Raw genomic sequence first — 56,769 nt, 5'->3', positions numbered from 1 at the left:
ACGCGCGGTATCGGTAACAAGGAACTGGTCGGCTACGAGTCGATCGACTTCCTGGAAGGGCAGGTTGCGATGCGCCGCCCGGAGCGTTTCGGCAAGTACAAGCTCGACGAGTTGCCGCCGATCCCGCCGAATCATCGCGAACGCGCGAACTACAAGGAAGCGCAATACGCGCCGGGCGATTACGAAGCCATCATCAGCCAGCGGCCGATCGCGGTGCACTCGCTCGAGAACCCGACCAAATTCGACGCAGGCCTTTATCAGTTCCGCAAGATGCTGCGCGATGCCGTACGCGGCACGAATGCGGCCGCATCGGCCCAGGGTTTTGCGCAGTGGCTGCGCGACCTCAATGGCGCGCCGAACAGCTATTGCTCGGGCAACGTGTTCGAGATCGCCGAAGGCGAAACCGTCGAGGATGAAGTGGCGCGTCGCCGCAAAGTTCTGAAGTCCGTCGTCGCCATTCTCACCGAAAGCGACACCCTCAAGGGAGCAGCGCGCGCTGACTTTGTCCGCTACAGGTTCGACGAACTCGAGCAATCGCTGAAGAAGAGCTGACGTGTTAGATCGCTAAAGCCGGACGTCGTCATTAAGCAAGCTTGTAGAAACCCGTTGAGCCGGCCACTTCATTGCTGAGTGGCTGGCCGTCAACCGGCAAGAGAGATCACGATGGAAACCTCACTGGAAGCGGAAGAAGCCGTTCAGGATATCGAAGCTGGCACGCTCGACGTGCGCGTCAAGCAGATACGGTACGAAGGCAAAGGCATCAACTCGTATGAGTTGACCAGCCCGACAGGCGAGGAGTTGCCGCCTTTCGAAGCAGGATCGCATATCGACATCCACCTGAAGAACGGCGCGATTCGTCAGTACTCGTTGTGCAACCCGCCTGCCGAGCGTCACCGCTACGTTATCGCCGTTCTGAAGGATGAAGCCGGCCGCGGCGGTTCGCGCTCGATGCATGACGACGTGGCCGCAGGCGACGTGGTGACCATCAGCAAGCCGCGCAATCACTTTGCGCTCGACGGCAATGCCAGCAAGGTGATTCTGATTGCAGGCGGCATCGGTGTGACGCCGCTGAAGGCGATGGCGCACGAACTGGAAGCGCATCACGTCGACTTCGAAATGCACTATTGCGCGCGCAGTCGTGAAGCGGCTGCATTCGGCGAAGAGCTGGCCGATATGCAGCGCGCGGGCAAATTGCGCTACCACTTCGACGACGGTGAAAAGAGTAATCAGCTCGATCTGGCGAAGCTGCTCGCGCAGCCCGCTTCCGGTACGCACGTCTATTACTGCGGCCCGTCGGGCTTTATGAAGGCTTGTGCAGAGGCCGCCAGCCACTGGCCGAAGGGTACGGTTCACTTCGAGCATTTCAAGGCGCCGGAACAACCGAAGCGTGCGCCCGTCAGCACCGAATCGACGGACGGATGCGACGTGACGATTGCCAGCACCGGTCAGGTCGTGCACGTCGCAGCAGACCAGAGCCTCGCCGACGCCCTCAATAGCGCAGGCGTCGACGTGCCGACTTCGTGTTGCGCCGGCCTGTGTGCGACCTGCAAGGTCCGGTATCTCGAAGGTGAGGTCGAACACAACGACTTCATCCTCAGCGAAGACGAGCGGCAGGAGTACCTCACCACGTGTGTGTCGAGGCCGGTCAGCAAGACGCTGGTGCTCGATCTTTGAGCAGCATTGTTCAACCGCTTTAAAGCGGACCGCCATCGGTAGCGCGGCGGCCCATTTCTGTTGCGTAGTTACGCAGAAGCGCCGGTGGCGCGAATCTCTGGAAACAGCATGAAAGTTTATTACGACAAGGATGCGGACCTTTCTCTTCTGAAGAGCAAGCGCGTAGCGATTATCGGTTATGGCTCGCAGGGCCACGCTCACGCACTGAACCTTAAAGATAGCGGCATCGATGTGCGTGTCGGTCTACGCAAAGGTGCTTCATGGACCAAGGCGGAAAACGCGGGCCTTAGCGTCAAGACGGTCGTGGCTGCGGTCAAAGAAGCGGACGTCATCATGATGCTGCTTCCCGACGAACATATCGCACAGGTGTATCGCGAAGAAGTCGAGCCGAACGCCCGCAACGGCGCAGTCCTCGGTTTCGCGCATGGTTTCAATATTCACTACGGGCAGGTCGTGCCGAGTGCGGATCTCGACGTGATGATGGTCGCGCCGAAGGCCCCCGGCCATACGGTTCGCAGCACGTTTGTCGCCGGCGGTGGCGTGCCTCATCTGATCGCGGTTGCGCAGAACCCGTCCGGCTCCGCACGTGACATTGCGCTGGCTTATGCCGCGGCGATCGGCGGTGGCCGTGCCGGCATCATCGAAACCAGCTTCCTTGAAGAGACTGAAACCGATCTGTTCGGCGAACAGGCGGTGCTGAGTGGCGGTCTCGTCGATCTGATCAAGACGGGTTTCGAGGTGCTGGTGGAAGCGGGCTACGCGCCCGAGATGGCTTATTTCGAATGCCTGCATGAAGTGAAGCTGATCGTGGACCTGATTTACGAAGGCGGCATCGCCAATATGAACTACGGCATTTCGAACAACGCCGAGTTCGGTGAATACGAGGTCGGCCCGCGAATCATCACCGATGCGACCAAACAGGCGATGAAGGCCGTGCTGCGCGACATTCAGACGGGACAGTACGCAAAGAGCTTCATTCTCGAGAACAAGGCGGGTGCGCCGACGCTGCAGGCGCGTCGGCGTCTGACTGCCAATCACGAGATTGAAGTCGTCGGCGCGAGGCTGCGCGCGATGATGCCCTGGATCAGCAAGGGCGCACTCGTGGACCGTTCGAAAAACTGAGCTTCTGTCGAAGCGGGTGTGGGTTTGTCGATGAGGCATACACATACCCTCGGCAACAGCGGTGAAACCAGGGACGGTGAAACCATGACGTCGAAGCTGCTGAAGATCCAGCCGCGCCAGGACTACGTGGAGTCGGTCTATGAGGTCCTTCTGAACGCGATCTGCGACGGCTCCCTCGCGCCCGGTACGCGCCTCACGCAGGAAGACATCGCGGAGCAACTGTCCGTCTCGCGTTCGCCAGTACTGCAGGCGTTGCGGCTACTGAAGAAAGATGGGCTGGTTCAGGATGCGCCTGGTCGCGGGTTGCTGGTTGCGCCACTCGAGGCGTCGTGGCTTGCCGATCTTTACGAAATTCGCGGCGCACTCGATGTACTGGCGGCGAAGCTGGCAGCCGCAGGCCGCGCGCAACTCGACCCGAAACTCATCGAGCGCGGCCGGACATCGGCGCAGACCGGCAATGTGCACACGATGATCGATGCGGACATGGCGTTCCATTTCGCCATCTACGAGGCCTCTGGAAACCGCTTGATAGCGCAGACGGCGCATGGCCACTGGGTGCATATCCGGCGTGTGATGGGGGCGGTGCTTCAGATGCAGGGTGAGCGCGCATCCGTATGGGACGAGCACGAGGCGATTGCACACGCGATCGCGCAGGGCGACGCCGTGCTCGCCGTGCGTCTTGCCGATGCTCACGCTAAACGCGCTAGCCAGGTGGTCGTCCGGCAGTTCGACGTGTTGCTTGGAATATTGAACCCAATTGTCGAGCCCAGTGTGTCTGTTGCCTGACGCCTGAGGCTCACGTACTTCGTAAGTTCCCCTTCAATACGTAGGAGATTTGAACATGTCTACTGAAGTTGTCGAATCCAGCACCGAGTCGATCGTCAAGCCGGGCAAGGTCTCGATTTATCAGCCCGATCAGGAAGGGGTGATTTTCCCTGAAATTCCGCAATTCGCGTCGGCGCAGGCGCATCGTCAGCATCTGAAGGAACGTCTGGTTGCGGCTTGCCGTGCGTTTGCGCTTCAGGGTTTCGACTACGGCTTCGCCGGCCACCTGACCATTCGCGACCCGGAGAACCCAGGCCTTTACTGGACCAACCCGATGTGCGTGCATTTTGCGCAGGTCAAACTGTCGAATCTGATCTGCGCTGACCACAAGGGCAATGTCGTCGAAGGCAACTACGCGATCAATCGCGCAGGCTTCGTGCTGCATGCCGCGGTTCACGAACAGCATCAGGACATCGTTGCGATGTGTCACGCGCACACGACGTATGGCACGGCATTCTCATCGCTCGGCAAACCGCTCGCGCCGATCTCGCAGGACGCCGCAGCGTTCTTCGAAGACCACGTCGTGATCGGCGACGAGGCCGGCAAGGTAGCGGTCGAAGTGATGGGCGGCAACAAGGTGTCCAATGCGTTTGCCGGCGTGAAGGCCGCGATTCACCAGAACCACGGGCTGCTGACCGCGAGCCGTCACAGCATCGATGCAGCTGCGTTCTGGTTCATCGCCCTCGAGCGCTGCTGCCAGCAGCAACTGATGATCGAAGCCACCGGCATCACGCCGAAGGAAGTCACTCCCGAGCGTGCCCGCTATAGCCGCGAGCACGTTGGTAGCGAATACATCGGCTGGCTGCACTTCCAGACCATCTGGAACGACCTGGTTGCAACGCAACCGGACATGTTCGATTAAAGCACAGCAGAAAACGCAGGCCTGCAGCAGTTCCCTTCGACGGATACCGCGGCAGGCCAACGACGGTGGACATAAGAAAAACCCGCCACCGCCGTCTTTTGAAGGCCCCCCAGGAGACAACAATGAGTTCTCATAGTCCGGCCGCATATCTGGAACACAGCGAATCGAACGCGTTTGCCAAAGTGGCGTGGCGCCTGATTCCTTTTCTCTTTCTCTGTTATCTGTCTGCCTATCTCGACCGGATCAACGTTGCCTTTGCCAAGCTGCAGATGCTCAATGATCTGGGCCTTAGCGAGGCCGTTTACGGATTCGGCGCCAGCGTGTTTTTCGTTGGCTATCTGCTATTCGAAGTGCCAAGCAATCTGATACTTCTGCGCGTCGGCCCGCGCCGGTGGATTGCGCGAATCATGGTCACATGGGGCATCATCTCGGTCGGCATGATGTTTGTGAAAACGCCGACCACGTTTTACATCATGCGTTTCCTGCTTGGTGTCGCCGAGGCGGGTTTCTTTCCCGCGATTGTGCTGTACCTCACCTACTGGTTTCCGTCGTCGCGGCGCTCCAAGATGACCGCGCTCTTCATGACCGGTATTCCGATGTCGGGTGTGATCGGCGGCCCATTGTCCGGCTGGCTGATGACGGCGCTCGGCGGCGCACATGGGTTGGCAGGCTGGCAATGGCTGTTTCTCGTCGAAGGTTTGCCGACCGTCGCGCTCGGCGTGATTGCCTACTTCTATCTCGACGACAAGGTGCAGGACGCCAACTGGCTGACTGATTCGCAGAAAGCCTATATCGAACGCAAGCTGGTCGAGGAGAAGCCTGAGGGTCTGCTGCATTCGGTCAAGGATGGTCTGCTCAATCCGAAGATTCTGCTTGTTAGCGGCATCTATTTTTTCTACACGATGGGTCTTTATGGCGTCAGCTTCTGGTTGCCTTCGCTGATCAAGTCGAGCGGTGTGTCTGACCCGTTGCATATCGGCTTGCTGACGGCGGTTCCGTATGCGGTTGGCGCGATCGCGATGGTGTTGGTCAGTCAGAGTTCGGACCGCATGGGAGAGCGGCGTTGGCATCTGATCGTGCCTGGGCTGGTCGGTGCATTCGGGTTGGCAATGAGCGTCTGGTTCGCCGATTCGACGGTGCCCGCGATGATCGCGTTGACCATCGGCACGATGGGTGTGATGACGACTATCTCGCAGTTCTGGGTGCTTCCGCCGGCATTCCTTGGTGGTGCGGCGGCTGCGGCGGGGTTGGCCTTTGCGAACTCGGTGGGCAGCATCTCGGGTGTGGTTAGCCCGTCGCTGATCGGTCTCGTGAAGACCGCGACGGGGTCGGCGGGCGCGGGGGTACTGGCGCTTTCCGTCAGCCTGGTGGTGGCGGGGCTGCTGGTGTTGCTCGTGCCGCCGGCGCTGGTTAACCGTCGACGTGCGTAGCGTGAAGCTTTGAAGTAAAAACGCCGCTGCGGGTTTTTAGGCCTGCAGCGGCGATGTGCATTGAATTGAAGGACGTGTGGCGGCCGGCCGCGGCTGGCTCAGCGCGCGAGGCGCTTTGGCGTCTCCGTTTCCGTTTCGGGTATCGCCTCGGCCATGCTGCGCACCAGATTCTCGCGGGCGTAGTCGGTGTGCTGGGCGCTCAGTTTCGCCGCCAGTTCCTCGTCGCCCTGCGCAATGGCTTCGGCGATTGCAGCGTGCTCGTCCCACACGGATTTGCGCTGGCCCGCTGCCCGAAGAACTGCGCCCATCACGCGCCGTAGATGGATCCAGTGCAGTCGCGCGGTTTCGACGATTAGTGGATTGCCGGAGGCTGTGTAGATGGCGGTATGGAACGCCACGTCGGCCTCGATCATCGCGTGGATGTCGTCACCTTTCGACACTTTGCGGCCGTGAGTGATCAGCGCTTTGTCCAGCTTGATCTTTTTGCGTGCGGCAAGACGCGCGGCGAGGCTGTCGAGGGCGCCGCGCAGTTCGTACAGGTGGCCGATTCGCGTTGCGTCGAGCGGCGTCACCTGCAGTCCGCGGCCGGGGGCATCTTCGACGAGGCCGTCTTTTTTCAGTAACCGGAAAGCCTGCAAGACAGGCGAGCGGGAGACGGCCAGTTGCTCGGCGATCTCTTCCTGCACGATTCGGGTTCCGGGGGCAAGCGAGCCCTCGCTGATGGCATCGAGCAGAACGCGATAGACCTCGTCGACGTAATCGGTGCGCGCCTGGATTTTCAGGAGTTTGGCTGGCATGGCAACAGTCGCTGTGGATACAGAATACCGATAGCTTACCAGCATTGATTTGCGCCGTTGGCGCCGGGTTTAGTCGGTGGGCGACAGGCTGGCCAGCCAGATGGGGGAGTCGGCGTGCTGGCTGCGATAGAGGCGGTTGGTCTCAGCCATGTCGGTCTTGAACGTGCTCTGTAGCGCGGCGCGCGCGGCCTCTGCGCCGCTGATGGTGGTGCCTTGTACCAGGACGACGATTGACTGGGCACCGAAGCGCTCGGCGGCGGCGATGGCAAGCGTCGCGTCTTCGGCGAGACACGCCGGATCGCAATCGCGAGCGTCGCGGACCGCAATCGAGACAAGACCGGATGAGGCACGTGCAAGGACCCATGTCGCGGATGGGCGACGGGCCGCCAAGGTCCTGCCGGGCACGCCGACCAGCCCGACTATGTCCGTGAATTGCGGGTGGCGGGTGAGGACGTCGCGGGCGGCGGCAGGAATACCGTCGCTGTTTAACCAGGTATCCCGGGTTGTTGCAGGTCGCTCACGATTGCCGAATGAGAAGCCGCTTTCGCCAATCACAAACGGCCGCGATTTGCCGCCGCGCGTCTCGGGATGAGCTATCAGGAAGTCGGTCTGGTTCATGGTGTCGATGTTTTGTCGTGGGGGAAGAACCGGTGAGTTCGACAGCGAACACGCTTGACGCACGCGGTAACAGAATTCCGAACTCCGTATACAGAAGCCTAAGACGTGAGAAGGACATGGCCTATCGGGAAAAACGCGGAGCCGAAAGCGGACAGCCGAAAATTGGCGCGTACGGCCCACCGGCCGGGCACAAAAAGCCGCTGCCCCCTTAAAGCTGGTGACGACTCGGCGACTTGTGCTTCGATAGCCGCCTCGCTAGCAGCAGGTCATTGTAAAACGATGGGTTAGACGCAATGCTTGCGGCATGCGTAATGAATGTTTCTATCTTGAAATTAGACAAACCATATTTAGTATGATGAAATTGACGTTGCTATTCAAATGATTCAATGTGCAATAAGTGAGTTGTTTTTGTGCTTGCTAAAATGAACTGAGAGCCGGAATGAGCAATATGTACAAATTCAACGGGCATGAGGATCTAAGTGCTACCGAATTGTTTTTGTTTATCGCTATGCAAGAAACCAGCGAGCAGCTTGGTATCGACGACGTTGAATATCTGATATTGATATTTTCCGGATTCAATATCTTGCCTACAAGGGCAAAGCCACTCGGTGCAACGAAAGGAACATCGGTTGCCTCTGTAATGTCGCGCGCTGTATTTAAATATCAGTTCAGACGAAAGATATTGCCGACATTCACATTGGAAAGTATGAAGGCAGCAAGGTGGGTGTTGACCCACAAACTAAGTGTATTCATCGGTAGAGCGTTGCCTGGTGTCGGTTGGGTGCTCATGGCTCGTGATGTCGGTCTGATTGGATACCAAACGGTAATTAAATTTAATCGACTGGTAAAGCCTGAGGATAGGGTGTTCTGATGGATGAGTTTTCATGGAACGATCTGGAGTCGTTTGTAAGAAAAGAAGCATGCATGTCGCCCAAAAAATCTATAACCGAAGAAACGACGGTTGTATATGATTTGGGGCAGCATGGGGACGACGCCAATGAATTTATGGAAATTTTTTTCACGAAATTCAAGATCGATAGAGGTGATTATGATTTCAGTCGATATTTTTTCATGGAAGGTGAAGGTTTGATTTCGCATTTATTTGTAAAATATATAAAACGAAACCCTCACTCACTGAAAAGAGAGGTAATGACTGTCGGCATGCTTTATAAGGCATTGGTGAGCGGTAGATGGAGTTGTGACGCGTTATCGGAAAATAAAATGTATTAAATCATGGCGGACAACCTGGAATCGGTCATCCTGTGACGGGCTCTGGAGTCGCTACGGTTGGACTGGTATCGGGACGCAGGCATCGCAAAGGTCCGCGTCGCAACTTTCGACGAGCCTTCATTTTTCTTTTGGCAGAGGGCGCTTCGTTGGAAGCCTGCGCCATCCCGTAGACATTGATGACGACGCCCGAAAACAAAAAAGCCGCTGTTCCTAACGGAACAGCGGCTTTTTCTTGATGCTGGTGGCGAATCAGGGATTCGAACCCCGGACCTGCGGATTATGATTCCGTCGCTCTAACCGGCTGAGCTAATTCGCCAAAAGAAGCGGAATTATGCTGATGTCGGCGAAGGCTGTCAAGCCCCCGCCGACACTTTCTACGGACCCTTTTCTACCTCGTCACGCCTCAGGAGAGATCAGTCCTGGGCGTAGATATTGGAGTCCTTGGTCTCCCGCACGAAAATCAGGCCGATCACGAAGGTCGCCAGCGCGATCACGATCGGATACCACAGCCCCGAGTAGATATTGCCGTTGGTCGCGACGATCGCGAACGCGGTGGCCGGCAGGAAGCCGCCAAACCAGCCGTTGCCGATGTGATACGGCAGCGACATCGACGTGTAGCGTATTCGCGTCGGGAACATCTCCACCAGCATCGCCGCGATTGGCCCGTACACCATCGTCACGTAGATCACGAGGATCGTCAGGATCACCACGGTCATCGGCCAGTTGATCTGCGCCGGGTCGGCCTTTGGTGGGTAGCCGTCCGCCTTCAAGGTCGCGCTCAGCTTGCTGTCGAACGCCTTGCCGAGGTCTTTCGCATCCGCCGCCTTGCCGTCATACGTATCGATCACGGTGTCGCCCACCTTGATCTGCGCGAGCGTGCCGGCGGGTGCCGCGACGTTCTCGTAGTTCAAGCCGGCCTTCGACAGCGCGCTCTTCGCGATATCGCACGACGACGTGAACTTCGCCGTGCCGACCGGGTTGAACTGGAACGAGCACTCGTCCGGATTGGCGATCACCACGATTGGCGCGCGCGCCTGCGCGGATTCCAGCGCCGGGTTCGCGTAGTGCGTGAGAGCCTTGAACAGCGGGAAGTAGGTCAGCGCCGCGATCAGGCAGCCCGCCAGGATGATCGGCTTGCGGCCGATACGGTCCGACAGCGAGCCGAAGAACACGAAGAACGGCGTGCCGATCAACAGAGCCAGCGCGATCAGGATGTTGGCGCTTGCGCCTTCCACTTTCAGCGTCTGGGTCAGGAAGAACAGCGCGTAGAACTGGCCCGTGTACCACACCACAGCCTGGCCGGCGGTCAGGCCGATCAGCGCGAGGATCACGATTTTCAGGTTCTTCCATTGGCCGAACGCTTCGGTCAGCGGTGCCTTCGACGTCTTGCCTTCGGCCTTGATCCGCTCGAACGCAGGCGATTCGCTTAGCTGCAGCCGGATCCACACCGAAACGGCCAGCAGGATCAGCGAAGCGATGAACGGAATGCGCCAGCCCCATGCGCCGAATGCGTCTTCGCCCATCCACGTGCGCACGCCGAGAATCACCAGCAGCGACAGGAACAGGCCAAGCGTGGCAGTGGTCTGGATCCACGACGTGTAGAAGCCACGACGGTTGGCCGGTGCGTGCTCGGCGACGTAGGTCGCCGCGCCGCCGTACTCGCCGCCGAGCGCCAGACCCTGCAACAGCCGCATACAGATAAAGATCACCGGCGCAGCAATGCCGATCGATGCATAGCCCGGCAGGAAACCCACCACGCAAGTGGACAGACCCATGATCACGATCGTGATCAGGAACGTGTGCTTGCGCCCGACCATGTCGCCGAGCCGCCCGAACACCAGCGCGCCGAACGGACGCACCGCGAAGCCGGCGGCAAAGCCCAGCAGCGTGAAGATGAAGCCGGCAGTCGGATTGACGCCTGAGAAAAAGCTCTTGCTGATGAAGGCCGCAAGCGAGCCGGCCAGATAAAAGTCGTACCACTCGAATACCGTGCCCAGCGACGATGCGAAGATCACCCGCTTCTCATCGGCTGTCATCGGCGCGTGCGAGATATTCCCGCTTACGGAAGCCATATGTCGTCTCCACTTTATGTATGCACGCGGCGCGGCTGGTCAGACGCACCGTGCCACCGATTATTGGAGTGAAAGCTTACGGCCTACTGACTCAGATCGGTCTGATTTGTGAGATGTTGTGTGGGTGTAAATTCTTTTTACGTCTGCCAATGTGTTGGCATGTTGCCTAAATTTCGGTAAATCGCGGCTAATCTCAAAAATAGGTGGTCGGCGCAAGTGTGGCGATTAGGGTAAGTCCCGGGCACGCTCCAGCGCCCGTAAGCTGACGCGCACCAGCGTGCCGGCCAGCCGCGGCGACGTCTGATAGACGTGGTCGTCGATCGTCAGCGTGCCGCCGTGCATCGTCGCGATCTCGCGCACGATCGCGAGACCCAGGCCGCTGCCGTCGCCTTCGCGTCCGAGAATCCGGTAGAAACGCTCGACCACACGGTCGCGTTCGGCGGCCGGAATGCCGAGGCCGGTGTCTTCCACTTCTATATGTACCCAGCGCCGCTGCTGCGAATCGTGCGTGCGGTCCGCGCGTACCCGAACCGTCACGCGGCCGCCGGGAGGTGTGTAGCGGATCGCGTTGTCGATCAGGTTCGACAGCATTTCGCGCAGCATCACCGGGTTGCCTTCCACCTGGATCGTATTGTTGGCATCGTCCGCTTCGGGCCCTTCATCCGGACCTTCGTAGCCGAGGTCCATCTGTTTGGCGAGCGCCGCCTGCACCCAGTCGCGCACCGCGTGCCGCGCCACCTCGGTTATCTCGACCGGCGTGAAGATCTGCCCCGACATACGGTTCTCGGCGCGCGCCAGCGCGAGCAACTGCGTGACGAGCCGCGCCGCATGCTCGGAACTGGTGGCGATCTGCTCGAGCGAGCGATGTACTTCGGCCGGCGCGTCCTGGCGCAGCGCCAGCTCGGCCTGAGTGCGCAGGCCGGCGAGCGGCGTCTTCATCTGATGCGCGGCGTCGGCGATAAAGCGCTTTTGCAGCTCCATGTTCTGTTCGAGGCGAGTCAGCAGGTCGTTGAACGACGTGACGAGCGGCTCGATTTCCGGTGGCGCGCGGCGCGCTTCGAGCGGCGACAGGTCGTCCGGGCGGCGCGCGCGGATATGCGACTGCAGCGCGTGCAGCGGCGCGAGGCCACGCGATAGCCCGAACCAGACCAGTACGATCGCCAGCGGCAGGATCACGAACTGCGGCAGGATCACGCCTTTGATGATGTCGTTGGCGAGCCGGCTGCGCTTGTCGAGCGTCTCGCTCACTTGCACCAGCACCGGCTGCGCGCCGGGCGTCTGCGGAAACTCGACGGTCGTGTAGGCCACGCGGATGTCGTTGCCGCGCAGCACGTCGTCGCGGAATTCGACGATACCCGGCTGCGGCCGGTCGTCCTCGTGCGGCAGCGGCATGTCGCGTTCGCCCGCCACCAGTTCGCCGCGTGTGCCGAGCACCTGGTAGAACACGCTATCTATATTGTCGGCGCGCAGGAAATCGCGCGTCGATTCGGGCAGCGCCAGTTCCGCGACGCCGTTTACCGGATGGATCTGTCGCGCCAGCACGTAGGCGTCGGTTTCGAGCGCGCGGTCGAACGGCCCGTTGGCGATCGACTTCGCCACCAGATACGTGACCGCGATACTCATCGGCCATAGCAGCAGCAGTGGCGCCAGCATCCAGTCGAGAATTTCGCCGAACAGCGAGCGTGGCCGCGTCTCGGCGGATGCTTCGCTCTCGTCGGGCGGCGCGAACGGGTTCGCGTAGCGGGCGTCGCGATCTTCGTCGAGGTTGGCTGCGTGGGCGGGCGGCACCGTGCCACGGTCTGCACGGGCGGACATGGGCGCGTTACCGGTTATTTGTAGTGATGGCTTGCGGGCATCGGGGCCGCTGCGGCGGAGGCTTCTGCGGCCTGGGCGGCTGCTGCGGTGCTTTGCGACGCGGCGGATGTGGCTGCTGCGGCTGCTGTAGCAGTTGCGGCGGCTGCGGGCGCGGCTTTTTCGAGGCAGTAGCCGAGGCCGCGCACGGTGATGATGCGCACGCCGCTCGGCTCGATCTTCTTGCGCAGCCGGTGCACGTACACCTCGATCGCGTTATTGCTGACTTCTTCGCCCCATTCGCACAGGTGATCGACCAGCTGTTCCTTCGACACCAGCCGGCCGATACGCTGCAGCAGCACTTCAAGCAAGCCCAGTTCGCGCGCGGACAGATCGAGCACCTGATCGTTGACGCACGCGATGCGCCCAACCTGATCGAAGCTGAGCGACCCATGCCGCACGACCGTCGGGCCGCCGCCCGCGCCGCGCCGTGTCAGCGCGCGCACGCGCGCTTCGAGTTCGTTTAGCGCGAACGGTTTGGCCATGTAATCGTCGGCGCCGAGATCGAGGCCTTTCACGCGTTGATCGACGCTGTCCGCGGCGGTCAGGATCAGCACCGGCAGGTTCGAATTGCGCGCGCGCAAGCGACGCAGCACTTCGAGACCGGACATGCGCGGCAGGCCTAAATCGAGAATCAGCAGGTCGAAACTTTGCATCGAGAGTGCAGTGTCGGCTTCGACGCCGCTTTGCACGTGATCGACCGCATAGGCCGATTGGCGGAGTGATCGAACCAGACCATCCGCGAGTATGCTGTCGTCTTCGGCAATGAGAATTCGCATGGTGCGCTGGGGTGAGGCGTGGCTGGCGCGTGGCTACCGTCTGGTTACCCCGTTTGGCTACCGCGTGGCTATCTCACGTGGGCCTCGGCGCACAGCGTCTCCGAACCTTTATTGTGGTGGTGTGGCAGCCAGTTTGGCCATGCGTGTTTACACATGCGTGTCCACGCGAATTGCGCTTGCCAAAACCACTGTTTTTTTATACAGTACCTGCGTTTGGCACGCGGCCCGTTTCGATGCTTCCCATGAAGCCTCGACAGGCTGCCCACCTGCTCAGGCGCCGTTCATCATAGCAAAGGACGATTCATGGAAGAAAGCAAGAAAGGCTCGGCTGGACTGACGGCTGAAAAGGGCAAGGCACTGGCTGCCGCGCTTGCACAGATCGAAAAGCAGTTCGGCAAAGGGTCGGTCATGCGGCTCGGCGCAGGTGAGGCGGTTGAAGACATTCAGGTGGTGTCCACCGGGTCGCTCGGCCTCGATATCGCCTTGGGCGTCGGCGGTTTGCCGCGCGGCCGCGTCGTCGAAATCTACGGGCCGGAATCGTCGGGTAAGACCACGCTGACGCTGCAGGTGGTCGCCGAAATGCAGAAGCTTGGCGGCACGGCGGCGTTTATCGATGCGGAACACGCGCTCGACATTCAATACGCGGGCAAGCTCGGCGTGAATGTGAACGAACTGCTGGTCTCGCAGCCGGATACCGGCGAACAGGCGCTCGAAATCGCGGACGCGCTGGTGCGTTCGGGCTCGATCGACATGATCGTTATCGACTCGGTCGCGGCGCTGGTGCCGAAGGCTGAAATCGAAGGCGAAATGGGCGATTCGCTGCCGGGCCTGCAGGCTCGCCTGATGTCGCAGGCGCTGCGCAAGCTCACCGGCACGATCAAGCGCACGAACTGCCTCGTGATCTTCATCAACCAGATCCGCATGAAGATCGGCGTGATGTTCGGCAACCCGGAAACCACCACCGGCGGTAACGCGCTGAAGTTCTACGCATCGGTGCGTCTGGACATTCGCCGTATCGGCTCGATCAAGAAGAACGACGAGGTGATCGGTAACGAAACCCGCGTGAAGGTGGTGAAGAACAAGGTGGCGCCGCCGTTCCGCGAAGCGATTTTCGACATCCTGTACGGCGAAGGCATTTCGCGTCAGGGCGAGATTATCGATCTGGGCGTGCAGGCAAAGATCGTCGACAAGGCCGGCGCCTGGTATAGCTACAACGGCGACCGGATCGGCCAGGGCAAGGACAACGCGCGCGAATTCCTGCGCGAGAATCCGGACATCGCACGTGAGATCGAAAACCGCATTCGCGAATCGCTGGGTGTGAATGCGATGCCGGCTGGCGCAGCAGTTGGCGCGGCCGCGGAAGAAACCGCGGGCGAAGAAGAGTAAGCATCGCGTGATACGCAAGGGCCGTCCTGTGTCCGACTCCGGGCGTGATGCGGGCGGTCCGTTTGACCCACTTGACCCACTTGACTCGTTTGACCGGTCTGATCGGCGTGATGTGCGCGCCGGCAAGTCCGGAGATTCTAGTGATTCCAGCGATCCCTCGGTCGCTGGCGATTCGTTCGATCCCTTCGAATCCTTTGATGCGCATGATCGGGCCGCTGGCCGCGGGCCTTCTGCGCGATCGGTAGCGCATGGTGCAAGCGGCGTAGCCGATGGGGATGCGGTTGGCGAAACGGTCTACACCCGTTCGCGCCGCTCATCTGCGTCTTCACCTGGCGCGTCATCTGGCGAGAAGTCAGCCGGTGGTGCCGGTGCCGATGGCGACTCTAACTCCGCCACAAAACGTCAACGCCCGACGCGCTCACTAAAAGGCCGCGCACTCGGCTTCCTGTCGCGGCGCGAGTACAGTCGCGCCGAACTATCGCGCAAGCTGGCTCCGTACGTCGAAGAGGGCGAATCGCTCGATGCGGTGCTCGACGCGCTCCAGCAGGAAAACTGGCTGTCGGATTCGCGCTTCACGGAAAGCCTCGTGCATCGGCGCGCGTCGCGGCTCGGCGCGGGTCGCATCGTCGGCGAGTTGAAGCGCCACGCCGTGAGCGCGACGCTGATCGAGGAAACCGCGGCCCAGCTACGTGAAACCGAACTGGCGCGCGCGCAGGCCGTGTGGCGCAAGAAGTACGGCCAGCTTCCCGAAACCCCCGCGGAACGCGCGAAGCAGGCGCGTTTTCTGATGTCGCGTGGCTTCTCGCAGACGATCATCGTCAAAATTCTCAAAGGCATCGACGAAGATTTCGACGAGGGCTTCGGCGGCGACTAGCGCCCGGAAGCGCCATGTCCGCCGGGCAACGCACGCAGGCTGGCGCCGCGACCTTATCCGAATAGCACGGACGGTCGGCAAACCCAAATACTCAATATGCTAAAATCCGTTGGTTTCTGAACCCGGCCTTCTTCCTCCCGCATGTCGCTTTCCCCGCCAGTGCCCCGTCAATTGCGCCATAGCCGCGCAATCCGAGCGGACGCTTACGAGCGCGCGGATGGTCTGTGGGATATTGAAGCGTGTCTAACCGACGTCAAGTCGCGCGATGTAGCGCTGGCGTCGGGCGTCCGGCCCAAAGGCCTGCCGATCCATGAACTCTGGCTTCGCATCACGATCGATCGCAAGCTCAATGTCGTCGACGCCCAGGCGTCCTCGGCCTGGGTGCCGTATCCTGGTCTTTGCGAAGCAGCCAACCCCGCCTATCGGGCTCTCATCGGGCTCAATCTCTTCCAGAATTTCCGCCGCGAGGCCGCCCGTTTGCTTGGCGGCACGCAAGGCTGCACCCATCTCACCGAGTTGTGCGCCGTCTTGCCGAGCGCCGCGATCCAGGCTTTCGCCGGTGACGTGTGGAGCACCACCAACGGAAGCCCCGAGGGTAGCCCCGGCGAAAGCACGGCAGAAAGCACAACCGGCAGCCCCGGCGCAGCACAACCCGATGGAAGCCCGGCAGGGAAGCAGCCGGCACCCCCGCATTCAAACGATAAACCGCCATTCCAGCTCGGTCGCTGCAACACGCTGCGATTCGACGGCGAGGCGGTGCGACAGTTCTATCCGCGCTGGTACGGCCATGCGCCGCGCGCGCTGCAATCAGTGCAGCCGGGCGAGCGCACAACCCGTGACGGCGGCCCAGCAAGCCCCAGCAAACAGGCTGCGCATCCCGATGGCCCCATCGGCAGCGCAGCCGAACAATCAGCCGGAACAGAAGTTCTATCCAACTCTCAGACTGAAGGGAATCACGCATGAAGATTCACGAGTACCAGGGTAAGGAAATCCTGCGGAAATTCGGAGTCGCGGTACCGCGCGGCAAACCGGTGTTCTCGGTGGATGATGCGGTCAAGGCCGCGGAAGAGCTGGGCGGCCCGGTATGGGTCGTCAAGGCGCAGATCCACGCAGGTGGCCGTGGCAAGGGCGGCGGCGTGAAGGTTGCGAAGTCGCTCGAGCAGGTTCGCGAGTATTCGAACCAGATCCTCGGCATGCAGCTCGTCACGCACCAGACCGGTCCGGAAGGCCAGAAGGTGAATCGCCTTCTGATCGAAGAAGGCGCTGACATCAAGAAGGAACTGTATATCGGCCTCGTGATCGATCGCGTGACGCAAAAGGTCGTGGTAATGGCCTCGAGCGAAGGCGGCATGGACATCGAAGAAGTCGCCGACAAGCACCCGGAAGCGATCCACAAGGTTGCCGTGGATCCGTCCAAGGGCCTGCAAGATTCGGAAGCCGACGATCTGGCCAAGAAGATCGGCGTGCCCGACGCTTCGCTGCCGCAAGCGCGCGCGATCCTGCAGGGTCTGTACAAGGCGTTCTGGGAAACCGACGCGTCGCTCGCCGAAATCAACCCGCTGATCCTGACCGGCGACGGCAAGGTGATCGCACTCGACGCGAAGTTCAACTTCGATTCGAACGCGCTGTTCCGTCATCCGGACATCGTCGCGTATCGCGATATCGACGAAGAAGATCCGGCTGAAGTCGAAGCGTCGAAGTTCGACCTCGCGTACATCTCGCTCGACGGCAACATCGGCTGTCTGGTGAACGGCGCAGGCCTCGCGATGGCGACCATGGACACCATCAAGCTGTTCGGCGGCGAGCCGGCGAACTTCCTCGACGTCGGCGGTGGTGCGACGACCGAGAAGGTCACCGAAGCCTTCAAGATCATGCTGAAGAACCCGAACCTGACTGCGATTCTGGTCAACATTTTCGGCGGCATCATGCGCTGCGACGTGATCGCGGAAGGCGTGATCGCGGCGTCGAAGGCCGTGTCGCTGAAGGTGCCGCTGGTGGTCCGCATGAAGGGCACCAACGAAGACCTCGGCAAGAAGATGCTGGCCGACTCGGGCCTGCCGATCATCTCGGCGGACAGCATGGAAGAGGCTGCGCAGAAGGTCGTCGCAGCAGCGTCGGGCAAGGCTTAAGCCCCGCTCATCACCGGATACGAATGGCGGCGCGGCGACGCGGCGCGGGCAGACCCAACGAGGCGCAAGTCGTTGCGATGTCCCGCGAGCAGGCGGCGCGAAGCCAAACGAACAGAGGTCATTACATGTCGATTCTGATCAACAAAGACACGAAGGTCATCACGCAGGGTATTACCGGCAAGACCGGTCAGTTCCACACGCGCGCATGCCGCGAGTACGCAAACGGCCGCGAAGCTTATGTCGCAGGCGTGAACCCGAAGAAGGCCGGCGAAGACTTCGAAGGCATTCCGATCTACGCAAGCGTCAAGGAAGCGAAGGCTGAAACCGGCGCAACGGTATCGGTCATCTATGTGCCGCCGGCAGGCGCAGCGGCTGCGATCTGGGAAGCGGTGGAAGCCGATCTGGATCTGGCCATCTGCATTACCGAAGGCATCCCGGTGCGCGACATGATCGAGATCAAAGATCGTATGCGTCGCGAAAACCGCAAGACGCTGCTGCTCGGACCGAACTGCCCGGGCACGATCACGCCGGACGAACTGAAGATCGGCATCATGCCGGGCCACATTCACCGCAAGGGCCGCATCGGCGTGGTGTCGCGTTCGGGCACGCTGACGTACGAAGCAGTCGGCCAGCTGACGGCGCTGGGCCTCGGCCAGTCGTCGGCAGTCGGTATCGGCGGCGACCCGATCAACGGTCTGAAGCACATCGACGTGATGAAGATGTTCAACGACGATCCGGACACGGATGCGGTCATCATGATCGGTGAGATCGGCGGTCCGGACGAAGCGAATGCCGCGCACTGGATCAAGGACAACATGAAGAAGCCGGTGGTTGGCTTCATCGCCGGTGTGACGGCGCCCGCAGGCAAGCGCATGGGCCACGCCGGCGCGCTGATCTCGGGCGGTGCGGACACCGCTGACGCGAAGCTCGAGATCATGGATGCATGCGGCATCAAGGTCACGAAGAACCCGTCGGAAATGGCGCGCCTGCTGAAGTCGATCCTGTAAGCGAGTTTTTCGACAGCTGAATCAGCTGATCGCAGCAATCTTCATCAATACGCCGGCGACCGCCGGCGTATTTTTTGATACTCTTACGTAACCCTTTCGTAAGAGCCTGAAAAGCGAGGGAGCCACGCTCCCTCGCTTTTTTGTTGGCTGTTCGCTTTCGAACCTTTTATTCTTCTTTCATGCTCGAGTTCTTCGCGACACTCCACTGGGGCGCGGTCTTTCAGATCATCGTGATCGACATCCTGCTGGGTGGCGATAACGCGGTCGTGATTGCGCTCGCCTGCCGCAACCTGCCGGACAACCAGCGCTGGCGCGGCATTCTGTGGGGCACGGTGGGCGCGATCGTGCTGCGCGTGGTGTTGATCGCTTTCGCCGTGGCGCTGCTCGACATTCCGCTGCTCAAGTTCGCCGGCGGCCTGCTGCTGCTGTGGATCGGCGTGCGCCTGCTCGCGCCGGCACACGACGCGCACGCCAACATCAAACCCGCCGACAAACTGCTGACGGCAATCAAGACGATCATCGTGGCCGACGCGGTGATGAGCCTCGACAATGTAATCGCGATTGCTGGCGCCGCGGAGCAGGCCGACCCCGAGCACCGCATCGCGCTGGTTATTTTCGGCCTCGTGGTGAGCATTCCGCTGATCGTGTGGGGCAGCCAGCTCGTGCTGCGGTTGCTCGATCGCTATCCGATCGTGATCTCGCTGGGCGCGGCGCTGCTCGGCTGGATTGCGGGCGGGCTCATCATCAACGACCCGGCCGGCGACCGTTGGCCGATTCTCGATACGCCGGCAGCCGAATACGGCATGGCCATCGCGTGTGCGCTGTTCGTGCTGGTGGCGGGCCATCTGATCAAGCGCCGCAACGCGCGTCTGGCCGGCAGCTCGCACTGAATGCGCAGTGTCGCGTCGGCAATGGCGAAACTCTAACGCATCTTCCAAGCGGCGAACATCTGCCATTCGGCTGACTGGTTGAGCACCACGCGTCTCGGTACGATCGCAACGCCTGTCCTGATTCGCGGGGCAGGCGTTTTCGTTTCGAGGAGTGTGCCGATGATCGCTGCTGTCGCCGTTTATTCTTTATCTTCGCTGTTTTCACGCCGTCGTCCTGTGCCGCCTGACGGCCGCTGGCAGTGGTCCACCGGGCTCGCGCGCGCGTGGTACACGGGCTGCGGCTTCACGCTGATCGAGCTGATGATCGTGCTTGCCATCGTCGGCGTGATCGCGGCCTACGCGATCCCTGCGTATCAGGACTATCTGGCGCGCAGCCGGGTCGGCGAGGGCTTGTCGCTGGCATCGTCGGCACGGCTCGCGGTGGCGGAGAACGCGGCGAGCGGTAATGCGCTCGGCGGCGGCTACGCCGTGCCGCCGGCCACGCGCAACGTGCAATCCATTCAGGTGGATGACGACAGCGGGCAGATCACGGTCGCGTTTACCACGCGGGTCGCCTCTGCAGAAGCGAATACGCTGGTGCTGGTGCCGTCCGTGCCCGATAACGCTGACGCGCCGACGGCACGCGTCGCGCTCGTCAAAGGCGCCGCGCAGCCCGGCGTGCTGACGTGGGAATGCTTTACGGCCGCCAAACATGCGTCGTCGTTGCCGGCGCCTGGATCCGGGCCTTTGCCTGCCGCGGCCGCCACGTTGCCATCGAATCTGGCGCCGCCGGAGTGCCGCGCATGACACGCAGGTAACTGTTGCCAGCGCGGCGTGACGGCCGCGTAATACGCGGCTATTTCGGCCCAACCGGCGCACAGCGGCATAAATCTTTTGTATAGTGCGCCGGTTGCCGACGTCTCCAATGACTCATGCCCACGCCTTTTGCACGCTATTTCACGTTTTTCCTGCTGGTCTGTGCGTTGATCCTGCCTTATGCAGTCGTCAACCACACGTACCCGATCCCGACGTTCTATGCCGAGTTCACCGCGCTTGCGCTGTATCTGCTGACCGGCGCGGCGGTCGCGCTGCTGTACTGGACCGCACGTCCGCGCATCGCGTTCGGCTCGCCGGCGGTCGCGCTGGTGCCGTTCGGATTTGGTCTCGTGCTGGTCGCGCAGTCGTTCGTGCTGCCGGTTGCGCAGCCGTCGATGAACTGGCTCGGCGCCGGCTATCTGCTGGCAGCGCTGATGGCGGTACATCTCGGTTTTGCACTCGCACGCGCGAACATGATGGAAGCGGCGCTGCGTATCGGGGCTTTTGCATTGCTGGTCGGCGGGCTCTTCGCCGTGTTCTGCCAGGTGATCCAACTGCTGCACCTCGAAGCGAAGGTCACGCCGCTGGTTGTCGCGTACAACATCATGGTCGAACGTCGCCCGTTCGGGAACATGGCGCAGGCGAACCATCTGGCCAGTTGTATCGCGTTCGCGATGGCCAGCGCGATGTTCCTCGTGCAGACGCGTCGCCTGAACGTGGTGGTGTGGGCGGTGCTCGCGTCGATCTATTCGGTTGGGTTTGCGCTCACCGTTTCGCGCGGCCCGTGGTTGCAGACGGGTGTCGTCGTGGTGGCCGGCTTCTGGATGGCATTCGCTGAAATGCGCCGCGATCCGGCACGTCGGCGCAGCAGCCGCGAATGGCTGATTCCAGCTGTGTTGGCGCTGCTGTTCGTGATCGTCAACGCGCTGGTGCGCTGGGTCAACGTCCGCTACCACCTCGACCTCGCGGTGTCGGCGGCCGACCGCTTCAGAGACTCAGGCCAGATCGCGCCGCGGCTCGCGCTGTGGAAGTACGGCTGGACGATGTTCAAGACCCATCCGCTGCTTGGGGTCGGCTGGGGTGAGTTCCCGCGCTACCAGTTCGAGCTGGCGAGGCAGTTGGGGCATGTCGAAATCGCGAACAACTCGCACGATATCTTTATTGATCTGCTCGCGAAAACCGGCCTGATCGGTTTCGGCATCGTGCTGCTCGGGCTCGGCGCGTGGTTCGTCCGCCTGCTGCGCGCGCCGCATACGGCCGCGCGCGTGTTCGGCCTTTCGATCATCGGCGTGCTCGTGATGCATGCGCTGGTCGAGTATCCGCAGCAGTACATGTTCTTCCTGTTGCCGGCGATGTTCATCTTCGGGATTCTCGATCCGAAACCGCTGCGCGTTGTGTCGGGGCGCTTTGGGCTCACCGTGTATTCGGTCGTCGTGATCGGTGGGCTGGCTGCGCTGTATCCGGTCCTGCGCGACTACAACCGCGCCGAAGTGCTGTATTACGGGTCGCGGCCGGCCGAGCAGTATCAGGCGGATCCGTCGTTCCTGTTCCGTGCATGGGGCGGGTACGGCATGGCGACGCTGCTGCCGATGAACCACAACGACTTGCCGTACAAGCTCGCGATGCACAAGCAGGCTATCGCGTTGCTGCCGGGCGAAACGGTATTGCGCCGCTATGCGGTGCTGCAGGCGCTGAATGACGATATGGATGGCGCGTACGATACCGTCGATCGCCTGAAGCTGTTCGCAGAAGAACTGAACGACTGGCCGACCCAACTGGCTTCGCTATATTCGCTATGCGACGACCAGAAGACGCTGGCCGGTTTCAAGGCGGAACTCGTGAAGAAATACGGCACGCCGCCCGCGAGTCCCGATCAGGACGACGACGAAGACGAGTGATCAGGCAACGCGGGCCGCGTTCTAAAGAATGAGCAACTGAGCGGAGCCCGCGTCGCATCATGCACGGTGGCGTGGGCATTGCCGCGACGACATCAACAGCAGCAGCGGCCGCAACCGCCGCAGCGACATCAACAGCCGCAGCGACATCAACCGCCGCAGCGACATCAACCGCCTCAGCGACATCAACCGCCGCAGCGACATCAACCGCCTCAGCGACATCAACCGCCTCAGCCGCCTCACCCCTGCGCGACCCAATCCCCCGACTTCCCGCCATGCTTTTCCATCACGCGCACATCGGTGATCGTCATCCCGCGGTCGACCGCCTTGCACATGTCATAGACCGTCAACAACCCAACCTGCACGGCGGTCAACGCCTCCATCTCAACGCCGGTGCGCCCCAGCGTCTCAACCTGTGCGGTGCAATGCACGCCAGGCAATTTTTCATCGAGTTCGAAATCCACCGTCACCCGCGTGAGCGCCAACGGATGACACAGCGGAATCAGATCGGCCGTACGCTTCGCCCCCTGGATGGCCGCGATGCGCGCGATGCCGATCACATCGCCTTTCTTCGCGCTGCCGCTTTGAATCAGCTGGAACGTATCGGGCAGCATGCGGATCGAGCCGCGCGCAATCGCAATACGCCGCGTCTCGTCCTTGCCGCCGACGTCCACCATATGCGCCTGTCCGGCCGCGTTGAAATGAGTGAGTTCGGGCATGCTTGTGCTCCTGAATGGGCGCCTATCATAACAGCGGCGCCATAGCGCCATAGCGGCATAGCCGCGTAACGGTAACGTTGCGACGTGCTTGCAGCACGATCCACCGAATCCACTCGCGCTGCCGCACGCTAGAATCCGATCATACGGCGTGCGGCACCAGCAGGGCGGTCCACTGCGCCCGGCAGTGGGTACAATCGCGGCAGACCAGCACGAATCTGTTTGCCCGCTGTGCCCGCTGCGCACGCCTGCCAAGCATCGTTTTTCGTGTCGTTATACCAACCTCGCGAACCCGCGCACTTCGCAATGCGTCTGAAACGGTTTCTCGCCGCGTTGTTATCCGTCGCGCTCGCTGCGCCTGCGCCGGGCTTTGCGCAGCGCGCGAGCAGCGCGCTGCCACTCGAATCCGGTCCGCTCGAACAATATGCGGTGCCTGAGGTTCCACCCGACATCGTGCAAGGGGTGTTCGGTACCTACGGCGGCGCGCAGTCGCGTTTTTCCGGCAACGTGGGCGGCAACGCCAGTCTGCGCGCGCCGGTTTCGACGCAGCAACTGCCCGATCTCGGCGACGGCTCCGGCGGTACGCTGACACCCGCCGCGGAACGCAGACTCGGCGAGCGCGTGATGCGCGAGGTGCGCCGCGACCCCGATTACCTCGACGACTGGCTGGTGCGCGACTACCTGAACTCGGTGTCCGCCAAACTCGCGGCCGCGGCGAGTGCGCTCTATATCGGCGGCTACCGGCCGGACTTCGATCTGTTCGCGGTGCGCGACCCGCAGATCAACGCGTTTTCGCTGCCCGGCGGTTTTATCGGTGTGAACACTGGGCTGATCGTCGCGACGCAAACCGAATCCGAACTCGCTTCGGTCATTGGCCACGAGATGGGCCACGTACTGCAACGGCACATCGCGCGGATGATCACTGCGAGCGAACACAGCAGCTACGCGGCGCTCGCCAGCCTGCTGTTCGGCGTGATCGCGGGCGTGCTCGCGCATAGCGGCGACTTGGGCAGCGGTATTGCGATCGCCGGTCAGGCCTATGCAGTCGACAACCAGCTGCGCTTTTCGCGTTCCGCCGAGCACGAGGCGGACCGCGTCGGTTTTCAGCTGATATCCGGCGCGGGCTACGATCCGTACGGCATGGTGGCGTTCTTTCAGCGGCTCGACCGCGCATCGATGAGCGACACCGGCGTGCCGGCCTACGCGCGCACCCACCCATTGACCGGCGAGCGCATCGCCGACATGTCCGACCGCGCGCGCCGTGCGCAGTACCGGCAGCCGCGCCAGTCACCCGAGTATGGTTTTGTGCGAGCGCGCTCGCGCGTGCTGCAGGATCGCTCGCGCAGCGAGTACGCGGACGAGATTTCGCGGATGCGCACGGAGATCGAAGACAAGACCGCACTGAACGTAGCGAGCAACTGGTATGGCATCGCCTACGCGCAGATGCTGCTCGAACGTTACAGCGAGGCAGATGCTTCGCTGGCGACCGCGCGCCAGCTGTTCGCCGCAGCCGAGCGCAGCGAAGGCGATACCACGCGCAGTTCGCCGAGCCTCGACGTGCTGGCTGCGGATATCGCGCGGCGCGCGGGCCGCAACGACGATGCACTGCGTCTCGCGCAGATCGCGCAGGAGCGTTGGCCGCGCTCGCACGCGGCGATCGACATGCGCCTGCGCACGCTGCTGACTGCAAAGCGTTTTCGCGAAGCGCAGCTGCAGGCGCAGCGCGAGGTGGACGCCGAGCCGCAGCAGCCGGTGTGGTGGCGTTATCTCGCGCAGGCGAGCGTGGGCAGTGGCGATACGCTGACGCAGCATCGGGCGCTCGCCGAGCAGTTCGCGCTGCAAGGCGCGTGGCCGTCGGCGATCCGGCAGCTGAAGGAAGCACGCGACATCAAGTCAGCCGACTACTACCAACTGTCGACGATCGATGCGCGCTTGCATGAATTCGAAGCGCGCTACAAGGAAGAGCGCGAGGAAGAAAAGAGCGACAGCTGACGCGAAGCGCGTTTCATGCTGCAGCACCAGCAGCACCAGCAGCACCAGCAGCACCAGCAGCACCAGCAGCACCAGCAGCACCAGCAGCAGCAGCACCAGCAGCAGCAGCACCAGCAGCACCAGCAGCACCAGCAGCACCAGCAGCACCAGCAGCACCAGCAGCACCAGCAGCACCAGCAGCACCAGCAGCACCAGCAGCACCAGCCGCGGCCGGACTCGCCACAAACCCGAAACGCCCTGCCACCTCCGCGCGCCGGATCGCCTGCAAAACCAGCACCCGATCCGCCCGCCACTCGAACCGCCCCGTCTGCCCATCGGCATCCAGCTCAGCATGATCGGCAAACAGATCAAGATCGTGATCGTGCAGCACAGCGATACGCGGCGGCTCGGCCGCATCAGCGAACAGCACACCGCCTTCATCGTCGCAGTAAGCAGCAGCCGGTTCGAACCGCTGCCCCGCCTGATCGGTCAACCCAAGCAACCCGCTTTCACCATCCTCAGCGAGCCGCACCACCCACGGCGTATAAACCAGTTCCACATACACCCGCTGCGGCCCATTCTGAAAGAACCACTGTCCCAGCTCGTCGCACTCGTAATTGCGGTTGATAAAACCAAGCAGCGCGTCATGCCGGATCGGTTCGCCGAGCGCGCCGCGCGCCTGCACCGCGTCATCGCGCATGCGCCAGATACCACGCCGGTCAAGCAGCAGCCACCCAGTGCAATGCGGCACGTTCGGCCATTTGGCCAGCGCCTGCCTGACGATCTCATCCATGTTGCGCGAACGGCCCGAAATAACCGAACACGCGCTGCGACAGCCAGTCGATGCGCCCTGGGAACGGCCCGGTCATGAACCCGACATGGCCGCCGTGCGCCGGCTGGTCGAGCGCAATCGCCGACGACACTTCCTGCTGCGCGGGCAGCACCGTGGCCGGCAAAAACGGATCGTTGCGTGCGTTGATCACCAGCGTCGGCACGGTGACTTCCGGCAACAGCGGCCGCACGGTGGCGCGCGTCCAGTAATCGTCGGCATTCCGAAAGCCGTGCAGCGGCGCGGTGACGACGTTGTCGAAGTCGTACATCGTGCGGCTGGCGAGCATCGTGTCGAGGTCGAACAGGCCGGGATATTGCGCGAGCTTCTGGCGCGCTTTCACTTTCAGCGTCTTCAGGAAGCTGCGCGTGTACATCATGTTGAGGCCCTGCGATAGCGCGCGGCCGCCCGCGTGTACGTCGAGCGGCGCCGAAATCGCCGCGGCCGCAGCGACAAACGAAGCATCTTCGCGTCGCTCGCCAAGCCAGCGCAACAGCACGTTGCCGCCGAGCGACACGCCCGCCACCACCAGCGGGCCGGTATGCGCGGCCGCGAGCCGGCGCAGCACCCAGTCCACTTCCTGGCTATCCGCAAGATGATAGAAGCGCGGCAACAGATTAAGCGGCCCGCTGCAGCTGCGGAAATGCGGCACCACGCCGTGCCAGCCGCGCCGCCGTGCGGCATCCATCAACGTGAGCGCGTAGTGCGACGTCGAACTGCCTTCGAGCCCGTGGAACAGCACGAACAGCGGCGCATCGGCGGGCGGCGTAGCATCCGCGTCGTGGCGCAGCCAGTCGACATCGATGAAGTCGCCGTCCGGCGTATCCCAGCGTTCGCGCCGATACGCGACATGGGGCCGGCGCCCGAACAGCGCCGGCACGATGGTTTGCGCGTGGCTACTCGGCAGCCACAGCGGCGCGCGATAGAGCATCTCGACGCTCGCTTCGAGCGCCGCAGTCACCGTCGGTGCGGAGCGCGGGGAAGCGGGTTTGTCGTGCGTCGTGCTCATTGCCATACCGGTTCAAAACGTGAAAGCCGCGGGCCCTTCAGTGCAGCGGACCCTGTCCGTGCCTCATTTTGGCAGCGAACTGGGCGGCCGTTTCGTTCGGCATCGCACTCGCGTGGATATGCGCGATGCGCCATTCGCCACGCTCGTGAACCATCACGTAGGTGGTGAACACCATCGCCGGCGTGGCGGCCGGGTTGGCCGGCCGATGCGCTTCGGCAATTGCATAGACCACGGTGCCCAGGCTGTCGTACACGCGGATGTCGAGCGGCTCGATCGACACGGGCGTGGCTTCGAACTGTGCGGCGAGACCTGAGCGGATGTGTTCGAGGCCGTGCAGATGCGCGCCGTCCGCGCAAATGCAGGTGACGAACTCTTCATCGATCCACAAACCCATCAAACTGTCGATGTTGACTTCCGCCACCGCCTGGTAATAGGCGTTGAGGGTATCCGCGGCGGCTTCGAAGATATGGGCAAAACGTGGCATGGCTCGTCAGTCTGTTAGGCGCGGCGTGCGCGGTTGCAGTTCAGCTCAAGGCGTTCGGCAGGTGCAGCAGCAGCGTGGCGGCGGGTTCGGTGGCCGCAAGGCCATGGATATCCGCGCGATGCCCGTGCGACACGGCGCTTACGTGGCACGTACGTGACACATCGGTGGCACATCGGTGGCACACACGTGACGTATGCGTCGGGCAGGCAGCGTGCGCGGCGCGCAGCGTGATACCCGATGGCTCGCCAGATAGTGCGGCAGACAGCGCAGCGGGTCGCGCTACCATCGCGCACTCTGCCATGCCGTGCTGCCTGTTAACGTTGCGCGAGCAACATACCGCGCAAATCTTCGAATACCTGCTCGGCGCTTAGTTGCCGCAAGCAGTTCAGATGACCCAGTGGGCACTCGCGTTCGAAACACGGACTACATTCGAGATTCAGCCATTGTACCTTTGCGAGGTCCGACAGGGGCGGGGTGTGGCGCGGATCAGTCGATCCGAATACCGCTACCAGCGGACGGCGCAGCGCGGCCGCAACATGCATCAGCCCTGAATCGTTCGTGACCACCGCATTGGCGCGCGCGATCAGCGCGCAGGCTTCGCCCAGCGCGGTCTGGCCGCACAGGTTACGCACGTTGGACGCACGCTCGGCGATGGCCTGCGCGAGCGGTGCGTCTTTCGGCGAGCCGAGCGCGACGATCTGCGTGTACGGGAACGACTGGCCGACCATTTGCGCGAGCGCCGCGAAGTGCTCGGGCGGCCAGCGCTTGGCCGGGCCGTATTCGGCGCCCGGGCAGAACACCAGCAGCGGCACGCGCGTATCGAGGTTGAAGCGCGCCGACACGCGCGAGGCTTCGTTCAGATCGGCGTCGAGGCGCGGTGGCGGCAGATTGTCGGGTACTTTTGCGCCGGGCGCATACGCGAGCGCTGCGTACTGGCCGACCATCGGCGCCCGTTCGTCCTTGCGTGGATTCGCATGCCGCACGTTCAGCAGCCCATAGCGGCTTTCGCCGGTATAGCCGATTCGTAGCGGCACGCCCGCGAGCCACGGCACGAGCGCCGATTTCAGCGAATTCGGCAGCACGTACGCGGCGTCGTAACCGACTTCGCGCAGGTCGCTCGCGAGTTGCCAGCGGCGCAGCATCTGCAGCTTGCCGTGCGCGAGATCGGTAGCGTAGACGTCGCGGATCTCGGGCATGCGCTCGAGCACGGGCGCGACCCACGCGGGCGCGACCGCATCGATCGCGAGGCGCGGATGAAGTTTCACGAGGCGCGCAAACAGCGGCTGCGCCATCAATGCGTCACCGATCCAGTTCGGTGCGATAACCAACGCGCGACGCATCAGGGTGAGTTTCCGAGGTCGAAAAGGAGCGCCGCGCGACACAGGGCGCGCGGCGCTCGGATTACAGAGTTGAAAGAGGCGCCGGCGGGCGCGGCGAAAGCGTGCGCGAGGCAGGCAGAAGCGGCGGGGCAACCCCGCGCGCGGCCTCCAGGCACGGCCTTAGTGGCCTTTCACCACTTCGCCGTCGCGCAGCTTGTAACGCGTGCCGCAATACGGGCAGCGCGCTTCGCCATGCGTGACGTCGATAAACACGCGCGGGTGCATGCTCCAGCGCGGCATGGCCGGGTTCGGGCAGTAGGCCGGCAGATCTTTCGCCGACAGTTCGACCAGCGGCATTTCCTTGATTTCGCTCATGAGGCTTTCTCGTAGGTGCGGATGATGCCGGGCGCGCGACGGAGCGCGGCGCCCGCTTCAATAGCCGGGGAATCAGATCTTCGTCAGCCAGTGCGCGTATTTCGCGCTGCGACCGTTCACGACGTCGAAGAAGGCCGACTGCAGCTTTTGCGTGATCGGGCCGCGCGTACCGGAGCCGATCGTGCGGTTGTCGAGCTCGCGGATCGGCGTGACTTCGGCTGCGGTGCCGGTGAAGAACGCTTCGTCGGCGGTATAGACCTCGTCGCGCGTGATGCGTTTTTCGATCACTTCGATGCCGAAGTCTTTCGCCAGCGCGATGACGGTGTCGCGCGTGATGCCGTCGAGGCACGAGGCCAGATCCGGCGTGTACAGCTTGCCGTTGTTGATCAGGAAGAAGTTCTCGCCCGAGCCTTCGGACACGTAACCGTCGACGTCGAGCAGCAGCGCTTCGTCGTAGCCGTCGGTGACGGCTTCCTGGTTGGCGAGGATCGAGTTCACGTACCAGCCGGACGCCTTCGCGCGCACCATCGACACGTTCACATGGTGACGCGTGAACGACGACGTCTTCACGCGGATGCCCTTGTTCATGCCGTCTTCGCCGAGATAGGCGCCCCACGGCCACGCGGCGATCGCCACGTGAATCGTGTTGCCCTTGGCGGCCACGCCGAGCTTTTCCGAGCCGACCCAGATGATCGGGCGCAGGTAGCAGGTTTCCAGCTGATTTTCGCGAACAACGTCGCGCTGCGCGGTCATGATCGTTTCCTGATCGAACGGCACGTCCATCTGGAAGATCTTGGCCGAGTTGAACAGGCGCTTCGTATGTTCCTTCAAACGGAAGATCGCGGTGCCGTCGGCCGTCTTGTAGGCGCGCACGCCTTCGAAAACGCCCATGCCGTAGTGCAGCGTGTGGGTCAGCACATGAATCTTGGCGTCGCGCCAGTCGATGAGCTTGCCATCCATCCAGATCTTGCCGTCGCGGTCGGCCATTGACATACGATTCTCCAGGGCGGTGCGGTGTAAATGTGTGTGCGGTTGCGGGGCAACGGGCGGCTAAGCGCATTATTTTAACGTCTTTTATCCGCGAACCGGACATTGGGAGGTAGGCCGGACGCTATAATTCCGCGCACACATAACATGATTCCGCACGCGCCACGCCGGTGCCGACCCATCGCCGCCGCGGTTTACCGCCATGGTTTGCCGCCGCGGCGGCCAAGCGCCCGCCGCCCTTCGCCTGATGCTCTCTCGCCTGTCCGAAACCGATCGCCGCGCCTTCCACGAAGGTTTTCGTACCTATTCGCCGACCATCATGGCGATTTTGTCGTGGGGGCTCGTCACCGGCATCGCGATGAGCAAATCGGTGATGACGGTGCCGCAGGCGCTCGGCATGTCGCTGCTGGTTTATGCGGGCTCGTCGCAGCTGGCGGTGCTGCCGCTGCTGGCGGCCAAGCTGCCGTTGTGGACCGTGCTGCTCACCGCGGCGATGGTCAATACCCGTTTCGTCATTTTCAGCGCCGGCCTCGCGCCGCATTTCGCGTATCTGCCGCTGCGGCGCCGGCTGCTGGTCGGCTATTTCAATGGCGATGTGATCTACCTGCTGTTCCAGAAGAAGAACTTCGCGACCGGCTACGTGCCGGGCAAGGAAGCGTTTTTCTGGGGCATGGCGGTGGCGAGCTGGGTGTCGTGGCAGGTGTCGTCGATTATCGGCATCCTGCTCGCGAGTCTGTTTCCGGATAACTGGGGCTTGAGTCTCGCCGGTACGCTGGCGTTGATTCCGATCATGGTGTCGGCGATCGCGACGCGCTCGACGCTGGCTGCGGTCGCGGTGGCCGGCATCGTGTCGCTGCTCGCGTTCGATCTGCCATACCGGCTCGCGCTGCCGCTCGCGGTGATCGCGGCGATCGTCGCCGGCAGCATGGCGGACCTGATGGTCGAACACGCCGATCTGCGCCGCATCCGCAAGAACACCGCCAAAAGCGCCCCCGGCGGAGATTCGCGATGACCACCACGCAGATCTGGCTGGCGATTCTCGGCATGACCCTCGTCACCGCGCTGACGCGCGCGATGTTCCTGCTCGGCGGCGAGCGCACCGTGCTGCCCGAGCGCCTGCAGCGGATGCTGCGCTACGCGCCGGCCGCCGCGCTGATCGCCGTGGTGCTGCCGGACGTGCTGGTCACCGACGAAGGCGTGTCGTTTGCGCTGTCGAATCACGATTTTTACGCGACGCTCGCCGGTCTGGTCTGGTTTTTGGTGCGACGCAACATGGTGCAGACCATTGTGGTCGGCATGCTGGTTTTTACGGCGCTGCGGCTGTTGCTGTGAACTGGCGGGCCCGTCGCGCACAAAGCGGACGAACTTGTGGCAACGAGCCGCGGATGGCTTCGGAAAGCTCGTGTGTCGAATATTGAGATTCGGCCGGCGGCGAATCGAAACGACAGGGGGATCGGTTAAAATGGGCGCCTTTCCGTACGCTGCGTGTCCTGCGCGGGAATCAGCGAGGGCGTCGAGGGGCTTGGGTGAAGCCGCCGGCCACATCGTCGACACCTGAGCGCCGCACACTGCAGTGCGCCAATGAGCGCGCCAAACCGCGCCAGCGCAGCGTCCGTCACCGCCTTCCAATCAACTCGCATATAACCGCCCATGAACCAGGTATTGCGTCTTTCCGATCTGATCGCCGAAGGCAAGCTGTCCGGCAAACGCGTATTCATCCGTGCCGACCTGAACGTCCCGCAGGACGACGCCGGCAACATCACCGAAGACACCCGCATCCGCGCCTCCGTGCCGGGCATCCAGGCCGCGCTCGCGGCCGGCGCGGCGGTGATGGTCACTTCCCACCTGGGCCGCCCGACCGAGGGCGATTTCAAGCCCGAAGACTCGCTCGCGCCGGTCGCGAAGCGCCTCGCCGAGCTGCTCGGCCGCGACGTGCCGCTGGTCGCGAACTGGGTGGAGAACGGTGTGAACGTCGCGCCGGGCCAACTGGTGCTGCTGGAAAACTGCCGCGTCAATAAAGGCGAAAAAAAGGATTCGGACGAACTCGCGCAAAAAATGGCGAAGCTGTGCGACGTCTACGTGAACGACGCGTTCGGCACCGCGCACCGCGCTGAAGCGACCACCCACGGCATCGCGAAGTACGCGCCGGTTGCTTGTGCCGGCCCGCTGCTGGCTGCCGAGCTCGAAGCGCTCGGCAAGGCGCTCGGCGCGCCGAAGCGGCCGCTGGTGGCGATCGTCGCCGGTTCGAAGGTGTCGACCAAGCTGACCATCCTGAAGTCGCTGGCCGAGAAGGTCGACCAGTTGATCGTCGGCGGCGGCATTGCGAACACGTTCATGCTGGCGGCGGGCCTGAAGATCGGCAAGTCACTCGCGGAAGTCGATCTGGTCGGCGACGCGAAAGCGATCATCGAGCAGGCGAAGGCACGCGGCGCATCGGTGCCGATTCCGACCGACGTGGTAACCGCGAAAGAGTTTGCGCCGACCGCGAAGGCTGAGATCAAGCAGGTCGCCGACGTACAAGACGACGACATGATCCTCGACATCGGGCCCGAGACCGCCAAAGCGCTGGCCGCGCAGCTCGAAAAGGCCGGTACGGTCGTGTGGAACGGCCCGGTCGGCGTGTTCGAATTCGATCAGTTCGGCAATGGCACGAAGACGCTTGCTGAAGCGATCGCGAAGTCGCCGGCGTTTTCGATTGCGGGCGGCGGCGATACGCTGGCCGCCATCGCGAAATACGGGATTCACGATCAGGTCAGTTATATCTCGACGGGCGGCGGCGCGTTCCTCGAATTCCTCGAGGGCAAGAAGCTGCCGGCTGTCGAAGTGCTCGAGTCGCGGGCCTGAACGTGGCACAGCGCTCTTCCCCGGTTAAGCCCCGCCAAACGCGTCCTGCGACGCGGGTGGGGGCCGCGGCAGAGCGCACCACCCGACATCGACGCCTGCCGCCGGCTCACGCCGAGGCTTCTGCCGCGGCGGTGATGAGCGTAGCCAATACCGCAGCCGCCGCGGCTGTCGCGAAGGAGACGGCCGCAGCGGTTGAAGCGGCTGCCGCGGCGGTTGAAACCATCGTTGCCGCCGAGGCGGCTGCGGTGGCAGTTGAAGTGATCGCGGCCGCTGAAGCGGCGGTCACGGCGGTCGAGACGATCACCCGGGCTGAGGCTGATGCCGCGGCCCATGCAGTACCCGATGCGGCGCAGACGGCCGTGGCGCGCGAGTCCACCGCAGCCGAACGAGCCGCCGCCTTGGCCGTTGCTGCCGGCGCTGCCGGACAGGCAGACGCGGCCGGCGCAGCAGACGCAGCAGACGCAGGCGTGGCAAGCGTGGCAGACGCAACAGACGCGGCAGACGAGCAAGCCGCCACCACGCCCGCACCGACCGCGCCGCACCCCCAGACCAATTTCGCAGCACCCCATAATCCGACGCCGACGCCCGTCCCGCGAGCCACTCGCGGTGACGCAGGCACGTCCGGCGCTCAAGCCACGGCACATGCCGTTGGCGCACCGCCTCCGCATCCGATCCGCAGCGTACTTCCCAGCGATTCAACCCAGACGAGGAGACTCATGCATCGCGCCACCAAGATAGTCGCTACCATCGGCCCGGCTTCCAGCACGCTGGACATCCTGAAGCAAATGATCGAGGCGGGCCTCGACGTGGTGCGGCTCAATTTTTCGCACGGCACCGCCGACGATCACCGTCAGCGCGCCGAGTTCGTGCGCGAGGCGGCCCGCCAGGTAGGCCGTGAGGTCGGCCTGATGGCCGACCTGCAAGGCCCGAAGATTCGCGTCGGCAAGTTCGAGAACGGCAAGGTCACGCTGAACGCCGGCAACACCTTCATCCTCGACGCCGAATGCGAGCTCGGCAACGACGAGCGCGTCGGTCTCGACTATAAGGACCTGCCGCGCGACCTGAAAAACGGCGACGTGCTGCTGCTCAACGACGGCCTGATCGTATTGAGCGTGACGCGCGTGATCGGCAGCGAGATCCACACGATCGTCAAGATCGGCGGCGATCTGTCGAACAACAAGGGCATCAACCGCCAGGGCGGCGGCTTGACCGCACCGGCGCTGACCGCGAAGGACATGGAAGACATCCGCACCGCGATGGCGCTCGGCGCCGACTACGTCGCGGTGTCGTTCCCGAAGAACGCGACCGACATGGAAATGGCGCGTCAGCTCGCCAACATCGCCGGTGCGCCGTACGGCATCAAGCCGAAGATGATCGCGAAGATCGAGCGCGCCGAAGCGATTCCGGCGCTGCAAGGCATTCTCGACGCGTCGGACGGCATCATGGTCGCGCGCGGCGACCTCGCGGTGGAGGTCGGCAACGCGGCGGTGCCGGCGCTGCAAAAACGCATGATCAAGATGGCGCGCGATGCCAACAAGTTCGTGATCACCGCGACGCAGATGATGGAATCGATGATCCACGCGCCGGTGCCGACCCGCGCCGAAGTGTCGGACGTCGCCAACGCGGTGCTCGACGGCACCGACGCAGTGATGCTGTCGGCCGAATCGGCGGCCGGCAAGTATCCGGTGCAGACCATCGAAACGATGGCCGCGATCTGCGTCGAGGCGGAGAAGTCCGAGCATGTCGAACTCGACCGCGATTTCCTTGATCGCACCTTCACGCGGATCGACCAGTCGATCGCGATGGGCGCGCTGTTCACCGCGTATCACCTCGGCGCGAAGGCGATCGTCGCGTTGACCGAATCCGGCTCGACCGCGCTGTGGATGTCGCGCCACTGGACCCACGTACCGATCTTCGCGCTGACGCCGCGCATCGGCAGCGAGCGCGCGATGCAGATCTACCGCAACGTGAACCCGCTGCATCTGGACAGCTGCAACGACCGCGACATCGCGCTGCAGCAGGCGCTCGAAGTGGTGGTCGGCAAGGGCTTTGCGGCGCGTGGCGACATGGTGGTGCTGACGGTCGGCGAACCGATGGGGCAGGCGGGCGGCACCAATACGTTGAAGATCGTGCGCGTCGGCGAACCGTACTAACCAGCAGCAGTTTCAACGAGCATCAGCCCAGCAAGCAGCAAAGCGGCGTAAGCCAGGTGGACCGCCTGCCCTGAGAGAGGCGGCGCATCGCGAGCGGCAACAGGCAGTCCCGGGCAATCCCGGGCAGTGCCCGGGCAGGGCGTCAACGAGCAGTACGACGCCCGCCCGGACACCACCCAATCGCGACGCGCCCGGGAGCGCGGTCCACTTCACGTAAAATTGCAAAACATGACGCCGCGGGCAAAGAATTTGTTTCAATCCAAGGAGTTATAAATGCCTCTCGTATCAATGCGTCAATTGCTGGATCACGCGGCCGAACACGGCTACGGACTCCCGGCTTTCAACGTAAACAACCTGGAGCAGGTGCAGGCGATCATGGCCGCGGCGGACCAGGTCAATGCGCCGGTGATCATGCAGGCGTCGGCCGGCGCGCGTAAGTACTCGGGCGAGCCGTTCCTGCGTCACCTGATCGAAGCGGCGATCGAGTCGTACCCGCATATCCCGGTGGTGATGCACCAGGATCACGGGCAATCGCCGGCGGTATGCATGGCGGCGATCCGCAGCGGTTTCACCAGCGTGATGATGGACGGCTCGCTGGAAGCCGACGGCAAGTCGGTGGCATCGTATGAATACAACGTCGACGTGTCGCGCAAGGTGGTCGAAGCGGCGCACTCGATCGGCGTGACGGTGGAAGCGGAACTCGGCGTGCTGGGTTCGCTGGAAACGATGAAGGGCGACAAGGAAGACGGCCACGGCGCGGAAGGCACGATGACGCGCGAGCAGCTGTTGACCGACGTCGAGCAGGCGGCCGATTTCGTCAAGCTGACGCAGTGCGACGCGCTCGCGATTGCGATCGGTACGTCGCACGGCGCGTACAAGTTCTCGAAGAAGCCCACCGGCGATATCCTGTCGATCCAGCGCATCAAGGAAATCCACCAGCGCATTCCGAATACGCACCTGGTGATGCACGGTTCGTCGTCGGTGCCGCAGGAACTGCTGGCCGAGATCCGCGAATTCGGCGGCGACATGAAGGAAACCTACGGCGTGCCGGTCGAGGAAATCCAGGAAGGGATCCGCAACGGCGTGCGCAAGGTCAATATCGATACCGATCTGCGGCTGGCGATCACCGGTGCGATCCGTCGCTACATGGCGCAAAATCCGTCGAAGTTCGATCCGCGCGACTACCTGAAGCCGGCGCGCGAAGCCGCGAAGAAGGTGTGTGTGGACCGTTATCTGGCGTTCGGCTGCGAAGGCCAGGCGAGCAAGATCAAGCCGATCTCGCTCGAGAAGATCGCGGAGAAGTACAAGGCGGGCGAGCTCGCGCAAGTCGTCCGCTAGACTGTCGGGCGGGCGAGCGCTGCCCCGCCAGCATGGTTTTGAGGCGGCGCGCGCCGTGGCGGTAACGCTACGGTGCTGCTGGATGCGCCGCTGGATCCGCCGCATCGCCGTTCCTGTGTGTCAGGGAACGGCGTTTGCCTTTTGCGGGGAACGGCGTTTGCCTGTGGTTGGCGGTTGATGTTTGCGGTTTGCGTTAGTCGTCTGCGTCGGCATTCCGCTCTGCGGCTTGCACGCGGGCCGCACTCGCGGTCAGTGTTTGTTGTCAGCGCTTGCCGCCAGCATCTGCACCCAGTCAGGCAGCGGTTTTTATCTTTTTTGTAGCAACTTTTTAGAGCCACGACGATGTCTACCCTTTACGAATCCACGCTCCGCTCGCTGCCGCTGCTCGGCCGCGGCAAGGTCCGCGACAACTACGCGGTGGGCAACGACAAGTTGCTGATCGTCACGACCGACCGTCTGTCGGCGTTCGATGTGATCATGGGCGAGCCGATTCCCAGCAAGGGCCGCGTGCTGAACCAGATGGCCAACTTCTGGTTCGACAAGCTGAAACACGTCGTGCCGAACCACCTGACGGACGTCGCGCCGGAAACGGTGGTCGCGCCGGACGAAGTCGAGCAGGTGAAGGGCCGTGCGGTAGTCGTGAAGAAACTTGAGCCGATTCTGGTCGAAGCCGTGGTGCGCGGTTATCTGGCCGGCAGCGGCTGGAAGGACTATCAGGCCACCGGCGCGATCTGCGGCGTGGAACTGCCGCCGGGCCTGCAGAACGCGCAAAAGCTGCCCGAGCCGATCTTCACGCCGGCCGCGAAAGCCGAAATGGGCCATCACGACGAGAACATCTCCTATAACGAAATGGAACGCCGCATCGGCACCGAGCTGTCGGCAACGATCCGCGATATTTCGATCAAGCTGTACAAGGAAGCCGCCGATTACGCCGCGACGCGCGGCATCATCATCGCGGATACCAAGTTCGAGTTCGGCTTGGATAACCACGGCAAGCTGTTCCTGATGGACGAAGCGCTGACTGCCGATTCGTCGCGTTTCTGGCCGGCCGACGAGTACCAGGTCGGCACCAACCCGCCGTCGTTCGACAAGCAGTTCGTGCGCGACTGGCTCGAAACGCAGCCGTGGAAGAAAGAGCCGCCGGCACCGAAGCTGCCCGACGACGTGGTCGCGAAAACGGCCGACAAGTATCGCGAAGCGCTCGAGCGCCTGACCGGGCAGCAGCTTGCCTGATGCAGCATCGAGGTGTGCGCGGCGCGTGTGCGCCGCGCCAGCGCGCCTGAATGCCCGGGCGCCTCGATGCCTGAATATCTGATTGCCAGCAGCAACGCTGGCCTGTAACGGAAATCCGCAGAACATGAGTGAAGTGCAAACCCCGCATACGCACAGTGCGCCGCTGATCGGCGTGCTGATGGGCTCCAGTTCCGACTGGGACGTGATGAAGCACGCGGTCGCGATCCTGCAGGAATTCGCGGTGCCGTACGAGGCCAAGGTGGTCTCCGCGCACCGCATGCCCGACGAGATGTTCGCGTATGCGCAAAGCGCGCGCGAGCGCGGCCTGCGCGCGATCATCGCGGGCGCGGGCGGCGCCGCGCATCTGCCCGGCATGCTGGCCGCGAAGACGACGGTGCCGGTGCTCGGCGTGCCGGTCGCGAGCAAGTATCTGAAGGGCGTCGATTCGCTGCATTCGATCGTGCAGATGCCCAAGGGCGTGCCGGTCGCGACGTTTGCGATTGGCGAAGCGGGTGCGGCCAATGCGGCGCTGTTCGCGGTGTCGATTTTGAGCGGCACGCTGCAGGACTATGCGGACAAGCTCGCTGCGTTCCGGTTGCGCCAGAACGCAGCGGCGCATGCGATGGTGCTGCCCGCGCTGTAAGCGTATCGCGTGATACGTATTGCGCGCCATGCACCACCGATTGCGCAACAAGGTTTCGTTGTTTTGCCCACAGGCTGCCGCGTGCCGCGGCAGCGTGACCGATCATCAAGATGAACTCTGACAACACTCCGGTTTCTCCGATTCTGCCCGGCGCATGGCTTGGCATGGTCGGTGGCGGCCAGCTGGGCCGCATGTTCTGTTTCGCCGCGCAGGCGATGGGTTATCGCGTCGCGGTGCTCGATCCGGATGAGTCGAGTCCGGCGGGCACCGTCGCCGACAAGCACATCCGCGCTGCTTACCACGACGAAGCGGCGCTCACCGAGCTCGCGCGGCTGTGCGCGGCGGTATCGACCGAGTTCGAAAACGTGCCGGCGACGAGCCTCGATTTTCTGGCGCGCACGACCTTCGTGAGCCCAGCGGGGCGCTGTGTGGCGGTGGCGCAGGACCGCATCGCCGAGAAGCGCTTTATCGCTTCGTCGGGCGTGCCGGTCGCGCCGCATGTGGTGATCGAATCGTCGGAGGCACTCGCTGCAATCGACGACGCCGCGCTCGAAGCGGTACTGCCCGGCATTCTGAAAACCGCGCGGCTGGGCTACGACGGCAAAGGCCAGGCGCGCGTATGCAATGCCGACGAAGTGCGCGCCGCGCATGCGTCGCTGGGCGGCGTGGCGTGCGTGCTCGAGAAACGGCTGCCGCTGAAATTCGAGGTGTCGGCGCTGATCGCGCGCGGCGCGAACGGCACGTCGGCGGTTTATCCGCTTGCGCAGAACACGCATCGCGATGGCGTGCTGTCGCACACGATCGTGCCGGCGCCCGACGCAAGCGCGACGCTCGTTACGCAAGCGCAGCAGGCGGCGCTGCAGATCGCCGACAAACTTGGTTATGTCGGTGTGCTGTGCGTCGAGTTTTTCGTGCTCGAAGACGGCTCGCTGATCGCCAACGAGATGGCGCCGCGGCCGCACAACTCGGGCCACTACACGGTGGATGCCTGTGCGACCAGCCAGTTCGAGCAGCAGGTGCGCGCGATGACCGCGATGCCGCTCGGCGATACGCGCCAGCATTCGCCGGTGGCGATGCTGAACATTCTCGGCGACGTGTGGTTTCCGGGCAGCGGCAAGGATGCGCAAGGACAGGGCAGTGCGCCTGCCAGCGCGACAGCCGCGGTTACGCCGCCGTGGCACGAAGTGGCGGCGATGCCGGCTGCGCGCCTGCACCTGTACGGCAAGGAGGAAGCGCGGCGCGGCCGCAAGATGGGCCACGTGAATTTCACCGCTGCGACGCTCGACGAAGCGCGTACCGCGGCGCGAGATTGCGCGCGGCTGCTGCATATTCCGACTAGCTGAAGCCGGCTCAGATCATGCCGGATCGAACCAACAGGCCCGCCGACGCGGATGCGGCTGGGCAGCGCGCGCAGGATGATGCGCGTCGCGAGTCGACCCCAGGCGCGGGCGGCCATGCAGCATCCGACGACGGCGCGCGGCCGGGTAGCGAAATGTCCAACGCGAAGGGAAGGGCTGGGTCGGAGGGGGCGGGCTCCGATGCGGTGTCCGGCGCGGCATCCGGGAGTGCGGAGTCTGCGGCGGTGTCTGGCGCGGTATCCGGGAGGGCGGAGTCTGCGGCGGTGTCCGGCGCGGCATCCGGGAGTGTGGAGTCTGCGGCGGTGTCTGGCGCGGTATCCGGGAGTGCGGAGTCCGCGGCGGTGTCCGGCGCGGCATCCGGGGGTGCAGAGTCTGCTGCGGCACGCGGTGGCGCTGTGCCTGGCGCCGCGCAGATCGAACACGCGGCAGCGTTGCTCGATGCGGGCGAACTGGTCGCGTTTCCCACTGAAACTGTCTACGGCCTGGGCGGCGACGCTGAAAGTCCGCAAGCGGTGGGCCGCATTTATGCGGCGAAGGGCCGGCCGGCCAATCATCCGGTGATCGTTCATCTCGCTCCGCACGGCGACCCGCAGTATTGGGTCGAGCATCTGCCCGCCGACGCACAGCGGCTGATCGACGCGTTCTGGCCAGGCCCGCTGACGCTGATTCTGAAACGCGCCGCGCATATTCCGTCCGCGGTCAGCGGTGGCCAGGATTCGGTCGGCTTGCGCTGCCCGTCGCATCCGGTCGCGCAGGCGCTGCTCGAAGCGTTCGGCGCGCGCCGCGGTGGACATGGCGGCGTTGCGGCGCCGTCGGCGAACCGCTTCGGACACGTTAGCCCGACCACCGCGCAACACGTGCGCGATGAGTTCGGCAGCACGATTCACGTGCTCGACGGCGGCGCTTCGCAGGTTGGTATCGAATCGACGATCGTCGATCTTTCGCGCGGTTTTCCTGCGTTGCTGCGCCCTGGACATGTGACGCCGCAGGACATCGCTCAAGTATTGGGCGAGATGCCGCGGCTCTCCGACGGTTCCGACGCCAGTGCGCCGCGCGCTTCGGGCACGCTAAAGGCGCACTACGCGCCGCGCACGCCGCTCGCGTTGTTGCCGTTCGATGTGCTCGAACGGCTGCTGACAGCGGCGCAGCACGCGCAGGAGCGCGTTGCGCTGGTCGCGCGCGTGTCGCGCGCGGGACGCTGGGCCGAGGCGGATGGTGTGCATTTCATCGCTGCGCCGGAAGATCCACATGCCTATGCGCGCGATCTGTATGGCTTGCTGCGGGCGCTCGACCGGGCGGATGTCGCGCGCATTCTGATCGAGAAGCTGCCGGATACGATCGAATGGATTGCGGTGAACGATCGGCTGGGACGCGCGGCGGCGGCCTTCGAGGCGTTCGAATAAATAAGCTGAACCGCGAACCGCGAACCGCGAACCGCGAACCGCGAACCGCGAACCGCGAACCGCGAACCGCGAACCGCGAACCGCGAACCGCGAACCGCGAACCGCGAACCGCGATGAATCGCACACTGCAGACTGCAAACAATAAGCGTCAACGCGGCGCCGCGACCGCCGCGCACCGATGTCAAACAGGCACCAAACGAAACGCCCAGCCATCCATCAGCTGGGCGTTTGCCTGTGCAGCGTGCTGCGTGCAGCCGCGATAACTGTCGCTCGCGCGCCGCGAGTTATCGCAGCATGCGATGCCGCATTTACCGCACTACTTGCCGATCCCCGCAGCCGCGATCTGCTGCTCGGCCTGCACCGCGAACAGCGCATGCAGATGCGTACTCGGGTGCACCGTATCCGCGAACATGTAGCTTTGATCCGCGCCAGCCACCGTGTAAGTCTGCGGCGAGCAGAACAGCGACGACGCAAACGCACTCGGGTTGGGCTCGCCGAATTTCTGCGCTGCCGCTGCCATCGCCGTGAGATTGCACCCAGTACCGGTATTCGACACCGTGAACCCGTTCGCCTGGAAGTTCGTCACCATGCCGTCGATCCACACGTCGGTCTGCACGTAGATCACCTTGCTCATCAAGCCGGCCGCGTTGAGCGTGCCGGCCAGCGTCTGGTTGAACGCGCCGGTCAGCGTCTTGAACAACTGCTGTGCGGGCGCGCCGCCCATGATCCCCTGCGGCGTGACCGCGATGTCCGGCACGTTCGCCACCACCACATGCGTCGCGCCAGCCTGGAGGATCGGTGCGATCACGTTCTGCACCATTTGCGTCGCGGCGGTCTGCACGGTGGCCGCCGCCGCGCCCACCGCCTGTAGCGTCGCGGTGTTCGGATCGGCGCCGCCGGCCACGGCTGTCGCGATGGTCGTCTGCGCAACTTGCGCGGCCGTCAGGATATCGTTCGCGCCGCCTTCGACGAGCACCAGTTGAGTGGCATTGAAACTGCCGTGCGCAGCCAGATACTGCTGCACCTGCGTGACGACCGGCACGGTGGTTGCCTGCGCATAATCCGGCAGCGGCGCGGACGCGTGCCCGATGCCGATCGGATTGGTCACCATCGAGCCGCCTTGCCCGTAAGCCAGGCCGCCTGCTGCGACCAGCGGTTGACCGAAGCCGCCGAGATAAGCCGGCGTCAACGTGCCGCCGTAGTATTCGGCGACCTTCTGCGTCCACACTTCGCCGGGGTTGGTGGTGAAGCGGCCACCGCCGAAGCTCGCCTGAATCACCGGCGAGTAGGTGCCGGTATCGGACAGGCTCGTGCCGAACGACACCACCTGCAGCTGAACACCGCCTGGCGGCGTGCTGCTCGCATTGTTGTTGTCGCCTCCGCCGCCGCACGCGGCCAGCAGCGCAACGGCGGCGCTCGCGATAGCAGCCTGCGCGGCGCGCCGCAGACGTGTTTGTGAGGCTTGCTTCATCAGTATCTCCGGTCTCTCTTGTATGTATCGGGCAAGCACGCCCGCTTTGTTGCACGCCGGATGCGCGTCTCGCGCAAGGCGAGCGGTGCAACGGCATGCGAAATGGTTTCCCGCCGCATCGGGCCTGATGCATCAGGCCTCGTGGATAAGGCGTTCATGCATCAGGCTTCGCGTGCGTCAGAACTAATACGCGCCGGGGTTATTGTGCTGCACTCTGCCCGCTTCGCTAAAGCTCTGGTTTCCCCCAGCGCGCGCCGCGTGGTACGCAACGGCCCAGGCAGGTGGTGCGAACAGCGCAGCCAGCTTGTTGCGCAAGCCGCGCACCCGCACTACGTCGGCGTACAACGACGCCCATTCGTGAAACGTCGCCTTCAACGGATTGAAAGTGTGCAGCGGTTCGACGATGCCGAACACCGGCGGCTCGAGCGGATCTTCTTCGACATAAGTGCCGAACAGCCGGTCCCAGATCACCAGCACGCCCGCATAGTTGCGATCGATATAGCGGTCGTTGCGCGCGTGATGCACGCGATGGATCGACGGCGTGTTGAACACATATTCGAGCCAGCCGAGCTTGCCGATCGCCTGCGTATGCACGAAGAATTGAAACCCGAGATTGATCAGCACGACCGCCACGATCTGCCGCGGTGCGAAGCCGAGCAGCGCAAGCGGCAGCCAGAATGCCCACATGCCGGCCACCGGGTACATCAGGCTTTGCCGGAATGCAGTCGAGAAGTTCAGGCGCTCCGACGAGTGATGCACGACATGCGCGGCCCACAGCCAGCGCACGCGATGGCTGCAGCGATGGAACACGTAATAGAGCAGATCCTGCGCGACGAACAGTACCGCAAGCGACAGCCAGCCCGACGGCCACGTGAAGAGGCGCCAGTGTTGATAGCAATACGCGTAGACGGGAATCACGAATAGCCACACGAGCTTGTCGGCGCCCTGATGCATCAGCGCGAGCGTGCTGTTGCAAAGCGTGTCGCGCCAGCTATACAGCCGCGCGGCGGGACGCGCGCGTTGCAGATGCCACGCTTCCCAGCCGATGCACGCGAGAAAGACCGGGGCCATGGCCAGCAGAAGCAATTCGGCATCGAATTGCATACGCGTCTCCCTTCAATATCGGCACGCCGTTTCGGGCCGGCGTTGCGTTCATTTTTGTTTGATTGCAGTGCGGCGCGCACGACCGCTGCGGCTCGCCGGCGGCGCGTGCGTTTCATGCGCACGCCGCGCGCTGCCCGACAGCGTACACGCTAAGCGGTGCGGCGCGCGTGCGCTTCGCTAGAAGGATTACTCAGTGATTGCCGCTGCGCTTGGGGTTTTTCCTGGGCTTGCTGCGCGGCTCGCTGACGCGTTCCACGACCGGTTCGGCAACCGCTGCCTGCGCGCCCTGGTAGACCCATTCGAGCAGGCTGTCGTGCGCGGCGCGCGCGGCCTCGGCGCGCGGATCGTTGATCAGGCTGACCACCACATAGCTGTTGCCGTCCGCGGATGCGACATAGCCGGCAATCGCACGGACATCGCGCAGCGTGCCGGTCTTGATGTGCGCGTTGCCATTGACCGGTTCGTTGGTGAGCCGATGCCGCATCGTGCCGTCGACGCCGACGATCGGCAGCGAATCGACGAACACCTGCGCGACTGGGCTCGAGTTGGCGGCCTGCAGCAGATCGGCGAGCGACAACGCGGTGATGTGCTCGTCGCGCGACAGGCCCGAGCCGTTTTCGAGCGAAAGGTATTCGGTCGGCAACGCACTGCGCTGCAGGAACGCGTCGATCACGTTGATCGATTTTTCCGGCGTGGCGGGCGGCTTGCTCGCGACGGCGCCGATCGTCAGGAACAGATTGCGCGCCATCGTGTTGTTGCTGAACTTGTTGATGTCGTGCACCACGTCGGCAAGCGGCGGACCCATGTGGGTTGCCACCAGCCGCGCGTTGACCGGCACCGGGCCTTCGCGCGTGACGCCATTGAAGGTGCCGCCGGTCTGCTTCCACAGCGCGAGAAAACCGCCGGCAAAAAAGGCGGAGTGGTCGAGCGTCGCGATGTTGATGGTGCGGTCGCCGCAACGCAACGGGTAGTTGCCGGTGAACGACGCGGTGACCGCGCCGTTCGGCGCGGGCGTCACGCTCGGGTTCAGCGCGTTCAGGTCGCCGCGGCATGGGCCGCCGGTCGCGCGTAGCTGGTTGTCGATCTGCAGTTGCGCAAGCGCGGGCAACACGTCGATCGACACGCTGCCGTCCGCGGATGGTGTCAGCGTGAACGACAGTGATTTGAACGCATACAGCAGCGGATCGGGACCGACGTTGTACGGGGCGCTCGCGTCTTCGTCGAAGGCGGGCAGATCGCGCGTCGACGGATCGAAGAAACGCTTGTCGAGCACGATCGCGCCGTCGATGCCGACGATGCCTGCCTTGTGAATCTTTTGCACGAGATCGATCAGCTCTTCCGGCACGAGCTTTGGATCGCCGGTGCCCTGGATGTACAGGTTGCCGTGCAGTACGCCGTTTGCGTCGAGCTCGCCCTCCGTATAGGCGGTGGTGCGCCAGCGGTAGTCCGGTCCGAGTAGCGATAGGCCCGCATAGGTGGTGACCAGCTTCATCGTCGAGGCGGGCATCATCGGCTTGCCGGCATTTAGCGCGAGAATCGGCGTGCGGTCGCCGACTTTCTCGACCACTACGCTAATCGACGACAACGGCACATGTGCGCGCTGAAGCCCCGCCATCACGACCGGCGGCAGCACGGTCGTCACGTTGACCGAAGGATGCTCGGCTTTCTTGCGTGCTTGCGCGGGTGCTGCGCAGACCAGTGCGGTGCAGGCGAACAGCAGCGCGGCGGCGCGCGCCGGGCGGGTGAGGCGGGCTATTGCGTGCGCAGCGACGCTCGCGCGGTGCGGTTGTGGCTGCGGGTGCTCATACATCGGCGATTGTGGCTGCGGCTGCACTTGCGCTCGCGCGCTGTTGCGGGCGGGATCGTTAGCGATGGAAACGGCAGAACAAACGGCAGAGGCGCGGCGAACAATGCGCGTCGACAGGCGGCGTGCGATGGCGGAAGGTGAGGCGAGCGTCATGTACGGTCGATCGAACTAAAACTACGGAAAGCTGCGGCATATCGGCAGGCGGCGCGGTGACGCTGCAGCAGCGCTGCACCGTGCTGCCTGCGATGCGCATCGTGTACGGCCCGTAAGGCAACCGCAAGTGCAGCAGCGTGGTGCATGATGCATGGCGCGCAATGCGTAGCGCGTAACGCCTGCGTCACGCCGGCATGCTGCGCAAAAGCGCTCATTGTAGAGAACCTGCCGGTGGACTGCGCAAAAAATGCGCTGCGCACGTGCGGCAGCGTGCGGGCGCTAGAATGCAGGCATCTCGAATCATCGGAACGCGTGCCATGCGCATACTGCTAGTCGAAGACGACCGGATGATCGCCGAAGGCGTGCGCAAGGCGCTGCGCGGCGAAGGCTTCGCGGTCGACTGGGTTCAGGACGGCGAGGCCGCGCTGAACGCGGTGTCCGGTGAACCGTACGATCTGGTCCTGCTCGATCTCGGTTTGCCCAAACGCGACGGCCTCGACGTATTGCGTACGCTGCGCAAGCGCGCGCTGTCGGTGCCGGTGCTGATCGTCACCGCGCGCGACGCGGTGGCCGATCGCGTCAAAGGGCTCGACGCCGGCGCCGACGATTATCTGGTCAAGCCATTCGATCTCGACGAACTCGGTGCGCGGATGCGCGCGCTGATTCGCCGTCAGGCGGGCCGCAGCGATTCGACGATCCGCCACGGCACCTTGACGCTCGACCCGGCGTCGCATCAGGTGACGCTGGACGGCGCGCCGGTCGCGCTGTCGGCGCGCGAATTCGCGTTGCTCGCGGCGCTGCTCGCGCGGCCGGGCGCGGTGCTGTCGAAGAGCCAGCTCGAAGAAAAAATGTACGGCTGGGGCGAGGAAATCGGCAGCAACACCGTCGAGGTGTATATCCACGCGCTGCGCAAGAAGCTCGGCGCGGATCTGATCCGCAACGTCCGCGGGCTCGGCTACATGATCGCGAAGGAAGCCTGACACGATGCGTTCGATTCGCCGTCAATTGCTGTTCTGGCTGCTTGCGATTGTGTTACTGGGTGTCGGCATTGCGGGTTGGCTGATCTACCGCCAGGCGCTGGCCGAAGCCAACGAACTGTTCGATTACCAGTTGCAGGAGATCGCCGCAGCGTTGCCCGCCGAACCGTTCTCGCAGATTCTCGGCTCGCGCGATACCGGCGACGAAGGCATCGTGCTGCAGATCTGGAATCGCAATGGCGTGCTGATGTACTACTCGCATCCGCGTGCTCCGCTCGCGCGGCACGCGGAGCTGGGCTTCTCCACCGAGCGCACCGACAAGGGCGACTGGCGCGTGTATGGCGCGATCGTCGGCGATAACGTCGTGCAGCTGGCGCAACCGCTGTCGGTGCGCAATCGTCTGGCGGCGAACGTCGCGTTGCGCACGTTGTGGCCGTTGATCATCCTGTTGCCATTGCTTGGCGTGGCCGTGTGGGGCGTGGTGGGCCGCGGCCTCGCACCGCTGCGCCGCGTGACCGGTGCGCTCGATACGCGTCATCCCGAGGCGCTCGAGCCGTTGCCCGATGAGCGCTTGCCGGTCGAAGTGCGACCGCTGGTGCATGCGTTGAACGGCTTGCTCGAACGGCTCGCGGTCGCGCTCGATACGCAAAAGGCCTTCGTTGCGGATGCCGCGCATGACCTGCGTACGCCGCTTGCGGCCGTGCAGATCCAGGCGCAACTGGTGGCGCGCGCGCACGACGATGCGACGCGCGGCGAAGCGCTGGTCGATCTGCAGGCAGGCGTGACGCGTGCCACGCGTCTGGCCGAACAGCTGCTCGCGCTCGCGCGCTCCGAGCCCGATGGGCGCGAGGCGGCGGGCACGGTGAATCTCGATAGCCTGCTGCACGATTGCGTGGCGGCGTATGCGCCGCTTGCGCAACGGCGCGGTGTCGATCTCGGTATTGAGGCAAGCGAGGCGGCGAGCATTAGCGGCGATCTCGAAGCGCTGCGTGTGCTGTTCAACAACCTGATCGATAACGCAACCAAATACACGCCGAGCGGCGGCAAAGTCGACGTATGCGTGCGCAACATCGACGGCCATGCGGTAGTTCAGATCGGCGATAGCGGGCCGGGCATTCCGGCTGAAGAACGCGATCGCGTGTTCGATCGTTTCTATCGCGTCGGCTCAGGTGCGAACCGCGTGCGCACTGACGTCGCCGGCAGCGGCCTGGGTCTCGCGATCGTGCGCCGCATCGCGCTCAAACATCACGCCAGCGTTACGCTCGGCGATGCACCTGCCGGCGGTTTGCTGGTCACCGTGACCTTCTAGAAAGCTTGTGCTTGCGAGCCTTTCGCTGAAAGGCTCTGTTTAAGATTGCTTTAAGTGACCCCGCGTACTCTGCGTTACATCCAAGAGTCAAACTCTCCCTGTCTGGAGTACAACGATGAACGCGAAAACTCTCTCTCGCAGTGCAGTTGCCGTGGCTGTCGCGGTTGCGCTGTCCGCTGGCTACGTGGCGGGACGTCACAACGTGACGACCCCCGAAGTCATCACGCCGGCTCAAGCTGCCGCCGCGATGATGCCCGCTGAAGCGGCAGCTAAAACCGGTATTCCGGATTTCTCCGGCCTTGTCGAAACCTTTGGTCCGGCGGTGGTCAACATCAGCGCGAAGCATGTGGTGAAGCGCACCGCGATGCGCAGCGGCGGCAGCGGTAATGGCCAGCAGTTGCCGATCGATCCGAACGACCCGTTCTATCAGTTCTACAAGCACTTCTTCGGCGGCGTGCCGGGCGCGCAAGGCGGCGACGGTGGCGACGGCGGCGACTCGCCGGATCAACCGAGCTCGAGCCTCGGCTCCGGCTTTATCGTCAGCAGCGATGGCTACATTCTGACCAACGCGCATGTGGTCGACGGCGCGAACGTGGTGACCGTGAAGCTGACCGACAAGCGCGAGTTTCACGCGAAGGTGGTCGGCGCCGACAAGCAGTCGGACGTCGCGGTGCTGAAGATCGATGCGAAGGATCTGCCGACCGTGAAGATTGGCGATCCGAAGCAAAGCAAGGTCGGCCAATGGGTGGTCGCGATCGGTTCGCCGTACGGCTTCGACAATACGGTGACCTCGGGCATCATCAGCGCGAAGTCGCGCTCGCTGCCCAACGAGAACTACACGCCGTTCATCCAGACCGACGTGCCGGTGAATCCGGGTAACTCGGGTGGCCCGCTGTTCAATCTGCAAGGCGAAGTGATCGGCATCAACTCGATGATCTACTCGCAGACCGGCGGCTTCCAGGGGCTTTCGTTTGCTATCCCGATCAACGAGGCGATCAAGGTCAAGGATGAGCTGGTGAAGACCGGCCACGTGAGCCGCGGTCGGCTCGGCGTCGCGGTGCAGAGCATGAACCAGACGCTGGCCGATTCGTTCGGCATGAAAGCGCCGCAAGGCGCGCTGATCAGCTCGGTCGATGCGAGCGGCCCGGCAGCGAAGGCCGGTCTGCAGCCGGGCGACGTGATCACCGCGGTGAACGGTGTGCCGGTGGCCGATTCGTCCGATCTGCCGTCGCAGGTCGCGAGCATCAAGCCGGGTACGTCGGCCGATGTTCAGGTATGGCGCGACAAGGCCAGCAAGACCATCAAGGTGACGATCGGCTCGCTGCAGGATGAAAAGGTTGCGTCGAACGACAGCGCGCCGGCGCAACTGCAAAGCCGCCTCGGTGTTGCGGTGCGGCCGCTGACGCCGCAGGAGCAAAGCAGCGACTCGATCACGCACGGTTTGCTGGTGCAGCAGGCGGGCGGCGCGGCGGCGAGCGCGGGCATCCAGGCCGGCGACGTGATCCTCGCGGTGAACGGCCGCCCGGTGTCGAACGTCGACCAGCTGAAGCAGGCTGTGTCGCAGGCTGGCAACAGTCTCGCGCTGCTGATCCAGCGCGACAACGCGCAGATTTTTGTGCCGGTCGACCTCGGCTGAGCGCGATAGTCTGTCGATGGCTTAAGGCAGTATCGGCGAGGCGCGCCGGCGCGCCGCGCGTCGCCGATCGGTAAAAAAGTGCGGCAGGCGGGTATGCCGCTTGCTGCTCCGGTTGGATTTCCACCGTTCGGGTTCTTCCCGGAAAAGGAGCTAACCCATGAATAGTCAGCGCAGTAGTTCGCGCAATTCCACGCGCAGTCGTCGGCGCATCGTTGCCGCGGCGCTGAGCGCGGCGCTTTCGCTGGGGCTTGCCGGCGGCGCGTATGCGCAGGAAGCGAGCGGCGTCACCGGCGGTACCACCACCGACGACACCAGTGCCGGCAACGCGAATGGCGGCGGTCTGCCGCAGATCCAGCAGCAAGGCGACGTGTCGTACACGTCGGGGGGCGTCGGCCAGGATGAGTCGCACGCGCTGCGCGCCGAGCAGAACCGCTGGCCGCTGTCGATGCGCTTCACCGGCCCGACCGCCGATTATCTCGCCGACGTCCGCGTCAAGATTGTCGACGCGCACAGCGCCGACGTGCTCGATACGACATCGCGCGGCCCCTACATGCTGGTCAAGCTACGGCCGGGCCGCTACACGGTACAGGCGTCGTATAAAGACCACACGCAAAGCAAGAGCGTGACAATCCCGGCGAAGGGCACGGCTAAAGCCGACTTCTACTGGAAAACCCAATAACCGGCTGCCCGGCAGACTGGAGCGTGCGGGAGGCCGCGCAATTCAGCAAGGATTGGCCGATAATGAAAGCCACGGACCGTTCGGTTCCGTGGCTTTTCGTTTTGAAAGCCGCGCTTTTGCGCGACGCACAATTTCATCTTCGCAAGTTCAGATTCGTCCTGGAGCGAATGTCATGAGCGATGTTCCGAGCAACGGCGAGCATGGCGGCAGCGCCCCGCAAGGGCATGGTGCCGCGGCGCCGTCGCACGTCGACAGCCATCGCATCGACATCGCGCCGAACCGGCACCGGGTGCGCGTGATCCATCAAGGCATCACCGTCGCCGATACGCGCCGCGGGCTGACGCTCGTAGAAACCGGCTTGCCCGACGTGGCTTATTTCCCGCGCGCCGACGTCAACATGGCGCGCCTCGAACGCTCGACCCATACGTCCCGATGTCCGTACAAAGGCGACGCATCGTATTTTCATTTGCGCACCGAGGACGGCATCGTGGAAAACGCCGCATGGAGTTACGAGGCTCCGATCGAAGGGGCTCAGCAGATCGACGGGTATCTGGCGTTCTACGCGTCGCGCGTGGACCGCATCGATCAGACTTCCTGATCCCACGGTCGAGCGTTCATCTGGGAAGCAGCCATGGAACTGAACAACGCGTTGAAAATTCCGCTCGAGCCGTCCGAAGTCTGGGATGCGTTGCAGGACCTCGCGTTGCTGCGCGCCAGTCTCGACAATTGCGAGTCGTTCACGCGGCTGGCCGGCGGCGAATATGCGCTGACCTTGACCGTGCCGCTCGGGCCGTTGCGTGCGCACTATGAAGTGCGCGCGCATGTGGCGAGCGGCGGCAGTGCAGCGGAGGGTGACGCGCGCCGGCGCACGCTCAACTTCAAGGCGCGCGCCGGCGGTGTCGGCTCGCTGCGTGGGCAGATCGACGTGGCGCTGTCCGATGGCGATCGCGCTGCGCCGGATGCGCCGAGCACGCGGATCGACTATTCAGTGTGGGCGACTTCGACGGGCCCGCTCGCCGAGTTGCCGGCGCGTCAGATCGAAAACGCGCTGCATGAACTGGCCGACGATTTCTTCACCGAGTTCTGCGCGGTAGTGCAGGCGAAGCACGGCCAGGGGCCCAACGAAGCGCGCGGCACCGCACCGCGCCGCCAGCATGTGTTCCTGCGCCCGATCAGTCTCGCCGGCGTGGCGCGCCGCGCGCGGCACGAGCACGACGGCACGCTGACCGGCCGCGCGATGCATTCGACCTTCGGCGCCCGCGCGCATCACGAGCCGACGCCGCATGCGGTGCCGCATTGGGCGTGGGCGGCGATGATCTTTTTTGTCGCGCTGCTGCTGTATGTGGCGCGCTGGTTCGGCGGTACCTAGCAACCGGTACGGCGGCGTGCGCCGCCTTCCGCGTTGCATTCCGTTGGCGTCACCCGGTGGCGCCGTCATCCCGGCTGGTTCTCAGCGAGCGTCCGTAGCGCAACGCGTCGAACAGACTTTCCACCAGTTGCCGCGCGTGGATGCCGACGTCGATCGCCTCCGGCAAAAACAGCATGTCGCGCAGCGCACCGCCGACGAACGCATGCAGCACCGACGCCGCGCGCGCCGTATCCAGATCGGCCGGCAATTGCCCCTGCGCCACCGCGTTGCGCAACACGCCTCCTATATTTGAGAGCCCTTCACGCATGTTGGTCTGATGGCGCGCCATCACAGGGCCCATTTCCTCGACGAACTCACACTTCAGAAACAGGATGTCGAACACGCGGCGCTGCCGCGGATCGAGCGCGGTGTTGCGCAGGATGCCTGTCAGGATATCGACCAGCCGGCCCAGCGGATCCGGATCGTCCGGATCGAGCGACGCGGCTTTCAGTTCGTCGAGCGGCAGCAGCACGCGGTCGAACATCTCGGTGAACAGATCGCCCTTGTTGGCGAAATGCCAGTAAATCGCGCCGCGCGTAACGCCTGCCGCCTGCGCGATATCTGAAAGCGAAGTGCGAGAAACCCCCTTCTCGAAAAAGACCTGTTCGGCCGCATCGAGGATGCGGTTTCGCGTCTCCAGCGCCTCTTCCTTGGTACGTCGGACCATATCTCCAGACCAGCTTGAATTGCAGATTTCCCTGAGTTTTTAAACGTCGACGAATAAAGATCATCTCGCCGATGCGCTTTCAGGGAGTTGCTGTTCCACGCAGGGCGCTTGCGGGAATGTGAATAACCTTTTACATGCATTCGTGAACGTATCTATAATAGCACCCTAAACGATCGGATGACCCAGCTAACCTGACCGGTTAATATCCGTCACTGTTGCTTACAAATACCTTGGCGTCCGCCTTGCTGCAAGGCTGCGGCGCGGTACGGCAATTCCCGGTCCGGCCCCCATCGCCCCTGCGGGTTACGCGCGCAGGTCGCGCGTTGCCATTGGCTTTCGTCCGGTTGCGGGCGTCGAAAAGGCGCCAGTACGTGCCGTGATCCTGGTATCGGTGCGTGCTTTTTCCTTCTCAGTCTCAGACAGAGGTTGCTCCATGCGCGTCAAACGGGTTCCCATCCGCTGGGCTATGTTCAGCCTGCCTACTGCTGCGGCGCTCGCCGTCACGCTGGCGGCCTGCGGACAAAAACAGTCAGCTCCGCCGCCGCAAGACCCCGAAGTGGGTATCGTCACGGTGCAGCCCCTCCCGGTGCCGGTCATTACCGAGCTGCCGGGCCGCACCAGCGCCTTCCTCGTCGCACAGGTGCGTGCGCGGGTCGACGGTATCGTGCTGCGGCGCGAGTTCACCGAAGGCAGCGAGGTCAAGGCCGGGCAGCGTCTGTACAAGATCGATCCGGCGCCGTACATCGCCACGCTGAACAACGCCAAGGCGGCGCTCGCGAAGGCGCAGGCCAATCTCGTTACCGTCACCGCGCAGGCGAACCGCTATAAGGTGCTGGTCGCGGCGAACGCGGTCAGCAAGCAGGACTACGACAACGCGGTTGCGTCCGAAGGCCAGGCCGCGGCGGATGTCGCGGCCGGCAAGGCATCGGTGGATACCGCGCAGATCAACCTCGGCTATACGGATGTGGTGTCGCCGGTCACCGGCCGCGTCGGCATTTCGCAGGTCACGCCGGGCGCTTACGTGCAGGCGAGCCAGGCCACGCTGATGTCCACGGTGCAGCAGCTCGACCCGATGTACGTCGACCTCGTACAGTCGAGCCTCGAAGGCCTGCGGCTGCGCCGCGACATTCAGAGCGGCCGCCTGAAGACCAGCGGGCCGAACGCCGCGAAAGTCTCGCTGATCCTCGAAGACGGCCGCCCGTATGGCGAGACCGGCAAGCTGCAGTTCACCGACGTGACCGTCGATCAGACCACCGGCTCGGTGACGATTCGCGCGATCTTCGACAACAAGGACCGTGTGTTGCTGCCCGGCATGTTCGTGCGCGCGCGCATCGAGGAAGGCATCAACGAGAACGCACTGCTGGTGCCGCAGGTCGGCATTACGCACGACCAGAAGGGGCAGCCCACCACGCTGGTGGTCGGCAAGGACGACAAGATCGAGGTTCGCACGCTCACCACGGGCGGCACGTACGGCTCGAACTGGGTGGTCGAAAGCGGGCTGAACCCGGGCGATCGCGTGGTCGTGCAGGGCGTCGACAAGGTGCATCCGGGCAACAAGGTTCGCACGACACCCGCGCAACTGCCGGCGGCTGCCGCTTCCGACGCCGCCGCGCAAGGCTCGCCGGCGGCTTCCGTCGCGCCGGCCGCACCAGCGGCGCAAGCCGCCTCTGCCGCATCCGGCGCGTAATTACAGGGAGCCGGTTACATGGCAAAGTTCTTTATCGATCGCCCGATCTTTGCATGGGTGATCGCCATCGTGCTGATGTTGGCGGGCCTTGCGTCGGTTTTCACGCTGCCCGTCGCACAGTACCCGACCATCGCGCCGCCGTCGGTCCAGATCAGCGCGACCTACCCGGGCGCCTCGGCGAAGACGGTTGAAAACACCGTCACCCAGGTGATCGAACAGCAGATGAGCGGGTTGGACCACCTGCTGTATCTGTCTTCGACATCCGACGACTTCGGCACCGCGACCATCACGCTGACCTTCGCTGCCGGCACCAATCCTGACATCGCGCAGGTGCAGGTGCAAAACAAGCTGCAGCTCGCCACGCCGCTGTTGCCGCAGGTCGTGCAGCAGCTCGGCACGAAGGTCACGAAGTCGAGCAGCAGCTTCCTGCTGGTGCTCGCGTTCGTGTCGCAGGACGGCAGCATGAGCAAGTACGACCTGGCGAACTACGTCGCGTCGCACGTGCAGGATCCGGTCAGCCGGATCGACGGGGTGGGCACCGTCACGCTGTTCGGCACGCAGTACGCGATGCGGATCTGGCTCGACGCAAACAAGCTGAACAACTACGGGCTGACGCCGGTCGACATCCAGTCGGCGATCGTCGCGCAGAACGTGCAGGTGGCGGGCGGCTCGCTCGGCGGCACGCCGTCGGTGCCGGGCCAGGTGCTGCAGGCCACCATCACTGAAGCGTCGCTGCTCACCACGCCCGAGCAGTTCGGCAACATCCTGCTGAAGGTGAACCAGGACGGTTCGCAGGTGCGCATGAAGGACGTCGCGCGCATTGATCTCGGCGGCGAGAACTACAACGTCGACACCAAGTACAACGGTGCGCCGACGGCCGGCTTCGGTATCCAGCTCGCGACCGGTGCAAACGCGCTGCAAACCGCCAAGCTGGTGCGCCAGAAGATCGACGATCTCGCGCCGTACTTCCCGCACGGCCTGATCGTCAAGTACCCGTACGACACCACGCCGTTCGTGCGGCTGTCGATCGAAGACGTCGTGAAGACGCTGATCGAAGGCATCGTGCTGGTGTTCCTCGTGATGTACCTGTTCCTGCAGAACCTGCGCGCCACGCTGATTCCGACGATCGCGGTGCCGGTGGTGCTGCTCGGCACGTTCGCGATCATGAGCGCGGTGGGCTTCTCGATCAACGTGCTGTCGATGTTCGGGCTGGTGCTCGCGATCGGCCTGCTGGTCGACGATGCGATCGTGGTGGTCGAGAACGTCGAGCGGGTGATGAGCGAAGAAGGCCTGTCGCCGCGCGACGCGACCCGCAAGGCGATGGACCAGATCACCGGCGCGCTGATCGGCGTGGCACTGGTGCTGTCGGCGGTGTTCGTGCCGGTGGCGTTTTCGGGCGGCTCGGTGGGCGCGATCTACCGGCAGTTCTCGCTGACGATCGTCGCGGCGATGGTGCTGTCGGTGCTGGTCGCGCTGGTTCTGACGCCGGCGCTGTGCGCGACGCTGCTCAAGCCGATTCCGCAGGGTCATCACGAAGAGAAGAAGGGTTTCTTCGGCTGGTTCAACCGCACCTTCGACAAGAGCCGCGACAAGTATCACAGCGGCGTGCACCACGTGATCAAACGCTCGAGCCGCTGGCTGATCATCTATCTGGTGGTGATCGTCGCGGTGGGCCTGCTGTTCACGCGTCTGCCGAAGTCGTTCCTGCCGAACGAAGATCAGGGCACGATGTTCGTGCTGGTGCAGACCCCGTCCGGTTCGACCCAGGAAACCACCGCGCGCGCGTTGAAGGACGTGTCCGACTATCTGCTCACCGACGAGAAGAGCATCGTCGAGTCGACCTTTACGGTGAACGGCTTCAGCTTTGCCGGTCGCGGCCAGAATGCCGGCCTCGTGTTCGTGCGGATGAAGGACTATGCGGTGCGTCAGAAGTCCGACCAGAAAGTGCAGGCGCTGGTGGGCCGTCTGTTCGGGCATTTCTCGACGTACAAGAACGCTGCGGTGTTCCCGGTCAATCCACCGTCGATTCCGGAACTCGGCACGGCCGCAGGCTTCGACTTCGAACTGCAGGACCGCGCCGGCCTCGGCCACGAAGCGCTGATGGCCGCACGCAACCAGTTGCTCGGCATGGCCGCGAAAGACCCAGTGCTCACGCAGGTGCGTCCGAACGGCCTGAACGACACGCCGCAGTTCAAGGTGACGATCGATCAGGAAAAGGCGGCGGCACTCGGCGTGCAACTGTCGGCGATCGACCAGTCTTTCTCGATCGCGTGGGCCTCGCAGTACGTGAACAACTTCCTCGATGCCGACAACCGGATCAAGAAAGTGTACGTGCAGGGCGACGCGCCGTTCCGGATGACGCCGGAGAACCTGAACGATTGGTACGTGCGCAATATGTCCGGCGGGATGGTGCCGTTCTCGGCGTTCACCGACGGCAAGTGGACCTACGGTTCGCCGAAGCTCGAGCGCTACAACGGTATTTCGGCGGTGGAAATCCAGGGCGCGGCGGTGCCGGGCAAGAGTACCGGCCAGGCGATGGCGGCGATTGAAGCCCTCGCGAAGCAGCTGCCGGCCGGCATCGGCTATGAGTGGACCGGGTTGTCGTTCCAGGAAATCCAGTCGGGTTCGCAGGCGCCGATTCTGTACGGCATCTCGATTCTGGTGGTGTTCCTGTGTCTTGCGGCGCTGTACGAAAGCTGGTCGATTCCGTTCTCGGTGATCATGGTGGTGCCGCTCGGCGTGCTCGGCGCACTGCTCGCCGCGACGCTGCGCGGGCTCGAGAACGACGTGTTCTTCCAGGTCGGTCTGTTGACCACGGTCGGGCTGTCCGCGAAGAACGCGATTCTGATCGTCGAGTTCGCGCGCGAGCTGCAGCAGGGGCAGGGCATGGGCCCGGTCGAAGCGGCGCTCGAAGCCGCGCGCCTGCGCTTGCGGCCGATCCTGATGACCTCGCTCGCGTTCATTCTCGGCGTG

At 63.5% G+C, this 56,769-nt stretch carries 50 protein-coding genes, 1 tRNA gene and 1 pseudogene (2 of these 52 running past the window's edge); 34 read left to right on the top strand and 18 right to left on the bottom strand.

Annotated elements, in window-relative coordinates:
- The 6 genes from ACYVNQ_RS23530 to ACYVNQ_RS23505 form a co-directional block, all read left to right on the top strand.
- Positions 1–552, top strand: the 3' end of a protein-coding gene (locus tag ACYVNQ_RS23530; RefSeq protein WP_460905129.1) for a Rieske 2Fe-2S domain-containing protein. 996 nt of this gene lie to the left of the window's left edge; 552 of the gene's 1,548 nt are visible here — the last part of the coding sequence; its start codon lies beyond the left edge, outside the window; it ends in the stop codon at positions 550–552.
- 111 nt (positions 553–663) lie between these two features.
- Positions 664–1,674: a PDR/VanB family oxidoreductase gene (locus ACYVNQ_RS23525; RefSeq protein WP_460905128.1), complete on the top strand. Its 1,011-nt coding sequence runs from the start codon at positions 664–666 to the stop codon at positions 1,672–1,674.
- Between the two features lie 108 nt (positions 1,675–1,782).
- Positions 1,783–2,796, top strand: coding sequence for a ketol-acid reductoisomerase (gene ilvC, locus ACYVNQ_RS23520; protein ID WP_460905127.1), 1,014 nt, complete (start codon positions 1,783–1,785; stop codon positions 2,794–2,796).
- Positions 2,797–2,880: 84 nt separating this feature from the next.
- Positions 2,881–3,582: a GntR family transcriptional regulator gene (locus tag ACYVNQ_RS23515; RefSeq protein ID WP_460905126.1), complete on the top strand. Its 702-nt coding sequence runs from the start codon at positions 2,881–2,883 to the stop codon at positions 3,580–3,582.
- A gap of 55 nt (positions 3,583–3,637) precedes the next feature.
- A complete protein-coding gene (locus tag ACYVNQ_RS23510) occupies positions 3,638–4,483 on the top strand; it encodes a class II aldolase/adducin family protein (RefSeq protein ID WP_460905125.1) in 846 nt (281 codons plus the stop codon).
- A gap of 122 nt (positions 4,484–4,605) precedes the next feature.
- Positions 4,606–5,913: an MFS transporter gene (locus ACYVNQ_RS23505; protein WP_460905124.1), complete on the top strand. Its 1,308-nt coding sequence runs from the start codon at positions 4,606–4,608 to the stop codon at positions 5,911–5,913.
- Between the two features lie 98 nt (positions 5,914–6,011).
- On the opposite strand, the gene ACYVNQ_RS23500 is transcribed toward ACYVNQ_RS23505, so the two are convergent.
- Together ACYVNQ_RS23500 and ACYVNQ_RS23495 are read right to left on the bottom strand one after the other, a co-directional pair.
- Positions 6,012–6,710 (bottom strand): GntR family transcriptional regulator, encoded by a 699-nt coding sequence (locus ACYVNQ_RS23500; protein WP_460905123.1) that lies wholly within the window; start codon positions 6,708–6,710, stop codon positions 6,012–6,014.
- A gap of 69 nt (positions 6,711–6,779) precedes the next feature.
- Complete coding sequence (locus ACYVNQ_RS23495) at positions 6,780–7,328, bottom strand: hypothetical protein (protein WP_460905122.1); 549 nt, start codon at positions 7,326–7,328, stop codon at positions 6,780–6,782.
- Positions 7,329–7,767: 439 nt separating this feature from the next.
- Here ACYVNQ_RS23495 and ACYVNQ_RS23490 point away from each other — a divergent pair, with 439 nt between their 5' ends.
- Positions 7,768–8,199, top strand: a complete 432-nt coding sequence (locus tag ACYVNQ_RS23490; RefSeq protein ID WP_460905121.1) for an STM2901 family protein — start codon at positions 7,768–7,770, stop codon at positions 8,197–8,199.
- Positions 8,199–8,558 carry a DUF1493 family protein gene (locus ACYVNQ_RS23485; protein ID WP_460905120.1) on the top strand — a complete coding sequence of 120 codons (360 nt, stop codon included), beginning with the start codon at positions 8,199–8,201 and terminating at the stop codon, positions 8,556–8,558. Before ACYVNQ_RS23490 ends, ACYVNQ_RS23485 begins: the two co-directional genes overlap by 1 nt.
- A gap of 239 nt (positions 8,559–8,797) precedes the next feature.
- Here ACYVNQ_RS23485 and ACYVNQ_RS23480 read toward each other — a convergent pair.
- The 4 genes from ACYVNQ_RS23480 to ACYVNQ_RS23465 form a co-directional block, all read right to left on the bottom strand.
- Positions 8,798–8,874 (bottom strand) — tRNA-Met (locus ACYVNQ_RS23480).
- A gap of 97 nt (positions 8,875–8,971) precedes the next feature.
- Positions 8,972–10,630 (bottom strand): MFS transporter, encoded by a 1,659-nt coding sequence (locus tag ACYVNQ_RS23475; protein ID WP_460905119.1) that lies wholly within the window; start codon positions 10,628–10,630, stop codon positions 8,972–8,974.
- A gap of 225 nt (positions 10,631–10,855) precedes the next feature.
- Positions 10,856–12,445, bottom strand: coding sequence for a sensor histidine kinase N-terminal domain-containing protein (locus ACYVNQ_RS23470; RefSeq protein WP_460905118.1), 1,590 nt, complete (start codon positions 12,443–12,445; stop codon positions 10,856–10,858).
- Positions 12,446–12,459: 14 nt separating this feature from the next.
- Positions 12,460–13,260, bottom strand: coding sequence for a response regulator (locus tag ACYVNQ_RS23465; protein WP_460905117.1), 801 nt, complete (start codon positions 13,258–13,260; stop codon positions 12,460–12,462).
- Between the two features lie 303 nt (positions 13,261–13,563).
- Between ACYVNQ_RS23465 and recA the strand changes: the two genes are divergently transcribed.
- From recA to ACYVNQ_RS23425, 8 genes are all read left to right on the top strand, one after another.
- Positions 13,564–14,646, top strand: a complete 1,083-nt coding sequence (recA, locus tag ACYVNQ_RS23460; protein ID WP_460905116.1) for a recombinase RecA — start codon at positions 13,564–13,566, stop codon at positions 14,644–14,646.
- Positions 14,647–14,653: 7 nt separating this feature from the next.
- Positions 14,654–15,520 (top strand): recombination regulator RecX, encoded by an 867-nt coding sequence (recX, locus tag ACYVNQ_RS23455; RefSeq protein ID WP_460905115.1) that lies wholly within the window; start codon positions 14,654–14,656, stop codon positions 15,518–15,520.
- A gap of 141 nt (positions 15,521–15,661) precedes the next feature.
- Entirely contained in the window at positions 15,662–16,483 is an 822-nt protein-coding gene (locus ACYVNQ_RS23450) for a DUF2889 domain-containing protein (RefSeq protein ID WP_460905114.1), read from the top strand.
- The gene (gene sucC / locus ACYVNQ_RS23445; RefSeq protein ID WP_460905113.1) at positions 16,480–17,649 is read left to right on the top strand and encodes an ADP-forming succinate--CoA ligase subunit beta; all 1,170 of its coding nucleotides are present in this window, start codon (positions 16,480–16,482) and stop codon (positions 17,647–17,649) included. Before ACYVNQ_RS23450 ends, sucC begins: the two co-directional genes overlap by 4 nt.
- Positions 17,650–17,774: 125 nt before the next feature.
- Positions 17,775–18,656, top strand: a complete 882-nt coding sequence (sucD, locus tag ACYVNQ_RS23440; RefSeq protein WP_460905112.1) for a succinate--CoA ligase subunit alpha — start codon at positions 17,775–17,777, stop codon at positions 18,654–18,656.
- 179 nt (positions 18,657–18,835) lie between these two features.
- Complete coding sequence (locus ACYVNQ_RS23435; protein ID WP_460905111.1) at positions 18,836–19,546, top strand: TerC family protein; 711 nt, start codon at positions 18,836–18,838, stop codon at positions 19,544–19,546.
- Between the two features lie 159 nt (positions 19,547–19,705).
- Positions 19,706–20,332: a pilin gene (locus ACYVNQ_RS23430; protein WP_460905110.1), complete on the top strand. Its 627-nt coding sequence runs from the start codon at positions 19,706–19,708 to the stop codon at positions 20,330–20,332.
- Between the two features lie 125 nt (positions 20,333–20,457).
- The gene (locus ACYVNQ_RS23425; RefSeq protein WP_460905109.1) at positions 20,458–22,239 is read left to right on the top strand and encodes a PglL family O-oligosaccharyltransferase; all 1,782 of its coding nucleotides are present in this window, start codon (positions 20,458–20,460) and stop codon (positions 22,237–22,239) included.
- Positions 22,240–22,475: 236 nt separating this feature from the next.
- Here ACYVNQ_RS23425 and moaC read toward each other — a convergent pair whose 3' ends face one another.
- Positions 22,476–22,955, bottom strand: a complete 480-nt coding sequence (gene moaC, locus ACYVNQ_RS23420; RefSeq protein ID WP_460905108.1) for a cyclic pyranopterin monophosphate synthase MoaC — start codon at positions 22,953–22,955, stop codon at positions 22,476–22,478.
- Between the two features lie 303 nt (positions 22,956–23,258).
- Here moaC and ACYVNQ_RS23415 point away from each other — a divergent pair, with 303 nt between their 5' ends.
- Complete coding sequence (locus ACYVNQ_RS23415; RefSeq protein ID WP_460905107.1) at positions 23,259–24,944, top strand: M48 family metalloprotease; 1,686 nt, start codon at positions 23,259–23,261, stop codon at positions 24,942–24,944.
- Here ACYVNQ_RS23415 and ACYVNQ_RS23410 read toward each other — a convergent pair.
- The 7 genes and pseudogenes from ACYVNQ_RS23410 to ACYVNQ_RS23380 all read right to left on the bottom strand — a co-directional run bounded on the left by ACYVNQ_RS23410 (position 24,846) and on the right by ACYVNQ_RS23380 (position 29,932).
- Positions 24,846–25,169 (bottom strand): hypothetical protein, encoded by a 324-nt coding sequence (locus ACYVNQ_RS23410; RefSeq protein ID WP_460906110.1) that lies wholly within the window; start codon positions 25,167–25,169, stop codon positions 24,846–24,848. The genes ACYVNQ_RS23415 and ACYVNQ_RS23410 overlap by 99 nt on opposite strands.
- A pseudogene (locus tag ACYVNQ_RS23405) lies at positions 25,141–25,716 on the bottom strand (DUF2946 family protein); the annotation flags it as partial. The pseudogene ACYVNQ_RS23405 and the gene ACYVNQ_RS23410, both read right to left, overlap by 29 nt.
- A complete protein-coding gene (locus ACYVNQ_RS23400; protein WP_460905106.1) occupies positions 25,709–26,761 on the bottom strand; it encodes a hydrolase in 1,053 nt (350 codons plus the stop codon). The gene ACYVNQ_RS23400 and the pseudogene ACYVNQ_RS23405, both read right to left, overlap by 8 nt.
- A gap of 37 nt (positions 26,762–26,798) precedes the next feature.
- The gene (locus ACYVNQ_RS23395) at positions 26,799–27,245 is read right to left on the bottom strand and encodes a nuclear transport factor 2 family protein (protein ID WP_460905105.1); all 447 of its coding nucleotides are present in this window, start codon (positions 27,243–27,245) and stop codon (positions 26,799–26,801) included.
- Positions 27,246–27,559: 314 nt separating this feature from the next.
- A complete protein-coding gene (gene waaF / locus ACYVNQ_RS23390; RefSeq protein WP_460905104.1) occupies positions 27,560–28,585 on the bottom strand; it encodes a lipopolysaccharide heptosyltransferase II in 1,026 nt (341 codons plus the stop codon).
- A 159-nt stretch (positions 28,586–28,744) separates the two neighbouring features.
- Positions 28,745–28,939: a zinc-finger domain-containing protein gene (locus tag ACYVNQ_RS23385; RefSeq protein ID WP_075155855.1), complete on the bottom strand. Its 195-nt coding sequence runs from the start codon at positions 28,937–28,939 to the stop codon at positions 28,745–28,747.
- A 72-nt stretch (positions 28,940–29,011) separates the two neighbouring features.
- Complete coding sequence (locus ACYVNQ_RS23380; RefSeq protein ID WP_460905103.1) at positions 29,012–29,932, bottom strand: branched-chain amino acid transaminase; 921 nt, start codon at positions 29,930–29,932, stop codon at positions 29,012–29,014.
- 241 nt (positions 29,933–30,173) lie between these two features.
- Here ACYVNQ_RS23380 and ACYVNQ_RS23375 point away from each other — a divergent pair, with 241 nt between their 5' ends.
- The 9 genes from ACYVNQ_RS23375 to ACYVNQ_RS23335 all read left to right on the top strand — a co-directional run bounded on the left by ACYVNQ_RS23375 (position 30,174) and on the right by ACYVNQ_RS23335 (position 40,898).
- On the top strand, positions 30,174–30,938 hold the full coding sequence (locus ACYVNQ_RS23375) for an AzlC family ABC transporter permease (RefSeq protein WP_460905102.1): 765 nt from the start codon (positions 30,174–30,176) through the stop codon (positions 30,936–30,938).
- A complete protein-coding gene (locus ACYVNQ_RS23370; protein WP_460905101.1) occupies positions 30,935–31,258 on the top strand; it encodes an AzlD domain-containing protein in 324 nt (107 codons plus the stop codon). The genes ACYVNQ_RS23375 and ACYVNQ_RS23370 overlap by 4 nt, the downstream gene beginning before the upstream one ends.
- Before the next feature lie 318 nt (positions 31,259–31,576).
- Positions 31,577–32,770 carry a phosphoglycerate kinase gene (locus ACYVNQ_RS23365; protein ID WP_460905100.1) on the top strand — a complete coding sequence of 398 codons (1,194 nt, stop codon included), beginning with the start codon at positions 31,577–31,579 and terminating at the stop codon, positions 32,768–32,770.
- A gap of 716 nt (positions 32,771–33,486) precedes the next feature.
- Complete coding sequence (pyk, locus tag ACYVNQ_RS23360; protein WP_460906065.1) at positions 33,487–34,923, top strand: pyruvate kinase; 1,437 nt, start codon at positions 33,487–33,489, stop codon at positions 34,921–34,923.
- A 273-nt stretch (positions 34,924–35,196) separates the two neighbouring features.
- Positions 35,197–36,261, top strand: a complete 1,065-nt coding sequence (gene fba, locus ACYVNQ_RS23355) for a class II fructose-bisphosphate aldolase (RefSeq protein ID WP_460905099.1) — start codon at positions 35,197–35,199, stop codon at positions 36,259–36,261.
- 342 nt (positions 36,262–36,603) lie between these two features.
- Positions 36,604–37,494 carry a phosphoribosylaminoimidazolesuccinocarboxamide synthase gene (locus ACYVNQ_RS23350; RefSeq protein WP_460905098.1) on the top strand — a complete coding sequence of 297 codons (891 nt, stop codon included), beginning with the start codon at positions 36,604–36,606 and terminating at the stop codon, positions 37,492–37,494.
- Positions 37,495–37,618: 124 nt separating this feature from the next.
- Positions 37,619–38,137, top strand: coding sequence for a 5-(carboxyamino)imidazole ribonucleotide mutase (gene purE / locus ACYVNQ_RS23345; RefSeq protein ID WP_460905097.1), 519 nt, complete (start codon positions 37,619–37,621; stop codon positions 38,135–38,137).
- A gap of 110 nt (positions 38,138–38,247) precedes the next feature.
- Complete coding sequence (locus ACYVNQ_RS23340; protein WP_460905096.1) at positions 38,248–39,480, top strand: 5-(carboxyamino)imidazole ribonucleotide synthase; 1,233 nt, start codon at positions 38,248–38,250, stop codon at positions 39,478–39,480.
- 410 nt (positions 39,481–39,890) lie between these two features.
- Positions 39,891–40,898: an L-threonylcarbamoyladenylate synthase gene (locus ACYVNQ_RS23335; RefSeq protein WP_460906063.1), complete on the top strand. Its 1,008-nt coding sequence runs from the start codon at positions 39,891–39,893 to the stop codon at positions 40,896–40,898.
- Positions 40,899–41,214: 316 nt separating this feature from the next.
- On the opposite strand, the gene ACYVNQ_RS23330 is transcribed toward ACYVNQ_RS23335, so the two are convergent.
- The 3 genes from ACYVNQ_RS23330 to dacB form a co-directional block, all read right to left on the bottom strand.
- Positions 41,215–42,369: an SGNH/GDSL hydrolase family protein gene (locus tag ACYVNQ_RS23330; protein WP_460905095.1), complete on the bottom strand. Its 1,155-nt coding sequence runs from the start codon at positions 42,367–42,369 to the stop codon at positions 41,215–41,217.
- A gap of 183 nt (positions 42,370–42,552) precedes the next feature.
- Positions 42,553–43,473: a sterol desaturase family protein gene (locus ACYVNQ_RS23325; protein ID WP_460905094.1), complete on the bottom strand. Its 921-nt coding sequence runs from the start codon at positions 43,471–43,473 to the stop codon at positions 42,553–42,555.
- Between the two features lie 190 nt (positions 43,474–43,663).
- Positions 43,664–45,283, bottom strand: coding sequence for a D-alanyl-D-alanine carboxypeptidase/D-alanyl-D-alanine endopeptidase (dacB, locus tag ACYVNQ_RS23320; RefSeq protein WP_460905093.1), 1,620 nt, complete (start codon positions 45,281–45,283; stop codon positions 43,664–43,666).
- A 467-nt stretch (positions 45,284–45,750) separates the two neighbouring features.
- Between dacB and ACYVNQ_RS23315 the strand changes: the two genes are divergently transcribed.
- From ACYVNQ_RS23315 to ACYVNQ_RS23290, 6 genes are all read left to right on the top strand, one after another.
- Entirely contained in the window at positions 45,751–46,413 is a 663-nt protein-coding gene (locus tag ACYVNQ_RS23315) for a response regulator (RefSeq protein WP_460905092.1), read from the top strand.
- 4 nt (positions 46,414–46,417) lie between these two features.
- A complete protein-coding gene (locus ACYVNQ_RS23310) occupies positions 46,418–47,719 on the top strand; it encodes an ATP-binding protein (protein WP_460905091.1) in 1,302 nt (433 codons plus the stop codon).
- A gap of 115 nt (positions 47,720–47,834) precedes the next feature.
- Positions 47,835–49,355, top strand: a complete 1,521-nt coding sequence (locus ACYVNQ_RS23305) for a DegQ family serine endoprotease (RefSeq protein ID WP_460905090.1) — start codon at positions 47,835–47,837, stop codon at positions 49,353–49,355.
- Positions 49,356–49,512: 157 nt separating this feature from the next.
- On the top strand, positions 49,513–50,034 hold the full coding sequence (locus tag ACYVNQ_RS23300; RefSeq protein ID WP_460905089.1) for a carboxypeptidase-like regulatory domain-containing protein: 522 nt from the start codon (positions 49,513–49,515) through the stop codon (positions 50,032–50,034).
- A gap of 172 nt (positions 50,035–50,206) precedes the next feature.
- Complete coding sequence (locus tag ACYVNQ_RS23295; RefSeq protein WP_460905088.1) at positions 50,207–50,632, top strand: DUF427 domain-containing protein; 426 nt, start codon at positions 50,207–50,209, stop codon at positions 50,630–50,632.
- Between the two features lie 33 nt (positions 50,633–50,665).
- The gene (locus tag ACYVNQ_RS23290; protein WP_460905087.1) at positions 50,666–51,403 is read left to right on the top strand and encodes a CoxG family protein; all 738 of its coding nucleotides are present in this window, start codon (positions 50,666–50,668) and stop codon (positions 51,401–51,403) included.
- Between the two features lie 49 nt (positions 51,404–51,452).
- On the opposite strand, the gene ACYVNQ_RS23285 is transcribed toward ACYVNQ_RS23290, so the two are convergent.
- On the bottom strand, positions 51,453–52,109 hold the full coding sequence (locus ACYVNQ_RS23285; RefSeq protein WP_460905086.1) for a TetR family transcriptional regulator: 657 nt from the start codon (positions 52,107–52,109) through the stop codon (positions 51,453–51,455).
- Between the two features lie 433 nt (positions 52,110–52,542).
- On the opposite strand from ACYVNQ_RS23285, the gene ACYVNQ_RS23280 reads away from it, so the two are divergent.
- Together ACYVNQ_RS23280 and ACYVNQ_RS23275 are read left to right on the top strand one after the other, a co-directional pair.
- Positions 52,543–53,796, top strand: a complete 1,254-nt coding sequence (locus tag ACYVNQ_RS23280; protein ID WP_460905085.1) for an efflux RND transporter periplasmic adaptor subunit — start codon at positions 52,543–52,545, stop codon at positions 53,794–53,796.
- A gap of 18 nt (positions 53,797–53,814) precedes the next feature.
- A protein-coding gene (locus tag ACYVNQ_RS23275) for an efflux RND transporter permease subunit (protein WP_460905084.1) crosses the window boundary here: on the top strand, positions 53,815–56,769 show its 5' portion. It continues 264 nt past the right edge of the window; only the first 2,955 of its 3,219 coding nucleotides appear in the window; the start codon lies at positions 53,815–53,817; its stop codon lies off the right edge, out of view.

Source organism: Paraburkholderia jirisanensis (assembly GCF_054782355.1).
The sequence above is the reverse complement of the archived record's forward strand: the minus strand, read 5'-3'. Positions and strand labels throughout refer to the sequence as shown.

What these genes read in the sequence shown, in the direction of transcription:
- ACYVNQ_RS23525 (WP_460905128.1), top strand. Translation starts at nt 664, where the DNA reads ATGGAAACCTCACTGGAAGCGGAAGAAGCCGTTCAGGATATCGAAGCT.
- ilvC (WP_460905127.1), top strand. Translation starts at nt 1,783, where the DNA reads ATGAAAGTTTATTACGACAAGGATGCGGACCTTTCTCTTCTGAAGAGC.
- ACYVNQ_RS23515 (WP_460905126.1), top strand. Translation starts at nt 2,881, where the DNA reads ATGACGTCGAAGCTGCTGAAGATCCAGCCGCGCCAGGACTACGTGGAG.
- ACYVNQ_RS23510 (WP_460905125.1), top strand. Translation starts at nt 3,638, where the DNA reads ATGTCTACTGAAGTTGTCGAATCCAGCACCGAGTCGATCGTCAAGCCG.
- ACYVNQ_RS23505 (WP_460905124.1), top strand. Translation starts at nt 4,606, where the DNA reads ATGAGTTCTCATAGTCCGGCCGCATATCTGGAACACAGCGAATCGAAC.
- ACYVNQ_RS23500 (WP_460905123.1), bottom strand. Translation starts at nt 6,710, where the DNA reads ATGCCAGCCAAACTCCTGAAAATCCAGGCGCGCACCGATTACGTCGAC.
- ACYVNQ_RS23495 (WP_460905122.1), bottom strand. Translation starts at nt 7,328, where the DNA reads ATGAACCAGACCGACTTCCTGATAGCTCATCCCGAGACGCGCGGCGGC.
- ACYVNQ_RS23490 (WP_460905121.1), top strand. Translation starts at nt 7,768, where the DNA reads ATGAGCAATATGTACAAATTCAACGGGCATGAGGATCTAAGTGCTACC.
- ACYVNQ_RS23485 (WP_460905120.1), top strand. Translation starts at nt 8,199, where the DNA reads ATGGATGAGTTTTCATGGAACGATCTGGAGTCGTTTGTAAGAAAAGAA.
- ACYVNQ_RS23475 (WP_460905119.1), bottom strand. Translation starts at nt 10,630, where the DNA reads ATGGCTTCCGTAAGCGGGAATATCTCGCACGCGCCGATGACAGCCGAT.
- ACYVNQ_RS23470 (WP_460905118.1), bottom strand. Translation starts at nt 12,445, where the DNA reads ATGTCCGCCCGTGCAGACCGTGGCACGGTGCCGCCCGCCCACGCAGCC.
- ACYVNQ_RS23465 (WP_460905117.1), bottom strand. Translation starts at nt 13,260, where the DNA reads ATGCGAATTCTCATTGCCGAAGACGACAGCATACTCGCGGATGGTCTG.
- recA (WP_460905116.1), top strand. Translation starts at nt 13,564, where the DNA reads ATGGAAGAAAGCAAGAAAGGCTCGGCTGGACTGACGGCTGAAAAGGGC.
- ACYVNQ_RS23450 (WP_460905114.1), top strand. Translation starts at nt 15,662, where the DNA reads ATGTCGCTTTCCCCGCCAGTGCCCCGTCAATTGCGCCATAGCCGCGCA.
- sucC (WP_460905113.1), top strand. Translation starts at nt 16,480, where the DNA reads ATGAAGATTCACGAGTACCAGGGTAAGGAAATCCTGCGGAAATTCGGA.
- sucD (WP_460905112.1), top strand. Translation starts at nt 17,775, where the DNA reads ATGTCGATTCTGATCAACAAAGACACGAAGGTCATCACGCAGGGTATT.
- ACYVNQ_RS23435 (WP_460905111.1), top strand. Translation starts at nt 18,836, where the DNA reads ATGCTCGAGTTCTTCGCGACACTCCACTGGGGCGCGGTCTTTCAGATC.
- ACYVNQ_RS23430 (WP_460905110.1), top strand. Translation starts at nt 19,706, where the DNA reads ATGATCGCTGCTGTCGCCGTTTATTCTTTATCTTCGCTGTTTTCACGC.
- ACYVNQ_RS23425 (WP_460905109.1), top strand. Translation starts at nt 20,458, where the DNA reads ATGCCCACGCCTTTTGCACGCTATTTCACGTTTTTCCTGCTGGTCTGT.
- moaC (WP_460905108.1), bottom strand. Translation starts at nt 22,955, where the DNA reads ATGCCCGAACTCACTCATTTCAACGCGGCCGGACAGGCGCATATGGTG.
- ACYVNQ_RS23415 (WP_460905107.1), top strand. Translation starts at nt 23,259, where the DNA reads ATGCGTCTGAAACGGTTTCTCGCCGCGTTGTTATCCGTCGCGCTCGCT.
- ACYVNQ_RS23400 (WP_460905106.1), bottom strand. Translation starts at nt 26,761, where the DNA reads ATGAGCACGACGCACGACAAACCCGCTTCCCCGCGCTCCGCACCGACG.
- ACYVNQ_RS23395 (WP_460905105.1), bottom strand. Translation starts at nt 27,245, where the DNA reads ATGCCACGTTTTGCCCATATCTTCGAAGCCGCCGCGGATACCCTCAAC.
- waaF (WP_460905104.1), bottom strand. Translation starts at nt 28,585, where the DNA reads ATGCGTCGCGCGTTGGTTATCGCACCGAACTGGATCGGTGACGCATTG.
- ACYVNQ_RS23385 (WP_075155855.1), bottom strand. Translation starts at nt 28,939, where the DNA reads ATGAGCGAAATCAAGGAAATGCCGCTGGTCGAACTGTCGGCGAAAGAT.
- ACYVNQ_RS23380 (WP_460905103.1), bottom strand. Translation starts at nt 29,932, where the DNA reads ATGTCAATGGCCGACCGCGACGGCAAGATCTGGATGGATGGCAAGCTC.
- ACYVNQ_RS23375 (WP_460905102.1), top strand. Translation starts at nt 30,174, where the DNA reads ATGCTCTCTCGCCTGTCCGAAACCGATCGCCGCGCCTTCCACGAAGGT.
- ACYVNQ_RS23370 (WP_460905101.1), top strand. Translation starts at nt 30,935, where the DNA reads ATGACCACCACGCAGATCTGGCTGGCGATTCTCGGCATGACCCTCGTC.
- ACYVNQ_RS23365 (WP_460905100.1), top strand. Translation starts at nt 31,577, where the DNA reads ATGAACCAGGTATTGCGTCTTTCCGATCTGATCGCCGAAGGCAAGCTG.
- pyk (WP_460906065.1), top strand. Translation starts at nt 33,487, where the DNA reads ATGCATCGCGCCACCAAGATAGTCGCTACCATCGGCCCGGCTTCCAGC.
- fba (WP_460905099.1), top strand. Translation starts at nt 35,197, where the DNA reads ATGCCTCTCGTATCAATGCGTCAATTGCTGGATCACGCGGCCGAACAC.
- ACYVNQ_RS23350 (WP_460905098.1), top strand. Translation starts at nt 36,604, where the DNA reads ATGTCTACCCTTTACGAATCCACGCTCCGCTCGCTGCCGCTGCTCGGC.
- purE (WP_460905097.1), top strand. Translation starts at nt 37,619, where the DNA reads ATGAGTGAAGTGCAAACCCCGCATACGCACAGTGCGCCGCTGATCGGC.
- ACYVNQ_RS23340 (WP_460905096.1), top strand. Translation starts at nt 38,248, where the DNA reads ATGAACTCTGACAACACTCCGGTTTCTCCGATTCTGCCCGGCGCATGG.
- ACYVNQ_RS23330 (WP_460905095.1), bottom strand. Translation starts at nt 42,369, where the DNA reads ATGAAGCAAGCCTCACAAACACGTCTGCGGCGCGCCGCGCAGGCTGCT.
- ACYVNQ_RS23325 (WP_460905094.1), bottom strand. Translation starts at nt 43,473, where the DNA reads ATGCAATTCGATGCCGAATTGCTTCTGCTGGCCATGGCCCCGGTCTTT.
- dacB (WP_460905093.1), bottom strand. Translation starts at nt 45,283, where the DNA reads ATGTATGAGCACCCGCAGCCACAACCGCACCGCGCGAGCGTCGCTGCG.
- ACYVNQ_RS23315 (WP_460905092.1), top strand. Translation starts at nt 45,751, where the DNA reads ATGCGCATACTGCTAGTCGAAGACGACCGGATGATCGCCGAAGGCGTG.
- ACYVNQ_RS23310 (WP_460905091.1), top strand. Translation starts at nt 46,418, where the DNA reads ATGCGTTCGATTCGCCGTCAATTGCTGTTCTGGCTGCTTGCGATTGTG.
- ACYVNQ_RS23305 (WP_460905090.1), top strand. Translation starts at nt 47,835, where the DNA reads ATGAACGCGAAAACTCTCTCTCGCAGTGCAGTTGCCGTGGCTGTCGCG.
- ACYVNQ_RS23300 (WP_460905089.1), top strand. Translation starts at nt 49,513, where the DNA reads ATGAATAGTCAGCGCAGTAGTTCGCGCAATTCCACGCGCAGTCGTCGG.
- ACYVNQ_RS23295 (WP_460905088.1), top strand. Translation starts at nt 50,207, where the DNA reads ATGAGCGATGTTCCGAGCAACGGCGAGCATGGCGGCAGCGCCCCGCAA.
- ACYVNQ_RS23290 (WP_460905087.1), top strand. Translation starts at nt 50,666, where the DNA reads ATGGAACTGAACAACGCGTTGAAAATTCCGCTCGAGCCGTCCGAAGTC.
- ACYVNQ_RS23285 (WP_460905086.1), bottom strand. Translation starts at nt 52,109, where the DNA reads ATGGTCCGACGTACCAAGGAAGAGGCGCTGGAGACGCGAAACCGCATC.
- ACYVNQ_RS23280 (WP_460905085.1), top strand. Translation starts at nt 52,543, where the DNA reads ATGCGCGTCAAACGGGTTCCCATCCGCTGGGCTATGTTCAGCCTGCCT.